This window comes from Amycolatopsis echigonensis (assembly GCF_014174495.1).
In the GTDB taxonomy this organism is placed as follows: domain Bacteria; phylum Actinomycetota; class Actinomycetes; order Mycobacteriales; family Pseudonocardiaceae; genus Amycolatopsis; species Amycolatopsis echigonensis.
This window is the reverse complement of sequence record NZ_JACJHR010000064.1, coordinates 1-53,230: the sequence shown is the minus strand read 5'-3', so window position 1 is coordinate 53,230 and position 53,230 is coordinate 1. Positions and strand designations below refer to the sequence as shown.

61 protein-coding genes and 3 pseudogenes are annotated in these 53,230 nt (G+C 70.2%); 37 read left to right on the top strand and 27 right to left on the bottom strand.

Going from position 1 to position 53,230, the window contains the following annotated elements:
- The coding region (locus tag H5411_RS33530) for a hypothetical protein (RefSeq protein ID WP_220817837.1) at positions 1 to 1,069 on the top strand (1,069 nt) is incomplete at its 5' end.
- A gap of 203 nt (positions 1,070 to 1,272) precedes the next feature.
- Positions 1,273 to 1,713: a hypothetical protein gene (locus tag H5411_RS33525; protein ID WP_183126125.1), complete on the top strand. Its 441-nt coding sequence runs from the start codon at positions 1,273 to 1,275 to the stop codon at positions 1,711 to 1,713.
- Between the two features lie 81 nt (positions 1,714 to 1,794).
- Here H5411_RS33525 and H5411_RS33520 read toward each other — a convergent pair whose 3' ends face one another.
- The 5 genes and pseudogenes from H5411_RS33520 to H5411_RS33500 form a co-directional block, all read right to left on the bottom strand.
- Positions 1,795 to 2,985: an MFS transporter gene (locus H5411_RS33520; RefSeq protein ID WP_183126124.1), complete on the bottom strand. Its 1,191-nt coding sequence runs from the start codon at positions 2,983 to 2,985 to the stop codon at positions 1,795 to 1,797.
- Between the two features lie 9 nt (positions 2,986 to 2,994).
- Positions 2,995 to 3,618: a phosphatase PAP2 family protein gene (locus H5411_RS33515; RefSeq protein WP_183126123.1), complete on the bottom strand. Its 624-nt coding sequence runs from the start codon at positions 3,616 to 3,618 to the stop codon at positions 2,995 to 2,997.
- A gap of 30 nt (positions 3,619 to 3,648) precedes the next feature.
- Complete coding sequence (locus H5411_RS33510) at positions 3,649 to 4,197, bottom strand: Chromate resistance protein ChrB (RefSeq protein ID WP_183126122.1); 549 nt, start codon at positions 4,195 to 4,197, stop codon at positions 3,649 to 3,651.
- A 377-nt stretch (positions 4,198 to 4,574) separates the two neighbouring features.
- Positions 4,575 to 4,833 (bottom strand): annotated as a pseudogene (locus H5411_RS33505) (P-type ATPase actuator domain-containing protein); the annotation flags it as partial.
- A gap of 93 nt (positions 4,834 to 4,926) precedes the next feature.
- The gene (locus H5411_RS33500; protein WP_312878671.1) at positions 4,927 to 5,631 is read right to left on the bottom strand and encodes a TetR/AcrR family transcriptional regulator; all 705 of its coding nucleotides are present in this window, start codon (positions 5,629 to 5,631) and stop codon (positions 4,927 to 4,929) included.
- Positions 5,632 to 5,709: 78 nt separating this feature from the next.
- Here H5411_RS33500 and H5411_RS33495 point away from each other — a divergent pair, with 78 nt between their 5' ends.
- The 9 genes from H5411_RS33495 to H5411_RS33455 all read left to right on the top strand — a co-directional run bounded on the left by H5411_RS33495 (position 5,710) and on the right by H5411_RS33455 (position 12,801).
- On the top strand, positions 5,710 to 6,999 hold the full coding sequence (locus H5411_RS33495) for a cytochrome P450 (protein WP_183126121.1): 1,290 nt from the start codon (positions 5,710 to 5,712) through the stop codon (positions 6,997 to 6,999).
- A gap of 101 nt (positions 7,000 to 7,100) precedes the next feature.
- Entirely contained in the window at positions 7,101 to 7,544 is a 444-nt protein-coding gene (locus H5411_RS33490; protein WP_246369532.1) for a MerR family transcriptional regulator, read from the top strand.
- A gap of 47 nt (positions 7,545 to 7,591) precedes the next feature.
- Complete coding sequence (locus H5411_RS33485) at positions 7,592 to 8,047, top strand: hypothetical protein (RefSeq protein ID WP_183126120.1); 456 nt, start codon at positions 7,592 to 7,594, stop codon at positions 8,045 to 8,047.
- A gap of 50 nt (positions 8,048 to 8,097) precedes the next feature.
- Positions 8,098 to 8,844, top strand: a complete 747-nt coding sequence (locus H5411_RS33480; protein ID WP_183126119.1) for a class I SAM-dependent methyltransferase — start codon at positions 8,098 to 8,100, stop codon at positions 8,842 to 8,844.
- A gap of 89 nt (positions 8,845 to 8,933) precedes the next feature.
- Positions 8,934 to 9,299, top strand: a complete 366-nt coding sequence (locus H5411_RS33475) for a metal-sensitive transcriptional regulator (RefSeq protein ID WP_220817835.1) — start codon at positions 8,934 to 8,936, stop codon at positions 9,297 to 9,299.
- Positions 9,300 to 9,360: 61 nt separating this feature from the next.
- The gene (locus H5411_RS33470) at positions 9,361 to 10,662 is read left to right on the top strand and encodes a permease (RefSeq protein WP_183126117.1); all 1,302 of its coding nucleotides are present in this window, start codon (positions 9,361 to 9,363) and stop codon (positions 10,660 to 10,662) included.
- A gap of 205 nt (positions 10,663 to 10,867) precedes the next feature.
- Positions 10,868 to 11,446 carry an RNA polymerase sigma factor gene (locus H5411_RS33465; RefSeq protein ID WP_183126116.1) on the top strand — a complete coding sequence of 193 codons (579 nt, stop codon included), beginning with the start codon at positions 10,868 to 10,870 and terminating at the stop codon, positions 11,444 to 11,446.
- On the top strand, positions 11,433 to 12,125 hold the full coding sequence (locus H5411_RS33460; protein WP_183126115.1) for an anti-sigma factor family protein: 693 nt from the start codon (positions 11,433 to 11,435) through the stop codon (positions 12,123 to 12,125). Before H5411_RS33465 ends, H5411_RS33460 begins: the two co-directional genes overlap by 14 nt.
- 94 nt (positions 12,126 to 12,219) lie before the next feature.
- A complete protein-coding gene (locus H5411_RS33455; protein ID WP_183126114.1) occupies positions 12,220 to 12,801 on the top strand; it encodes a hypothetical protein in 582 nt (193 codons plus the stop codon).
- 4 nt (positions 12,802 to 12,805) lie between these two features.
- Here H5411_RS33455 and H5411_RS33450 read toward each other — a convergent pair whose 3' ends face one another.
- Positions 12,806 to 13,546 carry a Crp/Fnr family transcriptional regulator gene (locus H5411_RS33450; protein WP_183126113.1) on the bottom strand — a complete coding sequence of 247 codons (741 nt, stop codon included), beginning with the start codon at positions 13,544 to 13,546 and terminating at the stop codon, positions 12,806 to 12,808.
- Positions 13,547 to 13,645: 99 nt separating this feature from the next.
- Here H5411_RS33450 and H5411_RS33445 point away from each other — a divergent pair, with 99 nt between their 5' ends.
- From H5411_RS33445 to H5411_RS33430, 4 genes are read left to right on the top strand one after another with little or no spacing between them, the layout of a single operon-like run.
- Positions 13,646 to 14,140 (top strand): hypothetical protein, encoded by a 495-nt coding sequence (locus H5411_RS33445; RefSeq protein WP_183126112.1) that lies wholly within the window; start codon positions 13,646 to 13,648, stop codon positions 14,138 to 14,140.
- A gap of 37 nt (positions 14,141 to 14,177) precedes the next feature.
- The gene (locus H5411_RS33440; RefSeq protein WP_183126111.1) at positions 14,178 to 14,528 is read left to right on the top strand and encodes a DUF427 domain-containing protein; all 351 of its coding nucleotides are present in this window, start codon (positions 14,178 to 14,180) and stop codon (positions 14,526 to 14,528) included.
- On the top strand, positions 14,525 to 14,917 hold the full coding sequence (locus H5411_RS33435; RefSeq protein ID WP_183126110.1) for a hypothetical protein: 393 nt from the start codon (positions 14,525 to 14,527) through the stop codon (positions 14,915 to 14,917). The genes H5411_RS33440 and H5411_RS33435 overlap by 4 nt, the downstream gene beginning before the upstream one ends.
- On the top strand, positions 14,914 to 15,570 hold the full coding sequence (locus tag H5411_RS33430; protein ID WP_183126109.1) for a glutaredoxin family protein: 657 nt from the start codon (positions 14,914 to 14,916) through the stop codon (positions 15,568 to 15,570). The genes H5411_RS33435 and H5411_RS33430 overlap by 4 nt, the downstream gene beginning before the upstream one ends.
- A gap of 122 nt (positions 15,571 to 15,692) precedes the next feature.
- Here H5411_RS33430 and H5411_RS33425 read toward each other — a convergent pair whose 3' ends face one another.
- On the bottom strand, positions 15,693 to 15,839 hold the full coding sequence (locus H5411_RS33425) for a hypothetical protein (RefSeq protein WP_183126108.1): 147 nt from the start codon (positions 15,837 to 15,839) through the stop codon (positions 15,693 to 15,695).
- 19 nt (positions 15,840 to 15,858) lie between these two features.
- Positions 15,859 to 16,230 carry an ArsR/SmtB family transcription factor gene (locus tag H5411_RS33420; RefSeq protein ID WP_416333222.1) on the bottom strand — a complete coding sequence of 124 codons (372 nt, stop codon included), beginning with the start codon at positions 16,228 to 16,230 and terminating at the stop codon, positions 15,859 to 15,861.
- A 110-nt stretch (positions 16,231 to 16,340) separates the two neighbouring features.
- Between H5411_RS33420 and merA the strand changes: the two genes are divergently transcribed.
- From merA to merB (H5411_RS33400), 4 genes are all read left to right on the top strand, one after another.
- Positions 16,341 to 17,762 carry a mercury(II) reductase gene (merA, locus tag H5411_RS33415; protein ID WP_183126107.1) on the top strand — a complete coding sequence of 474 codons (1,422 nt, stop codon included), beginning with the start codon at positions 16,341 to 16,343 and terminating at the stop codon, positions 17,760 to 17,762.
- A gap of 26 nt (positions 17,763 to 17,788) precedes the next feature.
- Positions 17,789 to 18,214 (top strand): MerR family transcriptional regulator, encoded by a 426-nt coding sequence (locus tag H5411_RS33410; protein ID WP_312878670.1) that lies wholly within the window; start codon positions 17,789 to 17,791, stop codon positions 18,212 to 18,214.
- Between the two features lie 90 nt (positions 18,215 to 18,304).
- Positions 18,305 to 18,967 (top strand): organomercurial lyase MerB, encoded by a 663-nt coding sequence (gene merB, locus H5411_RS33405; protein WP_183126106.1) that lies wholly within the window; start codon positions 18,305 to 18,307, stop codon positions 18,965 to 18,967.
- A gap of 17 nt (positions 18,968 to 18,984) precedes the next feature.
- A complete protein-coding gene (gene merB, locus H5411_RS33400) occupies positions 18,985 to 19,710 on the top strand; it encodes an organomercurial lyase MerB (protein ID WP_183126105.1) in 726 nt (241 codons plus the stop codon).
- An 89-nt stretch (positions 19,711 to 19,799) separates the two neighbouring features.
- Here merB (H5411_RS33400) and H5411_RS33395 read toward each other — a convergent pair whose 3' ends face one another.
- Complete coding sequence (locus H5411_RS33395; RefSeq protein ID WP_183126104.1) at positions 19,800 to 20,240, bottom strand: heavy metal-responsive transcriptional regulator; 441 nt, start codon at positions 20,238 to 20,240, stop codon at positions 19,800 to 19,802.
- A 126-nt stretch (positions 20,241 to 20,366) separates the two neighbouring features.
- On the opposite strand from H5411_RS33395, the gene H5411_RS33390 reads away from it, so the two are divergent.
- A complete protein-coding gene (locus H5411_RS33390; protein ID WP_183126103.1) occupies positions 20,367 to 20,621 on the top strand; it encodes a heavy-metal-associated domain-containing protein in 255 nt (84 codons plus the stop codon).
- Positions 20,618 to 23,050, top strand: coding sequence for a heavy metal translocating P-type ATPase (locus H5411_RS33385; RefSeq protein WP_183126102.1), 2,433 nt, complete (start codon positions 20,618 to 20,620; stop codon positions 23,048 to 23,050). Before H5411_RS33390 ends, H5411_RS33385 begins: the two co-directional genes overlap by 4 nt.
- 97 nt (positions 23,051 to 23,147) lie before the next feature.
- Here H5411_RS33385 and H5411_RS33380 read toward each other — a convergent pair whose 3' ends face one another.
- Together H5411_RS33380 and nrtS are read right to left on the bottom strand one after the other, a co-directional pair.
- Positions 23,148 to 24,506, bottom strand: coding sequence for a dihydrolipoyl dehydrogenase family protein (locus tag H5411_RS33380; RefSeq protein ID WP_183126101.1), 1,359 nt, complete (start codon positions 24,504 to 24,506; stop codon positions 23,148 to 23,150).
- 12 nt (positions 24,507 to 24,518) lie between these two features.
- The gene (nrtS, locus tag H5411_RS47145) at positions 24,519 to 25,397 is read right to left on the bottom strand and encodes a nitrate/nitrite transporter NrtS (protein ID WP_220817834.1); all 879 of its coding nucleotides are present in this window, start codon (positions 25,395 to 25,397) and stop codon (positions 24,519 to 24,521) included.
- Between the two features lie 122 nt (positions 25,398 to 25,519).
- On the opposite strand from nrtS, the gene H5411_RS33370 reads away from it, so the two are divergent.
- From H5411_RS33370 to H5411_RS33355, 4 genes are all read left to right on the top strand, one after another.
- Positions 25,520 to 26,977: a dihydrolipoyl dehydrogenase family protein gene (locus tag H5411_RS33370; RefSeq protein ID WP_312878669.1), complete on the top strand. Its 1,458-nt coding sequence runs from the start codon at positions 25,520 to 25,522 to the stop codon at positions 26,975 to 26,977.
- 59 nt (positions 26,978 to 27,036) lie between these two features.
- On the top strand, positions 27,037 to 27,714 hold the full coding sequence (locus tag H5411_RS33365; RefSeq protein ID WP_183126100.1) for a haloacid dehalogenase type II: 678 nt from the start codon (positions 27,037 to 27,039) through the stop codon (positions 27,712 to 27,714).
- A 163-nt stretch (positions 27,715 to 27,877) separates the two neighbouring features.
- The gene (locus H5411_RS33360) at positions 27,878 to 29,530 is read left to right on the top strand and encodes a multicopper oxidase family protein (RefSeq protein ID WP_183126099.1); all 1,653 of its coding nucleotides are present in this window, start codon (positions 27,878 to 27,880) and stop codon (positions 29,528 to 29,530) included.
- A complete protein-coding gene (locus H5411_RS33355; protein WP_183126098.1) occupies positions 29,527 to 29,961 on the top strand; it encodes a hypothetical protein in 435 nt (144 codons plus the stop codon). Before H5411_RS33360 ends, H5411_RS33355 begins: the two co-directional genes overlap by 4 nt.
- A 29-nt stretch (positions 29,962 to 29,990) precedes the next feature.
- Here H5411_RS33355 and H5411_RS33350 read toward each other — a convergent pair whose 3' ends face one another.
- Positions 29,991 to 30,341: a hypothetical protein gene (locus tag H5411_RS33350; protein WP_183126097.1), complete on the bottom strand. Its 351-nt coding sequence runs from the start codon at positions 30,339 to 30,341 to the stop codon at positions 29,991 to 29,993.
- 234 nt (positions 30,342 to 30,575) lie between these two features.
- Entirely contained in the window at positions 30,576 to 30,770 is a 195-nt protein-coding gene (locus tag H5411_RS49410; RefSeq protein ID WP_183126096.1) for an anti-sigma factor family protein, read from the bottom strand.
- Positions 30,771 to 30,914: 144 nt separating this feature from the next.
- On the opposite strand from H5411_RS49410, the gene H5411_RS33340 reads away from it, so the two are divergent.
- Together H5411_RS33340 and H5411_RS49085 are read left to right on the top strand one after the other, a co-directional pair.
- A complete protein-coding gene (locus H5411_RS33340; RefSeq protein ID WP_183126095.1) occupies positions 30,915 to 31,463 on the top strand; it encodes an RNA polymerase sigma factor in 549 nt (182 codons plus the stop codon).
- Entirely contained in the window at positions 31,460 to 31,738 is a 279-nt protein-coding gene (locus H5411_RS49085) for an anti-sigma factor family protein (RefSeq protein WP_220817833.1), read from the top strand. Before H5411_RS33340 ends, H5411_RS49085 begins: the two co-directional genes overlap by 4 nt.
- On the opposite strand, the gene H5411_RS33330 is transcribed toward H5411_RS49085, so the two are convergent.
- The 3 genes from H5411_RS33330 to H5411_RS33320 form a co-directional block, all read right to left on the bottom strand.
- Entirely contained in the window at positions 31,621 to 32,235 is a 615-nt protein-coding gene (locus tag H5411_RS33330; RefSeq protein ID WP_220817832.1) for a CDP-alcohol phosphatidyltransferase family protein, read from the bottom strand. The two genes, H5411_RS49085 and H5411_RS33330, sit on opposite strands and share 118 nt — an antisense overlap.
- Before the next feature lie 158 nt (positions 32,236 to 32,393).
- Positions 32,394 to 33,188, bottom strand: coding sequence for a class I SAM-dependent methyltransferase (locus H5411_RS33325; protein ID WP_183126094.1), 795 nt, complete (start codon positions 33,186 to 33,188; stop codon positions 32,394 to 32,396).
- Positions 33,185 to 34,864 carry a radical SAM protein gene (locus H5411_RS33320; RefSeq protein WP_312878668.1) on the bottom strand — a complete coding sequence of 560 codons (1,680 nt, stop codon included), beginning with the start codon at positions 34,862 to 34,864 and terminating at the stop codon, positions 33,185 to 33,187. Before H5411_RS33320 ends, H5411_RS33325 begins: the two co-directional genes overlap by 4 nt.
- Before the next feature lie 232 nt (positions 34,865 to 35,096).
- Between H5411_RS33320 and H5411_RS33315 the strand changes: the two genes are divergently transcribed.
- The 6 genes and pseudogenes from H5411_RS33315 to H5411_RS49405 all read left to right on the top strand — a co-directional run.
- Positions 35,097 to 35,537 (top strand): helix-turn-helix domain-containing protein, encoded by a 441-nt coding sequence (locus tag H5411_RS33315; protein WP_183126093.1) that lies wholly within the window; start codon positions 35,097 to 35,099, stop codon positions 35,535 to 35,537.
- Between the two features lie 80 nt (positions 35,538 to 35,617).
- Positions 35,618 to 35,986, top strand: coding sequence for a hypothetical protein (locus tag H5411_RS33310; protein WP_220817831.1), 369 nt, complete (start codon positions 35,618 to 35,620; stop codon positions 35,984 to 35,986).
- Positions 35,983 to 36,654, top strand: a complete 672-nt coding sequence (locus H5411_RS47940) for a hypothetical protein (RefSeq protein ID WP_312878667.1) — start codon at positions 35,983 to 35,985, stop codon at positions 36,652 to 36,654. The genes H5411_RS33310 and H5411_RS47940 overlap by 4 nt, the downstream gene beginning before the upstream one ends.
- The gene (locus tag H5411_RS47935) at positions 36,655 to 37,149 is read left to right on the top strand and encodes a hypothetical protein (protein WP_246369531.1); all 495 of its coding nucleotides are present in this window, start codon (positions 36,655 to 36,657) and stop codon (positions 37,147 to 37,149) included. It begins immediately after the preceding gene.
- A 23-nt stretch (positions 37,150 to 37,172) separates the two neighbouring features.
- Positions 37,173 to 37,847: a TOTE conflict system archaeo-eukaryotic primase domain-containing protein gene (locus tag H5411_RS33300; protein WP_183126092.1), complete on the top strand. Its 675-nt coding sequence runs from the start codon at positions 37,173 to 37,175 to the stop codon at positions 37,845 to 37,847.
- A gap of 177 nt (positions 37,848 to 38,024) precedes the next feature.
- A pseudogene (locus H5411_RS49405) lies at positions 38,025 to 38,126 on the top strand (hypothetical protein); the annotation flags it as partial.
- A gap of 148 nt (positions 38,127 to 38,274) precedes the next feature.
- Here H5411_RS49405 and H5411_RS33290 read toward each other — a convergent pair.
- The 11 genes from H5411_RS33290 to H5411_RS33240 are packed head-to-tail and all read right to left on the bottom strand — an operon-like array spanning position 38,275 to position 49,482.
- On the bottom strand, positions 38,275 to 39,018 hold the full coding sequence (locus tag H5411_RS33290) for a maleate cis-trans isomerase family protein (protein ID WP_460431768.1): 744 nt from the start codon (positions 39,016 to 39,018) through the stop codon (positions 38,275 to 38,277).
- A complete protein-coding gene (locus H5411_RS33285) occupies positions 39,015 to 41,405 on the bottom strand; it encodes a xanthine dehydrogenase family protein molybdopterin-binding subunit (RefSeq protein ID WP_183126091.1) in 2,391 nt (796 codons plus the stop codon). Before H5411_RS33285 ends, H5411_RS33290 begins: the two co-directional genes overlap by 4 nt.
- Positions 41,402 to 41,914 (bottom strand): (2Fe-2S)-binding protein, encoded by a 513-nt coding sequence (locus H5411_RS33280; protein ID WP_183126090.1) that lies wholly within the window; start codon positions 41,912 to 41,914, stop codon positions 41,402 to 41,404. Before H5411_RS33280 ends, H5411_RS33285 begins: the two co-directional genes overlap by 4 nt.
- A complete protein-coding gene (locus H5411_RS33275; RefSeq protein ID WP_183126089.1) occupies positions 41,911 to 42,957 on the bottom strand; it encodes a M29 family metallopeptidase in 1,047 nt (348 codons plus the stop codon). The genes H5411_RS33280 and H5411_RS33275 overlap by 4 nt, the downstream gene beginning before the upstream one ends.
- A 13-nt stretch (positions 42,958 to 42,970) precedes the next feature.
- Positions 42,971 to 43,795, bottom strand: a complete 825-nt coding sequence (locus H5411_RS33270) for an alpha/beta fold hydrolase (RefSeq protein WP_183126088.1) — start codon at positions 43,793 to 43,795, stop codon at positions 42,971 to 42,973.
- Entirely contained in the window at positions 43,792 to 44,385 is a 594-nt protein-coding gene (locus H5411_RS33265; protein WP_183126087.1) for a hypothetical protein, read from the bottom strand. The genes H5411_RS33270 and H5411_RS33265 overlap by 4 nt, the downstream gene beginning before the upstream one ends.
- A complete protein-coding gene (locus H5411_RS33260; RefSeq protein ID WP_183126086.1) occupies positions 44,382 to 44,993 on the bottom strand; it encodes a CoxG family protein in 612 nt (203 codons plus the stop codon). Before H5411_RS33260 ends, H5411_RS33265 begins: the two co-directional genes overlap by 4 nt.
- A complete protein-coding gene (locus tag H5411_RS33255; RefSeq protein ID WP_183126085.1) occupies positions 44,980 to 45,852 on the bottom strand; it encodes an FAD binding domain-containing protein in 873 nt (290 codons plus the stop codon). Before H5411_RS33255 ends, H5411_RS33260 begins: the two co-directional genes overlap by 14 nt.
- Positions 45,849 to 46,949 (bottom strand): PEP/pyruvate-binding domain-containing protein, encoded by a 1,101-nt coding sequence (locus H5411_RS33250; RefSeq protein ID WP_220817830.1) that lies wholly within the window; start codon positions 46,947 to 46,949, stop codon positions 45,849 to 45,851. Before H5411_RS33250 ends, H5411_RS33255 begins: the two co-directional genes overlap by 4 nt.
- On the bottom strand, positions 46,946 to 48,820 hold the full coding sequence (locus H5411_RS33245; RefSeq protein ID WP_183126084.1) for a PEP-utilizing enzyme: 1,875 nt from the start codon (positions 48,818 to 48,820) through the stop codon (positions 46,946 to 46,948). Before H5411_RS33245 ends, H5411_RS33250 begins: the two co-directional genes overlap by 4 nt.
- Positions 48,817 to 49,482, bottom strand: a complete 666-nt coding sequence (locus H5411_RS33240) for an isochorismatase family protein (protein ID WP_312878665.1) — start codon at positions 49,480 to 49,482, stop codon at positions 48,817 to 48,819. Before H5411_RS33240 ends, H5411_RS33245 begins: the two co-directional genes overlap by 4 nt.
- Positions 49,483 to 49,837: 355 nt before the next feature.
- Between H5411_RS33240 and H5411_RS33235 the strand changes: the two genes are divergently transcribed.
- From H5411_RS33235 to H5411_RS33215, 4 genes and pseudogenes are all read left to right on the top strand, one after another.
- On the top strand, positions 49,838 to 50,053 hold the full coding sequence (locus H5411_RS33235) for a hypothetical protein (protein WP_183126083.1): 216 nt from the start codon (positions 49,838 to 49,840) through the stop codon (positions 50,051 to 50,053).
- A 2-nt stretch (positions 50,054 to 50,055) separates the two neighbouring features.
- A pseudogene (locus H5411_RS33230) lies at positions 50,056 to 51,213 on the top strand (hypothetical protein).
- A 98-nt stretch (positions 51,214 to 51,311) separates the two neighbouring features.
- The gene (locus tag H5411_RS33220; protein ID WP_183126080.1) at positions 51,312 to 52,013 is read left to right on the top strand and encodes a GntR family transcriptional regulator; all 702 of its coding nucleotides are present in this window, start codon (positions 51,312 to 51,314) and stop codon (positions 52,011 to 52,013) included.
- Positions 52,014 to 52,311: 298 nt separating this feature from the next.
- The coding region (locus H5411_RS33215) for a LamG-like jellyroll fold domain-containing protein (RefSeq protein ID WP_183126079.1) at positions 52,312 to 53,230 on the top strand (919 nt) is incomplete at its 3' end.

The window sequence follows — 53,230 nt, the reverse complement described above, 5'->3', positions numbered from 1 at the left end:
AGTGTGCCGGGCCATTGCGGACTGCGCTGAGGAAGCCACGGACGCACTGATCGGCCTGCTCGAGCACTATGCTCGCGCGGCCGATCCTTCCGTGGAACGCACGGGCCGACGACTCGAAGACGAGTTCGAGCTGGCATCGGAAGGGATGAACTCGACTCGAGGAGTTGCCGCTGCGGCGATCGGTCAGATTCTCCTCGCGCAAGAGACCTACGCGCCTCGGCTACTTCCGACCGTGGAGAAGCTCGCGCAGGATCCGATCCTGTCTGTACGCGCGGAAGCCACTCGTGCTGTTTCGGCGCTGTTCAAAAGCCACTTGGAGCAGGCGCTCGATGTCGCTGACGCCCTGTTCGCCACGAGCGACATTGAGATTCACCTCTCAAATCATGCTAACGAGCTGCTGCTATACGCCGTCTTCCGCGCGGGCCCGCGGTTCTCGCGGCACCTCAACCGAGCGCTCGAAGCAGACAGCCCCATCGCGGTGAGGGCTGGCCACATCTGGGCCAACGCCTACTTGAACGACCGGCTACCGCAGGCATGCACCCCCGACGTCACCGACTTGCCGATCCTGGCACGCCAGGGAGCCGCGGAAACTATGGCCACGGCACCACACCTCGCCCCTGACGAACTGGTGAGGCTATTCGACGACGGCGACCCAGATGTCCGCAAAGCCGCCGCCGCAGCGATCCGAGTCCTCCACGAGCCCGACTCTGCCTCGATCAGCGAACACGTCGTGGCGGCTTTCGCGGCCAGCTGCGCGTTCCCGGACCACTTCGGTGACCTCTTCCACTCCCTCGAGCAAAGCTTGAGACTGCTGCCCTCGACCACGATCATCGCGTGCGAACGCGCCGTCGATCATGCTGGCGTCGAACTCGGAGATCTGAGCAGGGCCGCCGCTGCCATCAGCCGCGACATCGTCACCGTCGTGCTTCGGCTCTACCGGCAAGGCGACGCGGTAATGCGCGACAGATGTCTCGACGTCGTGGACAAGCTGGCCGATGTCGGGGCGTACGGACTACCAGAGGCGCTCCAGCACGAAAGCCGGACGGACGGGGGGCCTGGGCCCGGCTGAAGTGCCTCTTGAGATCTACCTGTTCGGGGGACGCTACTGGGGCACTTTTCGTGACCCCATTTCGCCGCCCTCGGGCGGGTGCCCCAGTTTTGCCCCAGCTACCGACCGGTAGCTGAACTTCTTCTTGGCGAAACTCAAGATCCGACACAACGAAAAAACCGCCCTACCTGGATCTTTGGATCCGGCGGGCGGTGTTTCGTCACGTGGACCTTGGGGGAACTTACTACAACACAAAACCCCAGGTAGAAGCCCTGGAGACACTGCTCCGGAAGCTACCCGACCCCACCGAACCGGCCGCACCGGCCGTCGAACGGCCCAAACCACGGCGGGCACGCCAGCTCGACGCCGACCAGGTCCAGGAACTCATCGCCGGCTACGAGGCCGGAGCGACGGTGTACGAACTGGGCGGCCGGTTCGGCATCGAACGGCGGACGGTCAGCAACATCCTCCACCGGTACGGCGTCCCCATGCGGCGGCGTGGCCTGTCCCCCGAGCAGGTCGACGACGCCGTCCACCTCTACAACCTTGGCTGGTCACTGGCACGGGTCGGTGGACATCTGGGCGTCGACCACACCACCGTGCTGACCAAACTGAGGGAACGCGGCATCCCCACGCGCGACACCCACGGCCGACCACGATCGTGAACGGATCAGTCTCGGCCGGTCGCGCCGGGCTGATTCAATTCGCCGCAGTTCCTGTAAAGCAGTGGCTCGTCGGTGAGGCGGCTAACCTGCGGGTAGTGGTGTGCGGGTGCTGACCACGGCCAGTCCGGCGACGACCAGCAGGGCGGCCAGGCCGAGGAACCCGGCACCGAGGGTGGCTGCCGAAGCGATCGCGCCGACCAGGAGCGGACCGCCCGCGTCGCCGAGTTCGCGGCCGACTTCGGCGGCGCCCATGGTTTGCCCGAGCCGCTCCGGCCGCGTGCCCGCGGCAAGGTGCGCGAACCCGAGCGGCGTGGCCAGCCCTACCCCGACTCCGACGGCCACTGCCGCCGTCAGTACTCCGACGACGCCTGGCGCCAGCGCCGCCAGAGTCATTCCGGCGGTGGCCAGCGCAAGTCCGGTGGCCATGCCCGCACCATCGCGTAGGCGCCCGGCGTCGCGGGCTCGGCCGGCCCACGGCTGAACCAGGGCGGAGCACAGCGCAAGCAGCGACACGGCGGCGCCGGTGATCAGCGGCGTAAGCCCGACTGCGGCGCCGGTCACGGGCAGGAACCCAACACCGACGGCCAGCGCCGCGGTCGTCGCAGCCAGGGTGGCGGTGGGGCGCAGGAAGCTGGGGCGGGCAAGGCGGCGGGCCAGGTCGAGCACGGTCTGGCGGGCGCGTGGCAACGGTGGGACCGCAGGGACGACGATCGTCGCCCAGCCGGTGACGGCCAACGCGAGAACCGCGAGCGTGGCGAACAGCAGCGGGAATCCGCCGAGTGTGATCAGGACGCCGCCCAGCAGCGGGCCAAGGGTGTAGCCGATGCTCTTCCACGCGCCGTAGCCGCCGAAGGCCCGGCCCTGCCGCTTCGTCGGCGACAGCCGCGCCACGAGGGCTCCGGCCGCCGGGGAAAACGCCGCAGCAGCAGCGCCCTGGCCGACACGGGCCAACCCTACTGCGGCCGGATTCCCGGCAATCACGAACGCGGCGGACGCGAGGGTGAAGGCAAGGAGCCCGCCGAACAGGACGGGGCGGGGTCCGATCCGGTCGGCCAGCGACCCGAACACAGGTTTCAGGATCACTTCGGCGCCGTCGTACACGGCCAACAGCAGACCCAGCGCGAGCAGGGAAGCGTGTTCGCCGTGGGTGTAGGCGCCGAGGCTGGCCGCAATGCTGTGCGCGCCGAACGCGGTGACGAATCCCGCCGCATACAACGGCCGCAACTGCGCAGTAGATCCGGTGGAGGTGTGCTCGGGTGGCTCTGCGCTCATGGGTCTGCCTCAGCTCGCCATCGGCTCGGCTGGGGTCGGCGCGGTCGGAGGTGGTGCGGTGGTCAGCACCAGTCGTAGCGGGGTGCGCTCGGCGAACTGGACCAGCCACACCAACATTTGGCGCACCAGCCAGAACCCGAGCAAGCTCACCACCGCGCCCACTGCCAGCCCGGCGGCCACATCTTGGGGGTAGTGCGCCGCGATGTAGACGCGGGAGAACGCCATCACGACCGCCGCCAGCGCGGCGAGCCAGCCGAGCCGCCGGCTGACCAGGAACAGCGCGGCGGCGACCGCCCCGGCCATCACCGCGTGATCGCTCGGGAACGACGGATCGTGACTGCGATGCGCCAGCACCAGAACGTTCCCCAGAGTCGTGTACGGGCGGGGCTCACCCACCATCGCCGAGATTGGTTGATTCACGCCCAACGCGAGCAACATGCCCAGCGGCGCCCAGAGCGCCGCCGCCATCATCGTCGGGTTCGCCCGGCCTCGCGCGATCCACCAGCCGACGAGCATCAGCGCGGCGAACAGGACGATCCCGTAGTTGGCGTAGACCCACACGATCCCGTGCAGCCACGGCGTGGCGCGGGCGAAGGCATTGATGTCCAAGAAGAGGTGCGTATCGGTATTCATGATCACGGTCCTTGATGGAGGGTCGCCAGGTCACATCTGGTGCAGGGCCTGGAAGACCTGCTCGGTGTAATCGGCCAGCCGGCCGGCGCAGTGTTTAAGCCGCTGTTCGGCCTCGGCCGCAGCAGGAGCACCGAACACATCGCGAGCCTTGATGCCCCGGAACCAACGGCGCAGCCGGTCCAGGCTCTGCTCCTCTTCCTCCAGTTCGGCCATGGTGAACTTGCGGTTGCGGGTCTCCTTGTCGATCTCGGCCTCGAACTTGCCGCAATCGGCCAGAAACTCGGTCCACTCCTCGGCTCGCTCCGCCGTGAACAGCGCCTCCAGCCGCGCCCTATCCGTCTCGGCCCGCCCAGCGGCGTCCAGCACCAGGACTTCACCCTCACCGCGCTCGGCGAGTTCGATCACCCGCGCCACCCCGTCGGCAAACACCGGCACGCCTGGCACCACCCACGCCCCCTGCCCGAGCGAGAGCGCCCCGATCCGGCGTAGTTCCCGCCACACGGCCACCCGATGCCGCGACGGCTCGGCCGGCACACGCACCACCAACACCAGCCACCGGGCCGGATCGTGTTCGGTCACAAGATTGAATGTAGCAGCAGTTACTTCCAAGAAGGTAACCGTAGAGTAATCGGGCCAGCGGCCTCGGCGGGATGTGCCGGGCAGCGATCATGCCGGGATGGTGGTCGCAGCCGCGGTGATCATGGTTGCGGGGGAAGGCGTTATCGCCCGGCGGGTGAACTCACCTCGTGGGTCGGATGCGGGTAGCGCGGGTCCATGCAGCTCGGCGGAGCAGGCGTAGTCCGTTGAGGTCGACGATGACGGTGGAGCCTTCGTGGCCGGCGACGCCGAGCGGCAACGGCAGGGTCCGACCAGGTTCCAGAGGACCAGGCCAGTGATGAATAGGGCGGCGGTGATCAGGTTGGCGGTGACGACGGGCGTGCCGGGACAGGGCGATCAAAGGTCATCGCGCGCAGCAGCGCCGTTTGCGCGGCCTCGCCAAACAGCAGCGGCACCGCGAAACAACGCGATCGTGGCGGCCACCATGCCGATCGAGTAACGCCGCTCGACCTTCTCGATGAACAACTGCGGGCGGGACTTGGTCCGGCCCGCTTCCTCGACCGGCGTGGCAATCCGGGCGACGACGGAGTCCTCGGCGCGGCGGTCCACCCGCACCCGCAGCGACCCGGTGCCGTTCAGCGTTCCGGCGAACACCTCGCCGTCAACGGCGCCCACATCGTCGACATCCGCAGCTACCCCGACCGCCGCAGCGCCCACGCCCGAACATGACGGAGCGCCCTTTCTCCCGGACTAATTCCGAGTCGCTGCGGCATCCACGCTGATCGTGTCCAGGTAGGCGTCAAGTCCGCGGATCATCAAGTCGAGTCCGATGTCGAACTGGGCGGTCATGTCGCAACCATCGCAGACCAGCAGCGCGGTGCGCACCAGATCGTCGGACGCCTGCGGGGTGAGCAGATTGGTCACCCGACGGACGCGGGCGACCTCGTCCTCCGCGACGTGGTTCGGCTGCGGCGGGATGGACAACTCGGCCAGGGCGTAGCCGATGCCGTACACGAAGATCGTGCGCAGCAGCGCGACGGCGCACTGCTCGGGCACGCCGCCGTCGCGCATGATCCGCAGCAGGGCGTCGCAGACCCGCAGCGGTCGCTCCAGGATTTTTGGGCGGCTGTTCAGCAGCGGCGCGGCGTGCGGATGCCGGTGCACCAGATCGCGGAGCGCGCCAGCGAGGTGGCGGACGCCCTGCCGCCAGTCGCCGGCCGGTGGATCGACCGGGATCTCGGTCCAGAGTTGTTCGACGATGCCGTCGAGCAGGTCGTCCTTGCTCGCCACATGCTTGTACAGCGACATGGCCTTCACGCCGAGGGCGGCGCCGAGCTTGTGCATGCTCAGCGCGTCCAGCCCGTGCTCGTCAACGTAGCGCACCGCGCCGGCCAGCACCTGCTGCCGCGACAGCGGCGCCCGCACTCGTTCCCTGCTCTCGACCGTCACCGTCACAGCTTACACCGTACCCACTTGACAACTTATGTCGTAAGTCTACTCTGGCTTACGCCATAAACCCGTTGGGAGGTTGCCATGACGATCACCGAACTCCGCATCCCGCCCACACTGCCGCCGGACCTGGCCGCCGACCTGCTGGCCACCGGCAGCGCGATCGACCCGTACCCGACCTACCACCGGCTGCGCAGCGACTTCCCGGTCGCCGAGTTCCTGGACGCGGTGAGCCTGTTCCGCTACGACGACGTGGCCGAACTGCTGCGCCACACGCAGGTCAGCACCGACGACCGCAACTCCACCCTGCACCGGTCCCAGGTGGCCGACGACAAGCTCGCGCCCGCCTATCTGTCCCAGCTGGACGACCAGTCCTTCCTGCACCGTGACCCGCCGGAACACACCCGGCTGCGCAAGCTGGTCGCCAAGGGATTCACCGCGCGCCGGATCGCGGCCCTGCGACCGTTCGTCCAGCACACGGTCGACGCGGCAATCGATACGGCCGAGGGTGAGGGCCGTCTCGAACTCGTCAGCGCGCTGGCGTATCCGCTGCCGGTCGAGGTGATCTGCGAGCTACTGGGCATTCCCGCCGAGGATCGCCCGTTCGTGGCCAGTTGGCCCCGTACCCAGTTGTGCTGCTCGTTCGAGTCCGGCAGCCTGGCCGCCGCGAACAAGACGAACACCCGGCAGGTCGAGGCCGACCGGATCCAGCAGCAACTCACCGACTACTTCGGCATGCTCATCGAACGCCGTCGGACCGCCCCGGGCGACGACCTGATCTCCGCGCTACTCACCGCCCAGGAACACGGCGACCGGCTGTCGGTCGAGGAGATCAACGCGACACTGCGGCTGTTGTTCGTTGCCGGCTACGAGAACGCGGTCAATCTCATCGGCCACGGCGTGCTCGCGCTGCTGTGCCACCCCGACCAGTGGACGGCGCTGCGCGACAACCCCACGCTCACCGCCAGCGCGGTGGACGAGGTGCTCCGCTACGACGGCCCCTTCCAGTTCGTCCGTCGCGTGGCACTGGCCGACCTGGACATCGGCGGCTACCACATCCCGCGAGGGCAGCACGTGATCGCCTGGCTGGCCGCCGCCAACCGCGACCCAGCCCGCTTCCCGAACCCGGACCGGTTCGACATCCGCCGCGGTGACAACCACCCTGACCACCGTCACCTGGCGTTCGGGTCGGGCATCCACGCCTGCCTCGGCGGCCCGCTGGCCCGGATGGAAGCCGAGATCGTCTTCGCCACCCTGGCCCGCCGCCTGGCCGAGCCACGACTGGCGGCCGACCAGCCGCACTACCGCACCGACGTGTTCCGCTCCCTGGCCGAGTTGCCCATCATCGTGCGCGACACACGTGACGCAGCCTGATCACGAACCATTCGCGGAGAGGGCCGTGCACGACCGTCTCCGCAGGATCGCGCCCAATACTGGAGGCGCACGAGGGCGGCCCGCGCGAAGGGAGGCGGCTCATGTCGGCGCGGAACGGCCGATCCGCCGTGATGACGATCGGGACACTGGCCCAGCGGACCGGCGTGCCGGTCAAGACGCTACGCGAATACGAGGACGCCGGGCTGATCTACACGGTCGGGCGCAGCGCCGGCAACTATCGGTTGTTCGATGACACGGCCCTGTGGTGCGTCGGCGTGATCGGCACGCTGCGCTCGCTCGGGCTCACCCTGAACGAGATCCGCCAGCTCACCACCATCTACCTCGAGCGGCCGGACGAACCCATCGGTCCGCACCTGGCCACGCTGCTCCAGGCGGCCCGGACACGGACCGACGCCCAGATCGCCGAACTCCAGCGGCGACGGCAACGGATCGAGCAGTTCGAGACCGAACACGCCAGACAACTGGCCGGCTCGGCGACCGACCTCCGCGCCGATGACCCGCATTTCCAGCGTGCGCGCGGTTGACTCTCCCCCTGGGGGCAGACCTTACGGTCGCCCCGGAGGTGAGGCGGATGACAGCGACGACGACCAGTCGCCGCCGGATCGGGTCCGTGGGCACCACGGCCCGCGTGGTCGTCGGGCTGGCGTTGCTGGCCTACGTGGCGGTCTACGAGCAGGCCGGGTGGCGGTTCGTGCTCGCCTCCTGGTTGCTCGGTGTGGTCGGCCTGCCAGCAGCGGCGGTGGCCGCGCAGTGGTGGCGGGCTCGCCGCACACCGGCTCGGCTGGATCTGACCGGGCCGTGGGGCTACGCCATCACCGTCGCGCTGTTCCTGGTGCTGTTCCTGCCGCAGTGGTTCATTCCCGGCATGTTCGTGCTGTGGGCGGCCGGGGTGATCTTCTTCGGTGCGTCGATGGTGCTGGCCGTGTCCAACTGGCTGCTGCGACGCGACGACCAGGTCGGGTGGATGGTGTTCACGCCGGTTGACCAATGGGAGCGCCAACACCGCAAGGCTCGCCGACCGATCTGAGCGCGCTTACCAGCGGCGGCCGACTGCTCGCGGGGTGGATCCTGGTCGGCATGGTGTGGCAGGACTATCTCGCCGGGTTTCACCGCGACCGGGCCGGGATCACCGACGAGGTCCTGCGCCGCAGCCACGATGGCGGGAACACGCCATACGAGTGGCTCGTGGCTGCGGTGCCCGAGCACGGCTTCGTCCTGGACGTGGCGTGCGGGAGTGCCCCGCTGTGGCGCGCGGTGGGCCAGCGGCGCTATCTGGGGCTGGACGTGTCGGCGGCCGAACTGGCGGTGGCGCGGAGGTCCGGTGCCGGGCCGCTGGTGCGGGCATCGGCCGCCGCGATCCCGGCGCGGACCGGCAGCGTCGATGTGGTGGTGTGCTCGATGGCGTTGATGGTCATGACGCCGCTGCCGGTGGTGCTCGCCGACGTGCACCGGGTGCTGGTTCGCGGTGGTCGGCTGGTGGCGACCGTGCCCGGACGTGGCCCGCTTCGGCGGGGCGACTGGGCGGTGATGATCGGCTTGATGGTCATGCTGGGACGACGGTTGCGCTACCCCAACGATGATCTGCTGGACGACCTCGACGCTCTGCTGCCAGCGTCGGGGCTGCGCGTGGAGTCCGATGAGCACCGGCGATTCGGCTACCGGCTGAACGACCGGTCGGACGTGGACCGGTTCCTGGATTCGCTGTACCTGCCCGATCTACCGTCGACGCGGTACCGGGTCGCTCGCGCCTACCTCCGCGCGTGCAGCCGGTGGGGCATCGAGCTGGCGCTCCCGATTCGGCGCATCGTCGCCACGGCCCGCTGAGCAGCGGGTTCTCCAGGAGGTTCTCATTGGCGAGACCCCGCCCCAGGTGGGGTAGGGTTGGTGTCGGTAGTCGAGGGACGGGATGTGTGATGGCTGAGTTGACTGACCGGAAGCGGGACGCGCTCAACCGGTTGAAGACGGTGCGAGGGCATCTGGACGGGATCATCCGGATGGTGGAGTCGGACGCCTACTGCGTGGACGTGATGAAGCAGGTGTCGGCGACGCAGTCCTCGCTGGAGCGGGTGAACCGGATCATGCTGCACAACCACCTGGAGACCTGTTTCACCGACGCCGTGATGACCGGGCAGGGCCAGGCGGCCATCGAGGAGTTGATCGGCGCGTTGAAGTTCAGTCCCGCCTTGACCGGCCCGACGGCACGGATCACCGCTGCCGCGGCCGGGGAACCGAGTGAGGGCGGCGCGGTCGCCGAGGTGCCGGAGCGCGAGCCCGCATAGCGCTCCGGCACCGCCGCCCGACCGGACAGCGATGGACGAGCACGGAAGGAGGGCATCTGGGGTGCACGTGGTGTTGCTCGTGGTCGACGGGGTTTGGAGTGGTCTGCGGACGACCTGGATGTTGTTGTGGGAGAGCCTGTACGGCCTGACGCTGGGGTTTCTGCTCTCGGCGGTGGTGCAGGTGGTGATCCCGCAGCAGTGGCTGCGCCGGTACGCCACCGGCGGGGTCGGGGGCATCGCGGTGTCGGCCGGGTTCGGTGCGATCAGCTCCTCGTGCTCCTATGGTTCGGCCGCCGCGACGCGGTCGTTGTATCGGCGCGGCGCCGACGCGCGGGCCGCGTTCGCGTTCCTGATCAGCTCCACCAACATGAACGTCGCGATTCTGGTGATGTTCTGGGTGCTGGTGGGGTGGCAGTTCGCGTTCGCCGAGTTCTTCGGCGGGATCATCATCATCGCCGTGGTCGCGATCGGGTTGAGCCTGTTGTTTCCCGGCCAGGCCCTCGACCGGCTGCGCACCAACACCGGCGACACGACGCCGAGCGGTCCGCGCGTGACCGAGGACGTCGTGTGCGGCATGAAGGGCAGCCCCGCACACGCGGTGGCTGTCGCGGACCGCGAGTTCTTGTTCTGCACCGCCGAGCACGCCCGCCAGTTCGCCGCCGACCCCGCCGCCTACGCGGACGTCCCGCCCGGCACAGCGACGCCGACCGACCGCGACCACACAGCCGTCGGAACACCGAGTCTTGTCGAGCCGCAGGATGTGGTCTGCGGCATGGCCGGATCAGCCGCGCACACCGCCGAGCACGCTGGTCGCACGTACCAGTTCTGCTCGGCAGGCTGCCGGGACACCTTCACCGCCGACCCCGGCCGCTACACGGGTGAACGAATGCCCGAGCGGCCGTCGCTGCGGTCGGCGCGCACCTGGTACGAGATCACCCGGCGCGCGTGGAGCGATGTGACGATGCTGCGCACCGAGCTCATCGTTGGCTACCTGCTCGCCGGATTCGCCGAGGCGCTGGTGCCCAGGCAGGCGCTCAGCCAGGCCCTGCACGCCATCGGCGGCATCCCGGTGCTCGGTTACGTTCTGCTGTTGCTGTTGGGTCTGGCCATCGCGGTCGCCACCTTCGTGTGCTCGATGGGCAACGTGCCGGTCGCCGCGTTCCTCAAGGCCGCCGGCATCCCGCTGGGGGCGAACACCGCCTACATCTACGGCGACCTGCTGATCCTGCCGCTGGTGCGGATCTACCAGCGGTCCTTCCCGGCCAAGCTCACCACGGCCTTCCTGGCTCTGTTCGTGCTCGGCGCCTGCCTCGCGGGAGGCGTCATGGAAGCCGTGTTCAGTCTTCTCCCAGGAGGTGCCTGACGTGACCTTCGAGACCGTCGCCAACATCGTCGCCCTTGCCGTCATCGCGGCGCTGACCGTGGTGTACCACTACGGCAAGCGCCGCTTCGCGAGCAAGGATGACGGCGCGAAATAGCGCCGACCAGCCCCCTTCACCCGCCGACTGCAATCACCGGGGTGTGCGGGGCGTCTACGGTAGTCATGAGACGCCCTGGGCGGAGTCGGGATGAGCGGTAGACGAGTCGACGGCGACCATCGTGCGTTCCTGGACGCCACGATGCCGTACCTGGACGCGGTGTACCGGATCGCCCGACACGCCGCAGCCGATCCCTGCGCGGTGGACGACCTGGTGCAGGAGACCTACCTCCGGGCGTTCACCCATTTCGGCCAGCACCGGGGCGAGAACACCCGGGCGTGGCTAGCCGCGATCTGCCTGAACGTCGCCCGCTCGGACGCCCGGGGACGACGACGCTGGCCGGTCGAGGTACCCGAGGACGAGACCGGAGAGCTGGCGGGCGACGCGGACGAGGTGCCCGAGCAGGCGCTCGCGGCGTTGGACCGGGCCGCGATCGAGGCCGCCCTGTCACGGCTGCCGGAGGTGCAGCGGTGGTGCATCCTGCTGATGGACGTGGCCGGCTACACCGCCGCCGAGACCGCGCACATCCTCGACTGCCCGCGCGGCACCGTGTTGGCGCGGGTGCATCGCGGCCGGCGCCGGCTGGCCCGGATGCTGGCAGGGTGCCGCGTCGACGACACGCTCGACGGGTCGGCCGGCGGGGAGGAGGTGGATCGTGGACCGGCATGAGCGGATGTTGATCGCGTTCCTGGCCGGTGATCTCGACGAACCGGCCCGCCGCGAATGGGACGAGCACCTGCTGGGCTGCGACCAGTGCTGGCAGGCCGTTCGGGAAGACCGGGCCGGACACGCGATCGCGGCCGGGCTGCGCGAAGCCGCCCCGGCGCAGTTGGCCGACCGCGTTCGGTTCGCCGTCGAGCTGGCCGCCCGGCCGCCGAGCAGGCGCCGGCCACGACGGTGGATCCTCGCCGGTGGTGCCGCGCTGGTCGCAGTCGTGATCACGGCGATCGCCCTGGTCTGGCTCAGGCCGCCGCAGCCTGCCGACCCACCGGTGATCGCCGCCGTGGTGCAGCTCGCGCAGACCATGCCCGCGCCGACGACCTCGGGCACCGTGTCGCAGAAGCCGGTTGAGGTCGGCGCGCCGGTGACGCTGGTCGCTGATGGCGTGCACCTGCGGGTGCGGTACTACCAGGTGGGTGGCGCAGAGGCCGCGGTCATCACCTCCGACCGGCCGTTCCCGATGCCCGCCGGGGCGCATCCGCTCACCACCACGAGCCCGGAGGACATGGCGTGGACCGTTACCCGAGACGGGGTGGCGCTGTACTGCCCGACCAGCGACGTGCTGCTCGCCGCACCGGTCGCCGCCGGCGATCTGCCCGACCTGGCCGGCCAGCTCCCCCTGCACTGACCGCGACGCAATCAACCGGCCCGCCGCGGCGTCTCCATTCACCGTTGCGCTATCCGCGCGCCGGTCCGGGCGCGCCCGGTGGAAGGAGTCTGTGGTGAGTGAGTTGACCGCACAGTTCGGCCCCATGGCCCGCCTGGGTCACCTCGATACGCGGCTGGTCCGGAACGGCGCGGCGGGTGGCCTGCTCGGTGGGCTGGTGCTGTTCGTGGTGATGGCGATCTACAACGCCGCGACCGGGATAGGCTTCTGGTCGATCCTCAACGCCTGCTTCGCCGCGTTCGTGTTCTCCAGCGCCAAGATGATGCCCGAGCCGGCGATGGGGCACGGGATGGCCGAGCCGATGATGGCCGAGCCGATCGTGGCCAGCCACCTGGCCGTGGGCGCCGTGCTGCACCTGCTCATGTCCGCGGTGTCCGGCATCGCGTTCGCCCTGGTGCTCGCGCTGCTGCTGCGGGCAGGGCTGCGGATCTTGGCCAACCCGGTCGCGTACGTGGTGGCGGGGATGCTCGGTGGCGCGCTGCTGTACGTGATCATGATGTACGGGGTGGCGCCCGCGCTGAACTCCGAGATCGTCGACTTCACCCCGCGGGTGCCGTTCTTCGTCAGCCACCTGCTGTTCGGGGCGACCGTCGGCGCGTTCGTGTGGTGGCGCTCCGCCCGTAGCCAACGGGCGTGATGGGTTATGGCGCGCGGCGGGCGAGCCGCTCCGGGTCGACGATCTCGATGGCCGCGTACTGCACGGTGATCAGCCCGTCGCGTTCGAGTTCCTTGAGGATCTTGTTCAGCGAGGGGCGTTGCACGCCGAGCATCGCGGCCAGGGTGCGTTGCGGCAGCGGTACCCGCCCGTCCACGGCCTCGTCGCACAGCAGGCGGGCCACCTGTTCGGTCAGCGTGCGGCCGAGCAGGCCCAGGATGCGGGCCTGGCTGGCGGCCAGCCGCTGGGCCACGCTGGACAGCCAGCGGCGGCCGATGCTCAGCCGGGTGGCCAGCAGGTTCTCGAAGTCGTTGCGGGGCAGGAACAGGCACACTGCGTCGGACAGGGCGCGGGCGGTGTAGGGCAGCGGCATGTCCAGCAGCAGCGGGATGTCGCCGTCCACGTCGCCGGGGCGCAGCACGTGCACCACCAGTCGGCGGCGGCCTGAGCCGACCGCGAGTTCTAGCTGGCCTTCCCGCACGATCCACACCCCGGCCGGGGTGTCGCCGCCGGCGAACACCACGGTGTCCTTGGGCACCGCTTGGGTGTGCAGGGTGCTGGCCAGCGCGGTGACGTCCGCCGGTGCCAGTGGGGCCGCCTCGCCCCGGCCGACGCAGCGGGCGACCCAGGCCGCCTGGCGGATCCTGGTGTCGGCCTCGCGTGCGTCGCCGCCGAGCAGTCGCAGCGCGTGTCCCAGCGGCCCGGCCAGCTTGTGGGGTCCACTCATGGCGCCCATCGTGTCATCTCGCTGACAATTGCGCCGCCGCCGGGATGCCAGCCGGGTTGCGTAGATGACAGCGAAACCTGCCCACCTTCGGAGGCGGAGATGAACAGCGAGGCACTCAAGCGGGGAGCCGTGGCCGGCATGATCGGTGGCGTGGTCATGGCGATGTGGTCCATGATCGTGCTGGCGGTGACCGGCAGCGGGTTCTGGACGCCGCTCAACCTGATCGCCCACACCGTGTGGCGCTCCGCCCCGCTGGGCGCGTCGTTCAGCGTCGGCGCGCTGGTGATCGGCTTGGTCATCCACATGATGATGTCGATGATCCTCGGCATGGTGCTCGCCGCGGCCATTGCCGGGGTGGCCCCGTTGCGGCGTAATCAGGCGGTGCTGGCCATGGCTGGGATGGTGGTCGGCCTGGTGGTGTGGCTGATCATGCAGTACGGCGTCTGGAAGGTCGTGGATGCCGAGGCGGCGCGGGCGTTCACTCCGTGGGTGTTCGCGGTCGGGCACCTGATGTACGGCGCGGTCACCGCGCTGGTGGTCGGTACCCGGGCCGCGACCCGGCGCGCGAGCACGGCGCAGGGACTGTCGGCCTGACCGAGGCTATCCATTGTGGACGAATGAGGTGGTGAACATGTTGCGTGCCGTGTGGAACGGTGTCGTGCTGGCCGAGACCGAACGCACTGTGCGGGTGGAGGGAAACCACTACTTCCCGCCCGAGTCGCTGCGCCGGGAGTACTTCACCGAGAGCCGGACGAAGTCGCTGTGCCCGTGGAAGGGCCTGGCCAGCTACTACACGGTGACCGTGGACGACGCGGTGAACCCGGACGCGGCCTGGTACTACCCGAACCCCAGTCCGCTGGCCCGGCGGATCCGCAACCACGTCGCCTTCTGGAACGGAGTCCATGTCGAAGGACGTCCCGAACCACACGCTGCTGGCAGCCGCGGCGCGTGGTGGCGCAAGCTGGTCGGGCGCATGGGATGACCGACCACGGACAGCGAGGAGCCACCGCCGCCGAGAAGCACCCGGAGCGGGTGACGGGGCTGCCGGTGTGGCGGATCGGGATGCTCGGCGGCCTGGTCGGCATCCTGTGCTGTGTGGGGCCGACCGTGCTCGCGCTGATCGGCGTGGTCAGCGCGGGCACCGCCTTCGTCTGGGCGACCGACCTCTACGACCGCTACACGTGGTGGTTCCGCCTGGCTGGGCTGGCGGTCACCGGGCTGCTGGTGTGGTGGGCGCTGCGGCGCCGTCACCAGTGCAGCGTGGCCGGGATCCGGCGGCTGCGGTGGCGACTGCTGCTGATCCTGGGCATCGCGGTGGGCACCTACGCGGTGCTCTACGGCGTGACGACCTGGTTGGGAACGTTGGCATGAGCACGCACGTGGAGTTCTACTGGCGGCCGGGATGCCCGTTCTGTTCCCGGCTGCGCGGCGACCTGCGTCGCGTCGGACTGCCCCTCCGGGAGATCAACATCTGGGAGCGGCCCGCGGCGGCGGCCACCGTACGGGCGGTCGCGGGCGGCAACGAGACCGTGCCGACGGTCGTGGTCGGCGAGAAGGCGATGGTCAACCCCACCGCCGGGCAGGTGCTCGACGCGGTCCGCGCCCAGGCGCCGGAGTTGCTTGACGAGGTTGACGGCGACGCGGTGACCCGGCTCGCGCAGGGTGCCTGGTGGGGCGGTGCCGTGCTATCCGTGGTGGTGGCGGTCGCGTGGTTTCTGCTCGCGACCGCCCATCCGGCCACCACCTATCACTTCGCGCCGATGCTGGTGGCCGCCGCGTGGCCGGTCACCCGCCGCTGGCGCACCCGTACGGTGCTGCCCGGCCGTGTCGCGGTGCGCACCGCGCTCGGCGGGGCCACCGTCGCGATGGTGATTACCGCGCTGCTTGCGGTTCGGCACGCGCTGGCCGGGCCGACACTGCTCGGTACCGGCGGCGCACTCACCGAAACCCTCATCGCGGTCGCCATGGGCGCGGTATTCGGTGGGGTGCTGGCGGTCACCGGACGCCGGAAGGCCGGTCAGTGATCCTCCGGGGGACCGGGCTCCGGCGTCCGGGGTGGACAGCACTGGTCGCTCCGGGCTGTGCCGGACCGGCGTAGGCGCCAGAGGACAACCCCGAGCACCAGCACGATCGCGACCGCGATCATCTAGGGATTGCCCAGCACCGATCCGATCGCACCGAGCGCGCCCGCCGCGATCAGCAGCGGCAGGCCACAACACAACAGAGGCAGCAGCACAATCCCGACTGCTGCCACCACGGCGCGGGTGCGATTGAGTCCGGGATTCGTTGGCACGGCGGTGTTTCCCTTCCGCTCAACGGGGGTCGATGCGCAGGCAGGCGGCCAATGCGGAGGCGTTGTCCGCCACGAGAGCGCGGGCCAGCATGACCAGTTCCGCGACCCGGGGATCGGTGACCCGGTAGTAGGCGAAACGCCCCTCGCGCCGCAGCTGCACATAGCCGCAGTCGGACAGGCAGCCGAGGTGAGTGGACACCCGCCCTTGCGACAGCCCGATATGGGCGACGCACTCGGTGACCGTGTGCTCCTCGTGCAGCAGGAACTCCAGCAGCCGCAGCCGCGCGGGGTCGCCCAGGGCACGGAAGAACTTCGCCACCATCTCCACTCCGGCGGGCTCGGTGGGCAGCAGCGCGGCGGGCTCGGGCAGTGCGGCCATCCCAGTCAACATCCCCACATCGTGTGCACGTCATATCCGGATAGACAAATCTTACGGTAGCCTCGTCGTATCCGCTAGAGCGAATACGACGGCCCGGTGGCGGGTCGAGACGAGGTGACGGGATGCGCTACGACCTGGCTGTGATCGGGTCCGGCGGTGCGGGGTTCGCGGCGGCGATCGCCGCGCGCACCAAGGGCGCCACGGTGGTGATGATCGAACGCGGCACCGTGGGCGGTACCTGCGTGAACACCGGGTGCGTGCCGTCCAAGGCGCTGCTGGCCGCGGCCGAGGCCCGCCAGGTCAGCCTCGAGGGCCGGTTTCCCGGCCTCGCGGTCGCGCCGTTCGGCGTGGACCTGCCCGGCCTGATCGGCGGCAAGCGGGACCTGGTCGAGGGGATGCGCGCGGAGAAGTACGTCGACCTCGCCGCCGAGTACGGCTGGGACATCCTGCCCGGCCTCGCGCGATTCACCACCGCTGACTCCGGCCCGGTACTGCGTGTCGAACTGGCCGACGGCAGCCAGCCGGCGGTGACCGCCGAGCACTACCTGATCGCCACCGGATCGTCCCCGTGGGCGCCACCGGTCGACGGGCTGGCCGACGCCGGGTACCTGACCTCGACCACCGCGATGGAGCTGGACTCACTACCGGAGTCGTTGATCGTGCTCGGCGGCAACGCCGTCGGCCTGGAACAGGCCCAACTCTGGTCCCGGCTCGGGGTGCGGGTCGCCCTGGTGGAGGCGCTGCCCCGTCTGGCGCCGGTCGAGGAACCCGAGATCAGCACCGTCATTCAGGAGGCATTCGCCCGCGAGGGCATCGAGGCGATCACCGGCGCCACGGTCAGCCAGGTCCGCCGGGACACCGACCGTTACCACGTGCCCCTCACCGACGCCGAGGGGCGACCGGCCACGCTGAGCGCGCAGCACCTGCTGGTGGCCACCGGTCGCCGCCCGGTCACCGACAGGCTCAACCTCCAGGCGGTCGGCGTCACGATCGGCGCCCGCGGCGAGGTGGTCGTGGACGAGCACCTGCGCACCACCAACCCCCGCATCTGGGCCGCGGGAGATGTCACCGGCCACCCCCAGTTCGTCTACGTGGCGGGCGCGCACGGCACACTGGCCGCCGACAACGCCCTGGCCGGCGCGAACCGCGCCCTGGACTACCGCCACCTGCCTCGGGTGATCTTCACCAGCCCGGCGATCGCCGCCGCCGGCCTGACCGACGCCCAGGCCGTCGCCGCCGGACACACCTGCGAGTGCCGGGTGCTGCCGCTGGAGTACGTGCCCCGCGCACTGGTCAACCGGGACACCCACGGGCTGATCAAACTGGTCGCCGACCGCGAGGACGGGCGGCTGCTCGGCGCGCACGTCGCCGCCGAGGGCGCCGGGGAGGTCATCGCGACCGCCGTCTACGCCCTGGCCAACGGGATGACCGTGCGGCAGATGGCCGATCTGTGGTGTCCGTACCTGACCATGGCCGAAGGGCTCAAGCTCGCCGCACAGACCTTCACCCGCGACGTGTCCAAGCTGTCCTGCTGTGCCTCCTGACCTCACCCGCAGAACGGAGGAAGCCCGTGAACACCACCCCGCGGCCACGTCCGATGACGGTGGGCGAGTTGTCCCGCCGCACCGGCGTGTCGGTCAAGGCGCTACGCGAATACACCGATCTCGGCCTGATCCGCACCCTCGGCCGCAGCCCGGCGAACTACCGGCTCTACGACTCCGTCGCCGAGTGGTGCGTAAGGCTGATCGGTGAGCTGCGCAGTCTGGGCCTGACGGTGGCTGAGATCCGCGAGTTGACCAGTCGGTGCGCCACGTCGTTCGGCACCCGGTTGCCGGACTATCTGGACCGTTCGCGCGAGCGGTTGGAACAGCGCATCGCCGCGGCACGCCAGACACTGCGCCGGATCGAGGACTTCCAGGCCGAGCACCGCGCCGGGCCGCTCGGCTACGACGACGTGTGCCCGACCGGCGACCCGCGCTGCGCCGCGAGCGCTTGACCCTCACCCCGGGGGTAAACCCTAGCGTCGGACAGGACAGACCAAAGCTTCTGTCGATGAAGAGCTCTCGCTCGGCAAGGAGTTGTTGTCATGACTGCGGATCGGCTCGCTGCCGCCACTGTGAACAAGATCGTGACCGTGAACGAGGCTGCCGTGGATTCCAGCGCGGGCCGCAAGTTGATCGTCACCGCGTTGCGGCTGCTCGCCGCCGGTCATCCGATCACGGTGGACGAGTTGGCGGCCACGGCGGGTGTCGCGGCCCCAGATCTGGCGGCGGCTCCGGTGGGCGGGGACATCGAGTACGACGATCAAGGGCGCATCGTGGGGTGGGGGTTGACATTGAAGCCGACACCACACCGATTCACGGTCAACGGTCATCAGCTGTATACGTACTGCGCGCCAGACACGCTGATCTTCCCCGTGCTGATCGACGAGGTCGCGGACGTCGAGTCGGAGGACCCCGTAACCGGCACCACGGTCCGATTGACCGTGGACCCGCGGCAGGGCGTCTCTGGTGTCGAACCGGCCGGTGCCGTGGTCACGTTCGTGGATCCGGAGCGGTTCGACGCTACCCGGGTCCGTGCGACGTTGTGCGATCCACAGCGGTTCTTCGCCGATGCTGGTGCCGCACGTCAGTGGCAGGCGCGGTACCCGGGGATGCGGATCGTGCCTGTGCCCGAGGGCTTTTCGATCGCCAAGGACTTCGCTGCTCTGTTGGAAACCGGCGCGACGCCGGTGAGCGGCTGCTGCTGAGATTAGGACGGACAGCGATGACCGGGAACGAATCCGCGGTTTCGCCCGGGAGTGCGGGGGTGTCGGGTGCCGTCGGCGGGGCAGGTGTTTCCGCCGCCGACCAGCGGGTGCACGACCGATTCTGGCGAACCCATCGGCATCGATTCGAGCTGATTCCCTATGTGCTGCCACTGCTGGCCGACGGTGAACCGGTGACGGTGGATCAGATCGCCTCGGCTGCGGGCCGCTCCGTGCCCGACACGGCGGCGGCGTTGCGGCAACATCCGGGAGTGGATTGGGATGAGCGGGGGCGGGTGGCCGGGCTCGGGCTGTCGCTGCGTCCGACGCCGCACCGGTTCTCCTTCGGCGGCCAGATCGTGTACGGGTGGTGCGCGACCGATGTGCTGATCTTCCCGGTGATACTGGGGAGGGCCGGGGTAATCGAGTCCGCCTGCTTCGCGACCGGGCAGCCGATCCGCATCCAGGTGACCCCCGACGAGGTGTGCTCGGTCGACCCGGCCGGTGCGGTGGTGTCGTTGCTGCGACCCGACTCCGCCGCCGACATGCGCGCCGAGGCGTGCGACGCGGGCGGGTTCTTCGTGTCCCGCGACGCCGCCGCACCATGGGTCGAGCGGCATCCGGACGGGATGGTTCACACCGTGGCCGCCGACTTCGCGCTGAACCGCGAGACCTTCCGGCGGTTCGGGTGGGCCGGGCTGCTGGATCAGCCCGGCCCACCGGTCCGCCCGGACGAGGTTCCGTAATCGGTTGTCCGAGTGGATTGTTCGTCGAGGAATCGACGTGCCAGGCCAGCCGGCCGGTTCGCGCCGTTACCGGGTCGGCCCGTCTTCGGTCAAGTCCGTGCGGGCCAGCGGTCGTCGGCGTGTTCGATGATTCCGCACACTCCGTCGGCATGTTCGGCGTGGTGCTGGTGGGCGTCGGCGCGAGCGTCGGCCAGGGTGCGGCGCAGCTGGCGCAGTTCGGTGATGGTGCGGTCGATCTCGCGGATGCGGTCATCCAGCAGGGCCACGACGTGCTGGCACGGGGTGGTACCGCTGCGGCGGAGGTCGAGGATGTCGCGGATCTCGTTCAGGGACAGGCCGAGGGTCTTGGCCTGGCGGATGAACCGCAACACGGCGATGTCGTCGTCGCGGTAGCGCCGGTAGCCGGCCGCGGTGCGCTCGGCCGGAGGCAGCAGCCCCTTGGCCTCGTACAGCCGCACGGCCTTGGCCGACAGCCCGGCCGCCTCGGCGGCCTTGCCCACGGTCCAGGTGGTGGATGCGACGGTCGTCATGGCCCAACCTCCTCGGTGTCGAGCGTACGCGGCTTGACCTTGCCCCAGGGACAAGCTCCTACCGTGGGTTGACATCGGAAAAGGCCAGGTCAGCACCGGCCTCTTCACGTGGGAGACGAGGAAACGATGAGCGAGATCGTGACCGTGCGGGTCGAGGGAATGCACTGCGGCGCCTGCGAGCAGCGGCTGCGGACCGTGCTGGGGCGGCTGGACGGGGTCGGGCACGTCGAGGCCGACCACACCACGGGCGTGGTGCGGCTGCGGTTCGACCCGGCCCACACCACCCCCGACGCACTGGCCACGGCCGCCCGTGACCGGATCGAGCAGGCCGGGTTCACCGTCACCGGCGACGCCCAGCGTGAGGAGGCGGGGCAATCATGACAAGTACCGATGCCGCCCAGTTGTGGGCGACCGAACCGTCCACAGTGGAAGGCCATGCCCGGATTCGGGCGAGGATCGCGGGCCTGCACTGCTCGCTGTGCACCGGCACGATCGAAAAGGCCCTGGGCCGGATGGACGGGGTCGGGCAGGTCGCGGTGTCGCTGACGCACGAGCAGGCGCTGGTGGACTACGACCCGGGCGTGATCGCCCCGGAGCGGATCCTGTCGACGTTGCGTGACATCGGCTACCAGCTCTACGACCCGCGCAAGCTGCGCCCCTTCGAGGAGGAAGAGGCCCAGTTGGTGCGTGAGGGCGTGCGGCTGTTGGGGGCGATCGCCGCGAGCCTCACCGCGATCGGCCTGATCGCCACCGTCACCGGGATCGCCTCGATCCTGGTGCCGCTGTCCGTGGTCGTCGTGATGGTGCCGCTGTCCTATGCGCTTCTCCGTAAAGCCGGGCGGTGGATCGCCGCGGCCGGGGCTGCGGGGATCGTCGCGCCGGGGGTGGCCGCGCTGGTGCTGCGCGCGGTGGGGCTGGTGCCGGTGTGGTTGACCGGCTGGCTGGCCGCGGCCGTGGCGCTGATCGTCGTGGCCGGTGTCGCCCGGCACATCCTGCGCATGGCGCTTCAGTCGGCCCGGCGAGGGATTCTCAACCAGCATGTGCTGTTGGAGATCGGTGCGTTCGCGGGCCTGGCCGGCGGCGCGATCGGCCTGTCCAGGGTGTTCCCCGACTATCCGACCGCCGCGTTTTTCGCCGTGTCGGTGCTGGTCGCGAACTACCACATCTTCTCCGAGTGGCTGTCCCTGCTGGTCAAGACCCGCTCCAGCCAGGCGGTGAAGAAGCTCCTTGACCTGCAACCGGATCTGGCGCGCGTGGTCCGTGACGGCACTGAGGTCGAGGTGCCGGTCGAGCAGGTCCGCATTGGGGACCGGGTGCGTGTCCGTCCCGGCGAGCGCGTCCCGGTGGACGGTCGCGTCGTCGATGGATACTCCACAGTGGACGTTTCGCTGGTCACCGGTGAACCGCTGCCCCAGGAGAAGACCACCGGCGACACGGTGGTCAGCGGGGCGGTCAACGGTGCGGGCGCCCTCGTCGTGGCGGCCACGGCCCCGGCGGCGGAGAGCTTCCTCGCCCGCGTGGTGCGCAATGTGGAAGACGCCCGCGCCCTCAAACCCGGCGTGCTGCACCTGGTGGACCGGGTCCTGCGCGTCTACACCCCCACCGTGCTGACCCTCTCCGCCCTGGCGCTGGCCGGCTGGCTGCTCGGCAGCGGGGTGCTCACCGGCGCGGTGGATGTGCGGCGTGCGGTGTTCGCCGCGCTGGCCGTGCTGGTGATGGGCTACCCGTGCGCGGTGGGTATCGCTGCGCCGCTGGCCATCGTGCGCGGCTCCGGGGACGCCGCCGATTCCGGGATCATCATGCGGACCGGCGAAGCCTTCCAGACCTTCCGGCAGGTCACGCACGTGTTGCTGGACAAGACCGGCACGCTGACCTACGGCCGACCAGTCGTCGTCGCGGTGCATCCGGCCACCGGCGTGCACCGCGACGAGGTGCTGGCGGTCGCGGCGGGAGCCGAGGCCCCGTCCGACCACCCGCTGGGCCGGGCGATCACCGCCGCCGCCACCGCACGGGGGCTGACGCTGCCCGCCCTGGACCCGGAGGGTTTCCAGGCCACCGCCGGGTTTGGGGTCACCGCGTGGCTCGGCGAGCACCGCGTGCTGGTCGGCCGCCCCGGTTTCCTGGTCGACCACGGCATGGACCTCGCCGGTCTGGATGCGGTGATCGCGCAGTGGGAGGGCGAGGGACACACGGTAGTCGCGGTTGCCCGCGACAGCCGTGCGCTCGGGGTGATCGCGCTGGCCGACACGCTGCGCCCGGAGGCTGCCGAAGCCGTCGCCGCCCTGCGCGCGGCGGGCCTGACGCCGGTGCTGGTCACCGGGGACAACCCGCGTGCCGCCGCCCACGTCGCCCGCCAGGCCGGGATCGACGAGGTGCACGCCGAAGTCCTGCCGGACGGCAAGGCCGAGGTGGTCGGCCGGTTGCAGGCCGAAGGGCGTCGAGTGGCGATGGTCGGGGACGGGATCAACGACGCCCCCGCCCTGATGCGCGCCGATGTCGGCGTCGCCCTGGGCAGCGGCACGGACATCGCCACCGAGTCCGCCGACATCATCATCGTGCGCGACGACCTGCGGCTCGTACTCACCGCCCGCGACATCTCTCGCCGCGCCTACCGGCGGGTGAAGCAGAACGTGGCTCTGGCGTTCACGTTCAACGGCATCGGCATTCCCCTGTCGGCGACTGGGCTGGTGTATCCGGTGTGGGCGATGGTCGCGATGGCCGCCTCGGTCACCAGCCTGTTCCTCAACTCCATCGGCGGGCGACCCCGGCTGCTGTTCGAAGCCATCGGCAGCGTCGGCCGCCGCCGCTGACTCGTCCTCCCCGTCGACGGTCATGGTCGGCCCCACGGCGGTAGCCGTCCACGGCGCCCCACCGCGCCTGCGCTCGCGCGAACGTCGCCGGCCACGATCAGCGCAGGTGGTTCAGGGCGTCCTCGATGGCGCGGTGGAACGTCGGATAGGCGTAGATCATCTGCCGCAGCGTGTCGACCGGCACGCGAGCGTGCACGGCGAGCACGAGGGCGGACAGGACTTCGCCGCCGGTCGGGCCGGCGGACGTGGCGCCGACCAGGATGCCGCGGTCGGCGTCGGCGATGAGCTTGATGAAGCCGTGGTTGCCGGTCTGGTGGATCCATCCGCGGGCCGAGCTGGGCAGCTCGGCGAAGCCCACCCGGACTGGGATGCCCTGCTCGCGGGCTTGGGCCTCGGTAAGGCCGACGGCACCGATCTCCGGGTCGGTGAACGTCACTCGCGGCACCGCCCGGTAGTCCGCCGCCGCCGCGCCCGGCTGGCCCAGGATGTCCCGGGTCGCGATGGCCGCCTGGTACATCGAGATGTGGGTGAACGCGCCCTTGCCGGTGACATCGCCGATCGCGTACACGCCCTCGGCGATGCGCATCCGCTCGTCGGGGTTCAGAAATCGCGCGCTCGCGTCGAGGCCCAGTGCGTCGACGCCAAGCGCTGTCAGGTCGGTGCGGCGTCCGGTGGCGACCAGCAGCCGCTGGGCGCGGAGTTGGCGGTCGTCGAGATCCACGGTGAAGGTGTCGTCAGCGTGGGCGACGGCACCTACGTGGGCGGCGACGTGCACGTCGAGCCCCTCGTCCCGCAGCACGCGGGCCAGGAGCTCGCCGGCTTCGGGCTCTTCCATCGGCGCCAGCCGCGGTGCCGCTTCGACCACGGTGACGTGGGTGCCGAACCGGGCGAAGGCTTGGGCGAGTTCCAGGCCGACCGCGCCACCGCCGAGGACGATCAGCGATTCGGGCGCCTCGGTGACGGCGATGGCTTCCCGGTTGGTCCAGTACGGGGTGTCAGCCAGGCCGCGAATGGGTGGGATCGCCGGTTCGGTGCCGGGGTTGAGCACGATCGCGCGGCGGGCGGTGAACACGGTGCCGTTGACCGTGACGGTGCGCAGGCCGGTCAGTCGGGCACGCCCGCGCACGAACCGACCGCCCTTGCCGGTGAAGCGGTCGACGGCGACCTGGTCGTTCCAGTCGTCGGTGGCCTCGGCGCGGATGCGCGCCGCGACCGGCGTGAAGTCCGGCGCGACCTGGGCCTGGCCCGCCAACCCGGATACGCGACGTGCTTCCGCGACGGCGTTGGCCGCCCGGATCATCATCTTGGTGGGTACACACCCGTAGTAGGGGCACTCCCCGCCCACCAGGTGGGCGTCGATCCCAACCACGTCCAGGCCGACCTCGGCGACCTCGCCGGCCACGGCTTCCCCGCCCGGACCCAGTCCGATCACGACAACATCGACGTCTTCGGCCACGGCAGATGCCCCTCAGCTCAGGTCGGGCGCGGGTGGGAGGTCCAGCTCGGTGCCGACGTAGTGGTTGAAGTAGTTGGTGTAGAGGTTGACCGCGACATGGGCGAACAGCTCGGTCAGCTCGGTGTCGGTCCAGCCCGCCTCCAGTGCGTGCTTCCAGGTGGCGTCGTCGACCTCGCCGACCTGTCCAGCGACCTGACGGGCCACCGCGAGCAGCGCGCCCAGCTTCGGGTCGAACTCGGCCCGATCAGCGCGGATCGCGATCGTCTGCTCCAGGTCCAGGCCGGCTTTCCGGGCGGACGCGGTGTGCGCGGCCTGGCAGTAGCCGCAGCCGTCGACCGCACCGACCGCCAACGCGATCGCCTCGCGCGTGCGGGCGTCGAAGCTGCCGTGCTCGGCGATCGCGGCCTGCATGCCCGCGTAGACGGCCAGGACCACCGGCGCGTGCGCCATCTCGCCGTGGATGTTGAACACCCGCCCCAGCCGGGCGGCCAGCCCGCTCAGGGTGTCGCGGGCGGCCTGCGGGGCATCGCCGATCGTGTGCACCGGGACTCGCGGCATCAGCGCTTTCTCCTTCGCTCTCGTCGACGTTCGATGAGGAAACCCGGTGACCTCCGTGGCGGCTTCCACCCCGATCGGCCCCGGCCGGACCCGGCGGGCCGACAACCACCCGATGCTGGCCACCAGATAGGGCACGGCGTCGTTGACGGCCACCCGCAGCCAGGTCACCCAGGTCGCCTGGCCGTCCAGGATGAGGCTGCCCTGGTTGACCGCGGACAACACGGTGCCGACCACGGCCGCGGTCGGGCCGGCGGTGCGGCCCCGCAGCACCAGGCCGACCGCCTCGCCTGGCCACGTCCACGACTCCCGGCGCACCTGATCCGGCGTTTCCACGCTAGCGAAACCCACCGACGCGGCGTCGCGATTCCCGGCAGGGGTGCACCGCCCGATGGAATGGCGTGCCACTGCCAGCGGGTTTCCCCAGCACACCCCGCCAGGCGAATAGGAGCGTGCCCGTGCCCGAGTTGATCTCCGAACCGGTCGATCTGGTGATCGTCGGCGGCGGGACCGCGGGCATCATCGCGGCCAAGACCGCTGGCACGCTCGGCGCGCGGGTGGTGCTCGTCGAACGCGACCGCACCGGCGGGGACTGCCTGTGGACCGGGTGCGTGCCGAGCAAGACACTGATCGCGGCGGCGGCACGCATCCACGCCGCCCGGCGGGCCGCCGTGTTCGCCACCCACCCGGTGGCGGTCGAGGTCGACTTCGCGGCCGTGATGGCGGCGGTGCGCCGGGCGATTGAGCGGATCGAACCAGTCGACTCGCCCGACGCGCTCACGAAGGCCGGGGCCGAGGTCATCGCGGGCGAGGCGGTGTTCACCGGGCCGCGGGAGATCCGGGCCGGCAAGCGAGTACTGCGGTTCCGGCACGCGCTGGTGGCCACCGGCTGCACCCCAACGCTCCCGCCGATTCCCGGACTGGCCGAGGTCAAACCGCTGACCAGCGACACCGTCTGGGACCTCACCGAACTGCCGCGGCGGCTGGTGGTGCTCGGGGGCGGCCCGATCGGCTGCGAACTCGGGCAGGCATTCGCCCGGCTGGGCAGCGAGGTGACCGTCGTGGAAGCCATCGACCGGCTCATTCCCCGCGAAGAACCCCAGGCCGCCGCCGTGCTCGCCGCCCGGCTGGCAGGCGAGGGCGTCCGCATGCTCACCGGAACAACGGTGGCCAAGGCGACCGGCGTCCCAGGAGCGGTCGAACTGGAGGTGACCGGCCCGGACAGCCGCGGTGTGCTGTGCGCCGACCACGTGCTGGTCGCCACCGGCCGCCGCCCCCGGACCAGCGGCCTCGCGCTGGACGCCGCCGGGGTCGCTGTCGATGAGCGCGGCTATGTGACGGTGGACGGCCGGTTGCGCACCAGCAACCGGCGCATCTATGCCGCCGGGGACGTGACCGGCGCCCCGGCGTTCACGCACGTCGCCGGGATCCACGGCAGCATCGCCGCCACCAACGCGCTACTCGGCCCGCTCCGCCGGGTCGACCACGACCGGATGCCCTGGGTGACATTCACCGACCCCGAAATTGCCCACGTCGGCCTGACCGAGGACCAGGCCCGGCGGCGCAACGGCGACCGAGTGCGGGTCCGGATGCTACGGAACACCGAGGTCGACCGGGCGGTCACCGAGGACGACACCGACGGCTTCACCCAGGTGGTGCTCGGCCGCGGCAACCGGGTGCTCGGCGCCACGATCGTCGCCCCGAGGGCCGGGGAAATGCTCGCCGAGCTGGCCGCCGTGGTGGCCCGGGGAGGCCGGCTGCGCGAGGTGTCCTCGGTCGTGCACGCCTACCCCACCTGGGCGGACGGCGTGTGGAACACCGCCCTGGCCCAGGCGCAGACGACGCTGACCAGCCCGGCCCGACGACGAGTGATCCGCCTGCTGGGGGCAGTGCGCCGGGCGACCATCTGGTCCTGACCACCTGCGCCGGGTATCCGTGAGAGACCGCTCACCATGCCCGGAAGGAGACGCTCACCATGGCCCGACGCCCCTTGGTCATCGCGTTCGACGTGATCGAAACCCTGTTCCCGCTGGAGCCACTGCGCACCCGGATCATCGACGCGGGCCTGCCCGGTCACGTGCTGGAACTGTGGTTCACCCGGCTACTGCGCGACGCCTTCGCACTGACAGCTACCAGCGGCTACCGGCCGTTCGCTGAGATCGCGGCCGGTGCCCTGGCCTCGGCGACAGGCCACACGCTGTCCGATGACACGGTGCGCGGGATCCTGGCTGGCTTCGTCGAGCTGGACCCGCATCCGGACGTCGCCGTGGCGCTGGGCCGTGCCAGGCAGGCCGGGGTGCCGGTGATCACGCTGACCAACGGCTCCGCGCGCACAACCCGCGCCCTGCTGGAGCGGGCGGGCGTACTGGACGACGTACAGCAGGTGCTGTCCGTGGACGACATCCAGCGGTGGAAACCGGCGCCGGAAATCTACCGCCACGCGGCCCGCGTCTGCCAACTCGAACCCGAGCAGCTTGCCCTGGTGGCCGCACACGCCTGGGACATCCACGGCGCGCACCACGCGGGGCTGGTCACCGGATGGGTCAGCCGCCTGGAGAACCAGTACCCGCCCGTGTTCGCACGGCCCGACGTGACCGGAGCCGACTTGGTTGGGGTGGTCGACGCGCTGCTCGCTCTACCCTCGACCGGATAACAACCGGCGCTGCCTGACTGTGCGGCGGCTGTCTTCGTACTCACTCGTTGCGGTGGCTTTTCTCACCCACGGTGGTGATCTCGGCCGTGCCCTGACAGGCCGAGTCGCGGTGCCTGGGTTGTCTACCGATGAGGCATCCAGCACGACCGCGAAAGAGCCGACCGTGGACCGCCGAACGTTCCTGAAGACCACCGCACTGGCCGCGACCGGCACAGTGCGCCTACCCGGCACTGCCGCGGCGCTCTCGCCGTCACCACCCGCCCTCGATAGCGCCGACCGTGCAGACGGCGCGGAGCTGCGGGACCTGCCCGAGGTGCGCAGCCACGACGGACTGCTGGACTACGACCTGACCATCGCGGCCGTGTCCTGGCCGGTCGGGGACCGGGTGATCCACGTCGACGCGTACAACGGCCACGTGCCGGGGCCGATCCTGCGCATCCGCCCCGGTGACCGGATGCGCCTGCTGCTGCGCAACCGGATGCGCCCCATGGGGATCCCACTGAACGCGCTGCCACCACTGTGCACGAACCGGCCCACCGGCGGGCCGGGCGGCACGCTGGACTGCCTGCCCTGGATGGTCGGCCGGCTCGCCGCCGGGGAAACCCTGCCGCAAATGATGATCGCGACCAATCTGCACACCCACGGCCTGCAGGTCTCACCCGAGGGGTCGGCGGACAACGTGTTCATCCGCGTCGACCCGGGCGGCGACCACCAGTACGACTACCGGATCCCCGCCGATCAGCCAGCCGGACTGCACTGGTACCACCCACACCAGCACGGCTCGACCGCGCACCAGGCGTGGTCCGGATTGGCCGGGCCGATCGTCGTCGAGGGCGGCATCGACGCTGTGCCCGAGATCGCCGAGATGCGCGAACGCACGATCGTGATCAACGAGCTGTGGCTGGACGAGGGCGGCGAGGTGCCCACCGCGGTGGTCGTTCCGTGTGGGGGTGAGGTGCCGTTCACCAGCGTGCCCGCCGTGCCGACCAGCATGACCTTCACCCTCAACGGCCAACTCCGCCCGCACGTCACGATCGCGCCCGGTGAGACCCAACGCTGGCGGGTGTTGTGCGCCAACCCCCACCGGGCGATCTGGCTGCACGTCGAGGGCCACGACCTCCACCAGATCGGCCAGGACGGCATCCCCTTCTCCGCGCCCAAGACCGTGCCGTCGATCATGCTGACCGCCGGAAACCGCGCGGAGCTGATCGTCCGAGGCGGCGCGCCAGGCCGGTACCGGATCTACGCCCCCGCCTACGACCAAGGCCACCCCGGCGGGCCACGCCCCCTGATCGAACTGGCCACGCTGGTGGTCACCGGGACACCCACGACCGGATGGATCCCGACTCGGCTGGTCGACCCGCCCCGCATCCCGAACCTGCCGATAGCCCGCCGCCGCACGCTGACCTTCCGCACCGACCTGTCCGGCCGTGCCGGGCTCGGCGTGATCGGCTACATCGACGACAAGATCTTCGACCCCGACCGGATCGACCAACAGGTCGAGGCCGGCACGGTGGAGGAATGGACCATCCGCAACGCCGACGTCATGCAGCACCCGATCCACCTTCACGTCAACCCATTCCAGGTCGTTGACGTACAAGGGATTCCGGCCGGCGACACCTCGTGGCAGACCGATCCGGCGATCTGGTGGGACACCTTCCGGCTACCGCCGAACGGGCAGTTCACGCTGCGCACCCATTTCCGGCCGGACACGCCCGGCAAGACCGTGTACTACTGCCACATCCTGCCCCACGAGGACAACGGCATGATGGGCACGCTGATGATCGACCCGGCGCGCGATGGATCAGTGCGATGAACCGCTACATCTTCACCCAGCAGCACCGGGACAACCTGCCGTGGTGGAACGGCACCTGGCTCCCGCAGACCGTCCCATCCGAGGCACACGTGCAGGTCCAACTGCCGAGCAAGCCGATCCACTGGGTTCCCGACCTCGGCGCCGGATGCCAGCCCAGCCCACTCGCCGGCCTGGTCCCCACCTGGCTCCTGCCGCTGCGGGCCACCGTCGACCTCCTGGGCACCGGCACGTTGCCCAACGCTGGGCGCATCAGCGGAACCACAGAGATCTCCGTGTTCGACTACCGCGTGGCCGGTGTCGGGATCGCCGCACTCTGCCTGCGTCCCGAGCCTGCGGTCAGCGATCCCACCTTGCTCGGCTTCCCACCCGGCACGCCGCCCTTCTTCGTGCTCACCTTGATCGTCGGTGTGCCCCAACTCGGGCTGCCGTAGTCCACATCGGACCGAGTTGAATCCTTTGCTCAGCGAATCGCCGCGAACACGCCAGCCGCGACCACCCCCGCGACCACCGGCGTCAGCGTCCAGGCGATCGCGAAGTCCCGCAACGTCCGTTCGTTCAACCGCAGTTGAGTGCCCGACGCTCCGGCGATAGCGCCGGTGGACACGTGCGTAGTCGAGGACCGCCGAGAGAGCAAACGCCAGCAGCGGCACCACCACCCGAGGACACCAGCGGCCCCCAACCGCACCGATGCGGCGTCCAACAGCACTCCAGCCCCCAGCAAGACCCCGACGATCGCGTGGGTCGTCGACACCGGCAGCCGCGACACCGTCGCGACCGCCACCCACCCGGCCACGCCGATCAGCACCGCCACCGCGAACGCACGCGCGTCGGGTGGCGGCCACGATCCCCGAGGAGAACACCCCCAACTTCCGGCGTCCCAGCCACGCCGACGCCACGGAACCGATCACGGTGGTGACCGCGCCCCAGGCCACCGCCACCCGGTACCGCGCGATACCCGCTCCCGCCAGCGTCGCGACGCCCTTGGACACATCGTTGCCGCCGTTGGCCGCGGCCAACGCGATCGCCAGAACCGCCACCGCGAGCGTCATCGGCCGCTCCGTCTCGGCCCACCCCGGCTTGACACGCCGCTTACCGTGGGCTGCCATCCGCAGCGGGCCAGCACGGCTTTGATCGCGCGCACCATTTCGGCATGGGTGCGGCACCCGGGGCAGACCCGCAGGTGCGCGGCAACCGCCGCGCGATGCCCTGCGGGTAGCTCGCCATCGACGTAGGCTTCCACTGCCCGCTGTAATCCGGCTCTGGGCAGACCGGCACGACGCCACCTCACGGGCACGAAACCCGGTGAGGGCGCCACCACATTCCCGGCGCAGGCCGGTGGAATAGCCACCCGCGATCGGCGGGTTTCGTCTGCGTGGAGGTGAGCGTGGCCAAGCTGGGCACCCGGCACCAAGCGTTCGCGGAGTACGTGCTGCCCGAGATCGACGTGCTCTACCGGGTCGCGCGATCACTGACCGGCCAGCCCGCCGACGCCGAGGACCTGGTCCAGGACACCCTGCTGCGGGCGTTCCGCGCGATCGACCGCTTCGACGGGCAACACCCCCGAGCATGGCTGCTGACCATCCTGCGCAACGCCGAGCACAACCGGCACCGCCGCGCCCGACCCGACCTGCTCGCCGACCCTGACGACGCGCTGGCCCGGCTCGACGCGGGACGCGATCCCGCCCCCAGCCCCGAACAGGCGATCGTCGATGAGCGGTTCGAGATCGAAGTCGAGCGCGCGTTCGCCGCGCTGCCGGACAAGCACCGGGAGGTCGTCGCGCTCGTCGACGTCCACGGCCTCGGCTACGCGGACGCCGCGGACGCGCTGGGTGTGCCCGTGGGCACCGTGATGAGCCGCCTGCACCGGGCACGCAAACGCATCCGGGACCACCTCCAGGCGACCAACGTGACCCTTCCCCGAGGTGAGGCATGACCAAGTTGTTCGAGCGGGTCGGCCCGTCACCAGTGCGCTGCCTGCGCGTGATGCGACTCCTGCAGTCCTATCTGGACGGCGAGGTCACCGACGCCACGGCGGCCCGGATCGCCGAACACCTCGAAGAATGCCGCCGCTGCGGCCTTCAGGCCGACACCTACCTCGCCATCAAGAACGCCCTCGCCCACCGCCAACCGCCCACCACCGACGCCGTGGACCGGCTGCGCGCCTTCGGCGAGGCACTGCTGCACACCGCAGACGAACCCGACAGCTGAGCAGGGCGCAGCACGGCCCGCACGGCGATCATGGCCTGCATCGCCGCGGCCGGCCGCCACAGGACCGGACGCGGCGCGTCCACCATCTGGCCACCCGCGACGCTGGCCACCGTCACGATGACGACCGGGACAACCCACACCGCCAGCGCCGCGACCCGCACACTCCGATCGCGCTCGTGGCGCGCGACGAACCACGTCCAGAACACCGCGTCCGCCAGCGAGTCCGCGTACCCGCCGAACGCCGTCTGGGTGCCGGTGCGCCGGGCGAGCCGGCCGTCGAGGAGGTCACTGGCCAGCGCGACAACGCCCAGCCAGCGCACCGGCCCGCCGAGCACGGGAAGATTCGCCCGCAGCAGCGTGATCACGTTAGGCACGCCCAGCGACCGCCGACCTTCCAGCATCCCGAGATGGCTTGCCGCCAGCGCCCAACTCACCGCCGTCCACCGGCGACCCCGCCGACCGGCCAGCAGCGCGAACACCACATGCAACGCGGTCACCTCGACCAACGCACGCGGACGCCGCCGCGCCTGATGGACCGACCGGCGAGTCGACAACGCCACGAACCGCGCCCACGCCGGGAGTCCCCAGCGCCCCGCACGCAGGCCAGCCAGCATTTGATCGGTTGCCGCGCGACTCGCGGCGTCTACCACCGCGGTCACGTCGGTTTTTCGGCGACCAGCAGCCGGTAGCCGAGCAGCCCGTCGGTCACCGCGTGCTTGGCCAGGGCGGTGTAGCGCAGCACGGCGTCCACGTCCACACCGGCTGCGGCCAGCCGGTCGGCGGCGGTCATCCGCAGCACCCGGACCCGGGCCTCGATCTGCTCGACCATCCGGGCCAGCGCCGCGTCGTGTTCCTCGACGTACCCGGTCACCAGTCCCGCCCCGGCCAGGATGTCGGTGTACTGGCCGACCGGGCGGGCGTCGGCGATGCAGGCCACCCACGCGGCCAGCGTCCGCAACTCCTCCGGCAGACCATCCTCGGCCACCGTGACGTCGGTGATACCCACCCGGCCGCCGGGCCGCAGGACCCTGGCGAACTCCTCGGCGGCGGTGGCCTTGTCCGGGAACGTGCAGAACGCGCACTCGCACACCACCGCGTCCGCGCTCCCGTCAGGCAGCGGAAGCCGTTCCGCGTCACCGAGATGAAACCGCACCCGATCCACCAAACCGGCCTCCTCGACAGCCGATCGGGCACGCTCCACAGTGGACTCACCGAGATCGACCCCGTCCACCGTCACGTCGTACTCGCCCGCCAGCAGCCGCGCGGTCGCTCCCGGCCCGGACGCGACATCCACCACCCGCAGCCCCGACCTCAGCCCGAGAACGTCGGCCAGCCGACGAGTCAGGTTCAGGCCGCCCGGGTGGTAGGACTCGCCGAGGACCAATGCCACCGCGTCCTGCCCGTAACTGGCCGCGCAACACGCCTTGATCTCGGCAGGATCGGCCGTCATCGACCGACCGCCCGCTGACCCACGTTCGTCCCGTCCACCCGACCGTGCCCCTCGCCATGGCCACTGCCATTGCTGCTCCCGTTGCCGGCGATCTTCGACCCGTACGGCGAATCCACCAGCAGCGGTTGGAGTTCGGCCGCGTTCGGCACCACATCCGCGACCGTCACACCGGACATCTGCTCGCGAACCTGTTCCCGGTAGCCGACGGAGTTGTAAGCGCAGAACGGGATCAACCGCCCGTCCGGAGTGATCTCCTCCACGCAGCACTTCATCAACTGCTTCACGTTGAGCGTGTACGGGTCCTGGAAGTCCTGCACCACGATCATGAACGCCCGGTCGGTGAGATTCGCGATCGCCTCGGGCAGGTTCACCCCGCAGGCGTCCGCACAGTTCAACGCCTCAGCGGCGGCCCGTAGTTTCTCCTCGGTCGTCTCGGTACCCATGAACGCCGACGCGCTCCACAGCTTCTCCAGCGCCTCCCGCACCGCGTAATCCGGCACCACCCGGTTGGACACGTAATCGAGATAGTCCTCCACCTGGATCAGCCGGGGAATCGGCACGATCCCGAAATCCGACTCGCCCGGGGTGCCCTCGGTGAGCAGGTAGGTGATCGACCGGCACGTCGGGAAACAGCACGGCACCGGGAAGAAGTCGTCCTTGGCGAACCAGTCCGGCCGCTGCGCGGCGACCAGTTCGATCACATCGGAGTTGGTCAACCGGGTCAGCGGATCGAACTCGACATGCCGCCCCGAGTGCGTCACCGGCTGGAACGACACCGACCGCACCGCCGGATGAGCCAAACCGAACTCGATGATGTCGCCGAGCTCGTGCTCATTCAGGCCCCGTTCGATCGCCGCCACCAGGGTCACAGTCAGGCCGGCCTCGGCGCAGTTGTCCAGCGCCCGTTTCTTGATCTCCCGCAGATCCCGTCCGCGGATCTCCCGGTGCGTGCGCTCGTCGAACCCGTCGAACTGGAGATAGATGTTGATCGACTTGCCGTGGCGGCCGTTGCGTTCGCCCAGCGCGGCCACGAATGCCCGGTCGGTGGCCAGCCGGATTCCGTTGGTGTTGAGGTTGACGTTGCGGATCGGCTTCGCTTGCGCGAGGTCGATGAAGTCCAGGATGTGTTTGTGGATGGTGGGTTCGCCGCCGGAGAACATCACCACCTCGGCCTCGCCCTCCGAGGCGACGAACACGTCGAGCATCCGCGCGCACTGCTCCAGCGTGATCGCGTACCCGTCGGGTTGGTGTCCGGAGTCGGCGAAGCAGATCGGGCAGTCCAGGTTGCAGTTCGTGTTCACCTCGATGATCCCGAGGCAGGCGTGCTGCTTGTGCTCTGGACACAGGCCACAGTCCGACGGGCAGCCCTCGTTCACCTCGGTCTGGAAGGTCAACGGGATCGTGCCTGGCTTGTTGAACCGCGCCGAGGACAGGTACGCCTGCGCGTCCCCGTACACCAACGCCTCGAACCAGCCGTGCTCCCGGCAGCGTTTGCGCAGGTAGACCTTGTCGTCGCGGATGTTGACCTGGGCGTCCACCACGACCTTGCACACCGGGCAGATGCTTTTGGTGTACTCGACGAACACCTCGTCCCGGTCCCGCTTGCCGCCCGCCGCTGGCTGCCCGTTGGTGACTCCCACCGCCGACTCGTCCGTCACCAGCACCTCCGCGTTCACGCGACCAGCCTCAACAAGCCCAGCACAGCAGGCTGCGGCGACGCCGCGCATCCACAGTGTCAGCGACCAGACAGACCTCAAAGACCTCAGCCCAAGCCTCGACAGCCGAAACGGCGAACACCTTGGGGGAACAGGCCGATTTTTGACGAAAACGCCCGCACCAGTGCCACCCCCTACAAGCCGCTGACCTGCGGTTTTGCGGTGTCTAGAGGGTGGCGCTGGGGGTTCATCTGTGGACCTTGGGGGAACTTGCTACAACACAAAACCCCAGGTAGAGGCCCTGGAGACCCTGCTCCAGAAGCTCCCCGACCCGTCCACGCCCGCTCCGCCGCCCGCAAACCGGCCGAAACCAGGTCGTGCACGGCAATTCGACGCCGACCAGGTCCAGGAACTCATCGCCGGCTACCAAGCCGGAGCGACGGTGTACGAGCTAGGCGACCGGTTCGGCATCGAGCGGCGGACGGTCAGCAACATCCTCAAACGACACGACGTGCCGATGCGCCGCCGCGGTCTCTTCCCTGAGCAGGTCGACGACGCCATCCACCTCTACAACCTCGGCTGGTCCCTGGCACGAGTCGGCGAACACCTCTGTGTCGACCACACCACGGTGCTGACCAAACTCCGCGAACGCGGCGTCCCCACCCGCGACACACATGGTCGACCTCGGTCTTGATGCACTGGGTATTCTCTTGGTGCACCGTCAGACGGTGGTACGTCGAATCGATCTCACCGAGTTCACTACGCTGATATCCCATGGTGAGGGCTCCGAAGTTCAGCGCCCGGACGTCTGGTCGATGGCGGATCGTGGCGATGAGCGGCTGGGACCGCGAGGCGATCGACCTGGTCGAGCCGGGTTACGTCGAGTTCGCCCGGAACGGGACCGGCCAGTTCGGTTTCATCGCCGTCAACGGCTGGCTGGACTGCCGCTCGGTCGAGCGGGATGGCCGGCCGGGCGTGGAGTTCACCTGGGAAGGTTCCGACGAGGGCGATCAGGTCAGTGGACGCGGCTGGGCAGTCCTGGTCGACGACAACACGATCGAGGGCCATCTGTTCTTCCACCTGGGCGACGACTCGAGTTTCCGGGCGAAGCCGTTCACCGGCGATGGACTGGATGAGCCGTGAGCGAATACCAGTACTACGAGTTCCTGGCGATCGACCGCCCACTGGACGACGGTGAACAAGCTGCGGTCCGGTCGCTGTCCATCCGGGCGCGGATCTCTTCGACCAGCTTCGTGAACGAGTACCACTGGGGCGACTTCAAGGGCGACCCTCGCCGTCTGATGGAGCGCTACTACGACGCGCACCTATACGTCGCCAACTGGGGTACCCGCCGAGTGATGTTCCGGCTGCCGTGCGATCTGCTCGATCCCGATGTCGTCGAGGACTACTGCGTCGGCGACGAGGCGAGTGCCTGGGTCACGGACGAGTTCATCGTGCTCGACTTCACCAGCGAGGCCCACGCTGGTGAGTTCGACTTCGACTACGACCCCGCGAACCTGCTGTCGACGATCGTCGGAGTTCGCGCCGAACTCGCCGCCGGTGATCTCCGGCCGCTCTATCTCGCCTGGCTGGCGGCCTACGGTGCCTGGGAGCGCGATGAAGACGTTTTCGATCGTGCTGCTGACGACGATCTCGAACCACCTGTTCCGCCCGGACTGGGCACGCTCACTGCCGCGCAGCGGGCGCTGGCCGACTTTCTCCGCCTCGACGACGAGCTGATCACGATCGCGGCTCAGGTGTCTCCACCGCTGGGCCAGACGGCCGATGACCCCGATGACCTCGCCGTGTGAGTGGCTCGCCTGCCGGTCACCGAGAAGGACCGGCTCCTGGCGCGGGTAGCGCAGGGTGAGGCGGCGCGGGTGCAGATGGAGTTGCTGCGCCGTTTCCGCGGCGACACCGCTCCGATCAGCCCGACCCCAGCCCGCCGGAACGTGGCCGACCTACTCGACAACGCGGCGCAGCGACGAGCCGACCGCGACCGTCGGCTCGCCGCCGAGCGCGCCGAAGACGAGGCACGCCGGGAACAGGCGCGCCTGCTGGCCCGCGAACGACGACTCGACACACTGGCCGCTGAGGGAGACACCGCGTGGTCGCGCGTCGAGGCGATGATCGCCACCCGGAAACCGGCCGAGTACGACGCCGCCGTCACGCTGGTCACCGATCTGCACGCGCTGGCCGAACGCGAGGACCGCTACGACACGTTCACCATCCGCACCATCGCGTTGCGGCAAACGCATGCACGCAAACCCAGCCTCATTGAGCGCCTTAACCGGGCACGCATCTGACCATCCCATCTACGGTGGGCTCTGTGAAAGACGATCTCCAGTCGGCGAAGGCTGCGGGGCTCGCCGAGGAACTTGCGGAACTCCGCGCGCTGACAACTCAGTTGCGAGCGGAGAACACGCGGTTGCTGCGGCTGTTGGAGCTGACACCGAAACAGGCGGCTCCGCCCGGCCCGATTCAGACCGGCTTCTTCGAAGCGCACCCCGGACCGGTCGACCGGCGATCGGCCCCGGAGGTGAAGGTCGATTTCGTCGCTGCCCTGTTCGCCGCCCGCATCGACATCTACGCCACGCGATGGGAGAACTCGCGTACTGGCAAAGCTGGTTGGCTGCCGGCGGTGCGCGGCGGGTGGCGCAAGGGCGTCCGGCATGAGGACCGCGACTACCTGCCGCTGAGCAAGGACGTGCTGCGGACGCACCTGACCGGTGACGTGCATGTCGGGCTGTATCCGCTGTTGGATGGTGACTTGTGCTGGTGGCTGGCGGCCGACTTCGACGGCCCGATGGCGATGCTGGATGTCCTGGCCTATCTGAAGGCCGCCAGAGCGTGCTCGGTGCCGGCCGCGTGGGAAGTGTCGCGCTCGGGCGTTGGCGCCCATGCTTGTTCGTCGCGGCGCTCGCCTGGACCGTCACCGGCCGGGCATTGCGCCCGGTCAACGCGATCAGCGCGGAAATGGCGGAGATCAGCGAACACTCGCTGAGCCGGCGCGTTCCCGTGCCCAGGCTCCACCGCTCCATCTCCACGGCCGCCGCACAACGGACTGCTGATGAGCATGTTCGACGTCATGAACACGGCCCGGTCGCTGCCCGTGTGGGGCAGCCTCAAGCGGCGCACCTCCACCCCGGAACTACGCCGCTGCTAGCACCGGGAGCACACCGCGATCGTCGAGGCGCTGTGCGACCGCGACCCGGACGGCGCGGGCGAGGAGATGCGCAAGCACCTCCAGCACGTGGCCAATTCCCTCCTCGGCCGGCAGTGAACGACCGGTCGGCCCGCCTGCTGAACCGCGGAGCCCCGAGAACGTCTGCCCGTTCACACCGGATCGTCGTGTCGAGGTGGGTGGCGGTCAGGCAGGTCCGCGGGCGGCCGGCGCCCGCGGACCTGCCTGATGCCGGACACCGCGGCGGTCATCCCCGCAGCAGGCGTCCCGCGCCGGAGATCGCCGGCTCGTGGCCCAGTGACCGCAGCACCTCGTAGGCGGTCGCGGTCGCGGCGGTGACCACGGGCAGCCCCAGCTCCTCCTCGACGACCTCCACGGCGTCCAGCGACGGCATCTGGACGCAGGCCGACAGCACCACGGCCTCCGCGCCCTCCCGCCGCAGGCCCCGGGCGATGGCGGGCAGCTCACCGGGATCCAGCCGGCCCACGGCGAGGTTGTCGGCCACCTCCAGTGACACCGCGTCGAGCACCTGCACACCCTCGCCCTCGATGTACTCGCGCACCATCTGCGTCAGCGGCGCCACGTACGGGGTGACGATGGCGACGCGGCGCGCCCCGATCGCCTGCAGGGTCCGGACGAGCGCGCCCGCGCTGCTGACCACCGCGGCGGGATGGCCGTTGCGCTCCGCGGCCTTCCCGATGACCTGCTCCGAGTCCTTGTGCGCACCCGGCCCTTGCGCCATCACCGCCACCAGGCACGCGTACGCGATCACGTCCACGTCCGCGTCGGAGACCGCCGTCGCGCACTCCGCGGCCTTGCCGACCATGGCCAGCAGTTCCTCGCGGTTGACGTGCTTCATCGCGGCACGTGCCGAGTGGAACGTGTACCGGTGGCCGGTGGCCTCGGTCTGGCGCCGGAACAGCTCCGGCAGTTCCGTCTCCATCGTCGTGTTCGAGCTCGGCACGATCAGACCGACCCGGGACGAGTTCACCACTGTTCGACTCCCTTGTCCGAAGCGAGGGCGCGCCAGACCTTCTCCGGCGTCACCGGCAGGCTGTCCAGTTCCACGTCGTGGTCGGCCAGCGCCTCGCAGATCGCGTTCGCGACCGCAGCGCCCGGCGGGATCGTGCCGACCTCTCCCACGCCGCGGATGCCGAACGGCGTGACCGGGGACGGCACCTCGGTGTGCAGCAGCTCGATCGGCGGCAGGTCCGCGGCCGTCGGCGGGAAGTAGTCCATCATCGACCCGTTGATCAGCTGCCCTGTCTCCGGGTCGTAGCGCAGCTCCTCCGTCAGCGCGGCACCGAAACCCTGCGCCAGCGCGCCCAGCACCTGCCCGTCGACGATCTTCGGGTTCACCACCGTGCCCGCGTCGTGGACGAGCACGAACCGCTCCACGTCGAACTCGCCGGTCTCCGGGTCGACCGACACCAGCGCGGCCGCCGTGCCGAACGAGTACGCCGCGTCGGACGGCTCGAAGTGCGAGGTCGCCTCCAGGCCGGGGTCCTCGCCGGGCGGGACGCCCTGGCCGGTGATCGCGGCGCGGTAGACCTCCGTGAGCGGGACCGACACGCCCGGCTCGGTGCGGTGCCGCACCACCGGACCGGCGATCTCCAGCTCCTCGGGTTGCACCTCCAGCCGGAACGCCGCCAGCCGCAGCGTCTTGGCCGCCAGCTGTTCCGCGGCCTCGCGGATGGCGCCCGCGGCCGCGATCATCGTCCGCGACGCGAACGAACCGGTGTTCAACGGTGCCGCGGCCGTGTCGCCGGCGTGCACCTTCACCGCGTCGTAGTCGGTGCCGAACACCTCGGCCACCACCTGCGCGAACGCCGTCTCGCTGCTCTGGCCGATGGCCGACACCCCCGTGTAGGCGTCGATCCCGCCGGATCTGTTGGCGCGCAACGTGATGCTCTCGTGGGCGCCGAACTGCGAGCCGCGCTTGGCCAGAAAGCGCGAGCTGGCGTACCCGGTGCGCTCGACGAACGAGGAGAAGCCGATGCCCACCAGCCGCCCGTCCGCGCGTGGCCGCCGCGGGGCCGCCCGGTGCTCGGCCCAGCCGATCCGCTCCGCCGCCATCCGCAGGCAGCGCTCGTAGTCGCCGCTGTCGTAGACCGCGCCGGTCGGGTTCACCCACGGCAGATCGTCCGGCTTGAGCATGTTCTTCGCCCGCAGTTCCACGGGGTCCATCCGCAGCCGCCGTGCCAGCTGGTCCATCAGCCGCTCGTACGCGAAGTTGACCTCCGGCTGACCGTAGCCGCGGTACGCGCCGACCGGGGTCTTGTTGGTGAGCGTGACCCGGCGCTCGGTGTAGCCGTCCTCGACCCGGTAGGGACCGTTGAAGACCACACTCGACAGTTGCGCGGACCCGAACGGCGAGTTCCAGCCGCCGATGTCGGTGGCGTAGACGTTCGTCATCGCGAGGATGCGCCCGTCCGCGTCCGCCGCGATCCGGTAGTCGTGCACCGATTCGCGGGCGTGCGTGCTGGTCCGGAAGTGCTCACCCCGGTCCTCGCTCCACTTGACCGGGCGGTGCAAGGCCATCGCGTGCAGACACGCCAGCACGTCCTCGGGGAACACGCCGAGCTTGAGCCCGAACCCGCCACCGACGTCCGACGCGATCGCCCGTACGTCGCTTTCGCGCAACCGCAACGACTCGGCGAGCTGCTTGCGGATCAGGTGTGGCACCTGGGTCGAGCAGTGCACGGTCAGCTCCCGCGCACCGGGCCGCCACTGCGCGACGACGCCACGGGTCTCCATCGGCAACGCCGTGACCCTGCCGATCCGGAACCGGCCCTCCACGACCACGTCCGCTTCGGCGAACCGGGCCGCCGGGTCCCCTCGACCGTCCGAATTGGACGCCAGCAGGTTCGACTCCAGCACCGACGGGTGCAGCACGGGCGCGTCCGGTTCCAGCGCCGCGAGCACGTCGACGACGTGGGGCAGGGGTTCGTACTCGACCTCGACCAGTTCGAGCGCGTCCTCCGCGAGGTGCCTGCTGGTGGCGACGACGCTGACCACCGGCTGTCCCTCGTGCGTGGCGACGTCCTGAGCGAGCGCGTAGTACGGCAGCTTCGGCGCGCCGGGCACCGGGCGCAGCACGCCGAGCGGCTCACTCAGGCGCCGGACCCGGGGCCCGGACAGCACGTGCTCGACACCTTCGAGCCGTTCGGCGGCGGAGGTGTCGACCCGCACGATCCGGGCGTGCGGGAACGGGCAGCGCGCCACGGCCATGTACAGCACCCGGGCCGGGTCGACGTCGTCGGTGAACTGCCCGTCGCCGCGCAGCAGCCGTTCGTCCTCCTTGCGGGCCACCGAGACCCCGAGCAAGGCGGGCCTGGTGCCGGCGGTGCGTTCCGGCGAGTTCTCGAGCGTCGTCATGTCGTCCTCGCGTCTTCGATGCGTTCGTCCTCCCGTGCCCCCTGCGGGTGCTCGGCGAACCACCGCTCGATGGCCGTCACGACGTTCTCGTAACCGGTGCAGCGGCACAGCACCCCCGCGATCTCCTCGCGGATCTCGGCCCGGCACGGCTGCTTCCCCTGGTGCGCCAGTGCGGTGGCGGTCATCAGGAAGCCGGGGGAGCAGAACCCGCACTGCAGGGCGTGCTCCTGTTCGAACGCCTGCTGCAGCGGGTTGAGCCGGTCGTCCTCGGCCAGTGACTCGACGGTCCGCACGTGGCGGCCGTCGAGCTGGCAGGCGAGCATGAGGCACGACTTGACCGCCTCGCCGTCGACCATCACCGTGCACATCCCGCACGCGCCCTGTTCGCAGCCGATGTGGGTGCCGGTGAGGCCGAGGTGCTGCCGCAGGAAGTCCGCCACGTGCAGCCGGGCCGGGACGCTCGCGTGCACGAGCTTCCCGTTGACCGTGGTCTCGATCTCGACGTTCATCGTTTGTCGGCCGGGCGCATGTCCGCGACGGTCAGTTCGCCGGCGTCGACGATCAGCTCGTCGTCGAGGTACAGCGAGCAGCCGCGCATCGGGATGTCGAAGTGGCAGGCGGTGTCGTTCGGGCCGCCGAGCTCGTTGTTCGGGCCGATGGAGAACATCACGTTGCCGTAGAAGCTGCGCAGCTCCATCCCCATGCCGCCGGGGAACTGGGTGAGCCCGTGCCAGTGCGCGCGCTCGTCGAGACCCCAGCCGACGTGCGACATGCCGTAGCCGCGCGGATCCTCGAAGGACGTGATGTAGGAGTTGAGCAGGTCGGCGTCGAGGCTCGACTGGCCGCCGGCCCCGCGGATGTCGCGGATGAAGCCCTGCTCGATGGTCAGCTCCACCGGGGTCTGCACGTACTGGTTGAACGGCAGCAGCACGTCGCCGGGAGCCAGGACGATCTTGCCGTCCACACCGTCGTCGGCGCCGCCGGTGAACACGAACGCCGCGGGCCAGTGGTCCCACCGGCCGGGCTGGTCGGTGTAGCCGTACTCCGACAGCGTCGGGTAGACGCCGAGGCGGTAGGTGACGTCGGTGCCGAGCGGGCTGGTGATCCGCATGGTCTGGGCCTTGGCGAGGATCTCGGCGGCGATCTCGACGCGCTCGCGCAGCTCCTTCGTCGGCATCAGGCGGGCCAGCAGCGGCACCGGCTCGACCGTGGTGAGGATGCGCGTGTCGGCGCCCTGGATCTCGAACTGCTCCTCGCTGAACAGCAGGAACGTGCAGTCGACCACCATGTCGACGCTCTTGAGCGCCTCCACCGCGAGCCGGTTGCCCTTCAGCCCGGACTCGCCGACCGCCCACGCGCCGGAGGCACCCGACGGCGAGGGCAGGCGCAGGTGGAACGTCTTGGCGCCCAGCTGCTGCGCGGCCCACAGGAAGGCGTCGGCGTACTCCGCGCGGTCGCCGCCCTGGGTGAGCACGGCGACGGTCTCGTCCTCGCGTACGCCGGACAGGGTCAGCTGGCGCAGGCAGATCTCGTTGAACAGGTTCTGGTCCATGGGGGTTGTCCTCCTATCGCTGGGGTGCCGCGAGCAGGTGCGGCCGGACGGTGTCGAGGAAGCCGGTCAGGTTGTCCCACGGGACCATGTGGCCGGCCGCGGGAACGCTCAGGATTTCGATGTCGGGACGGGCCGAGCGCAGGTCCTCGGCGGCCGCGGCCGGGACGACGGGGCTGTCCCCGCCGCGGACGAGCAGTACCGGTGCGGTCAGCCGGGCCCAGTACTCGAAGAAGTCCTCGCGCTCGAAACCCTCGTGGGTCTCCAGCACGGCGGTCTCGTCGCACGAGGCCAGCACTTCGGCGCGCAGCCGCAGTTCGCGCTCCGGCCACCGGGGGTAGAAGCGGCGGACCTCCTCGGCGGTGGTGCCGCGCTGGGCTTCGTGCAGCTGTTCCAGGAAAGACTCCCGGGACGTCGGGTACGGCCCCCGGCCGGGGCCCGACGTCGGCGGGTCGACGAGCACGAGCGGGCCGTGGTCCTGCGGGGCGTGCCGCACGGCGTAGGCGGCCGCGATCCTGGCGCCCATCGAGTGGCCGACGACGGCCGGCCGGTGCAGGCCGAGTGCGTCGACGAGCCCGGCGACGTCGGCCGCGTAGTCGGTGAGCCGGTAGCGGCCGGCCGGCGCCCGGTCGGTCTCGCCGCGCCCCCGGATGTCCGGGACCGTGACGCGGTAGCCCCAGCCGGCGAAGAGCACCGCGAGGAAGTCCGCGGTGACCGCCGGGCTGGTGATCCCGGGCAGGACGAGCAGGTCGGGGGAGCCCGGCTCGCCGTAGCGCAGCACCCGGTGGCGCAGGCCGTTGGCCTCGGCGAAAACGCTCTCTCCCGCGATGGCGGTGGTCAACGGTCCTCCCCCGGCAGCTGCCCGATCGCCCACTCCAGCAGCGCCGCGACGGGTTCGCGGGCGGCCGGGACCCGGACGCGGCCCGCCATGTAGGTCAGCTTGGCGATCCCCTTGTCCCGCGAGCAGCTGCCCGAGGACACCCAGCTCGCGGTGAGACCGGCGAGGGTTTCCAGGTAGGACAGCGAGTCCGCGGCCTGCACCTCGTCGGCACCGTTGAGCCCGCCGACCTCGTGCAGGCCGACGAGCCTGCGGACCTCGGCGACGTCGACGGAAGCGGTGTCGAGCCCGGCGAGCCAGAAGCCGGTGATCTCGGCCGAGCGGAGCATGTGCGGGTACAGGTAGAACGGGCTGTCCCAGTCGGTCGCCGCGTGGTCGAGCACCGGGCCACCGGGGAACATGCGCTCGATGTCGTGGGTGAGCGCGGCGATCCGCAGCTCGGCAGGTGCGTCCGGCACCAGCCAGACGAGCCAGTCGCGGGCCCGCGCCAGGTGGTGGGCCTGGCTGTAGGGCCGGACCCACTCGGCGGCCAGGGCCTCGGTCTCGCTCGCGGCGGCCACCTCGGGCGCGGTCCAGGGCAGTACGGACGTCATCGGCGCGCCCTCTGGAAGCTCCTCGCGAGCGTCGCGAGGCTGACCGCCACCGAGACCGCGCTCAGCGCGGCCGCGACCTTCGCCCACGGATCGGCCGCGGCCACGGGGGCCGGTGCGTCCACAATGGACTTCGCTGGGGTGGTGACCGGAGCCGCCGCGGTTTCGCCGCCCAGTGCGGTCTCCAGGTTGCGCGAGAACGCGCCGGTGACCTTGCGCGCCTGCTTGGCGACCACCTTCTGCCCGACGCTGCCGAGCGCGCCGGCGAGTGCGACGTCGCCTTCGACGATGACCGTCGTGCGCTCGCCCGCCGGTTCCAGCTGCACGTTCACCGTCGCCCGGACGTTGCCCATCGCGCCGCGGACCGTCTTGCCGGTGGCGGTGAAGGCGATCAGCTTCTCCGGCACCCGCTCGACGATCGTGATCGAGGCGGCGAACGTCGCGGTCATCGGGCCGACGCTCTGGGTGACCCGTACGTCGATGTCGTCCGGACCGCGCATCGTCAGGTCCTCGACCCCCGGTACGCAACCCGCCACCCGAGCGGGCTCGTCGAAGAAGGTCCAGACCTCGGCCACCGGTCTGCCGACCTGGAACTCCTCACGCAACTTCATGGGTTCCTCCTCCTTGGGCTTCGCGCAGCTCGGTCAGCACCCGGTGCAGGTACACGGGCACGAGGTGACGGCGGTACTCCGCGGAAGCGCGGACGTCCGCCGGCGGGTCGACGACGGTCAGCGCGGCCTCGGCGGCGGCCGCCACGTCGTCGTCGGTCAGCCGGGTGCCGTCCGGCGGCGAGGGGGCGAGCACGGGGCCGTCGGCGACGCCACCGAGGGCGAGGCGGACGCCGTGCCAGGTCCCGTCCTCGTCCCTGTCGCCGGTGGCGACCGCGCTGATGACCGCGAAGTCGTTGTGCTTGCGGCAGAACTCGCGGAACGCGAAGTGCCGCGGGTGGGCCGGGAACTCGACCGAGACGACCAGTTCGCCGGGGTCGAGCACCGTGGCGTAGGAGCCTTCGTAGAACTCCGTCAGCGGGACGCGCCGGGTGCCGGCGGGCCCGGCGGCGACGACCACCGCGCCGAGCACAAGGCACGCCAGCGGCATCTCGCCGGTCGGGTCGCCCTGCACGAGGGCGCCGCCGACGGTGCCGCGGTTGCGCACCTGCCGGTCGCCGATGTGCCGGACGATACGGGCGAGCAGTGGCAGTCGCTCGGCCACGAGCGGCGAACGCTCCACCGTGGAGTACCGGACCAGCGCGCCGACGACGGTCCGGTCGCCCTGCACGAGGATGTCGTCGAGATCGTCGATGTCGTTGATGTCGACGAGCGCGTCCGGCCGCCACAGGCGCATGTTCAGCATCGGGACCAGGCTCTGGCCCCCGGCGAGCACCCGGGCGCCACCGCCGTACTCGCCGAGCCTGGCGACGGCCTCCGCCACGGACGTCGGCCGGTGGTACGCGAACGGGGCGGGCTTCATGCGCCCGCGCCCCGGCTGCCGCGAGCCACGCCCACACCCGCGAACCGGGCCAGCACGTGGTTGACGGCGGCCTTGCGCTCACCGACCAGCTGCTCGGCCTTCCGGCGGCTCCACACCGTCTCCGGCCGCACCTGCAACACCCGCACGTCACCCCGTTCTCCGACGGCCCACTCGACGTCCTGGGGCGCGCCGCGGTGCCGTTCGATGCGCTTGGCCAGCTCCGCGAGCGCGCGGATCTGGTCGTCGTCGAGGCACGGCGACTCCTGCAGGTCCGGCTCCACCGGCACCAGTCCGACGGCCGCGGCGACCTGGTCGAACCCGAACTTCGACTCCTGCCGGGCCACCTCGCGGCGGATCACCTCGAAGGTCACCTTGTCCACGACGTACCGGCTGGGCGTGATCCCGCCGCTCACGACGCCTTCACCGAGGCCCCAGCAGCCCTCGATGACCACTTTGGACCGGTCGCCCGTCACCGGGTCGAGGGTGAACATCACCCCGGCCGCACGCGCCTGCACCATCTGCTGCACGCCGACACAGATGCCCAGATCGGCGGTGAGCACGTCGGAGCCGGCGTCCGGCCGGTAGGTGAGCACCGCGGCGCCGAACATCCCGGCCCAGCAGCGGCGGACGTGCCGCAGCAGGTCCTCGGCGCCACGGATCCAGAGGAAGGTGTCGTACTGCCCGGCGAAGCTGGCGCCCGCGAGGTCCTCGGACTCGCCGCTCGAGCGCACGGCCACCGGCAGGTCCTCCTGCCCGGCGCGGCGTTCCAGCTCCGCGTAGGCGTCCCGGATCTCGCGTTCCAGGTCGGCGGGCAGCCCAGCCTCGTCGATGGCGGCGGCGAACTCGGCGCTGATCCGCTGCACGTCCGCCAGTTCGGCACCGGACGCCTCCGCGCGGACCTCACGCGCCCGCTCCGCCAGACCCGCCGACTCCAGGAAGTGGCGGTAGGCGGTGGTGGTGATGCCGAACCCCGGCGGCACCTCGAAGTGCGCCGCGGTCATCTCGGCCAGGCTGCCGAACTTGCCGCCGAGCAGACGGTTGCCGACGGCGGTGGGGTCGTCGAGCCACAGGACGAACGGGGAAACGGTGGTGGTCACGGCTGTGCCTCCTCTACGACGCGGACGACGCCGGTGTTGCCGTCGACCTCGATGAGCTGTCCGGTTCGGATGGTCGTCGTCGCGAAACCGGTGCCGACGACCGCGGGCAGGCCGTACTCGCGACACACGATCGCGGTGTGGGCCATGATCCCGCCGACATCGGACACCGCGGCCGAAAGCCGCGAGAAGACCGGCGCCCAGCTGGGGGCGGTGATGCGGCAGACGAGGATTTCCCCGTCCCGCACCAGGTGCAGGTCCTCCGGGTCCACGATCACCCGCGCGCGGCCCGTCGCCTTGCCGGCGGACGCCGCGACCCCGCGCAGCTCGCCGCTCTCCTCGCCCTTGGCGCCGAGCCACTCCTGCACCGACTCCTGCGTGATGCCCCAGAGCATCACGGTCAGCGGTTCGGTGATGAACTCCGGCGGTACGCCGAGCGCGGGCTGGGGCGGGTGCGCCTTGAGGACGTCCCGGATCCGCTTGCGGCGCGCGATCTCCGGACGCCAGTAGGTGACGCCGCGGGCCTCCGTGCCGGTGGCCCAGCCGACGTTCAGGTCGTACAGCGCCGAGTAGATCTCGTTGCGGTGCAGGTAGAAGATGTCCTCGCGGTCGTCGAGGAAGTCGTGTGCGACGAACACGTCACCGAGCTCACGCACCTTCGACCAGAACAGCGAGTGGTGCCAGTGCTCGACGTAGAAGTTGTGGTTCTCGACGAACGGGAACACCTTGCGGGCGAGCTCGACCAGCCCGTCGAACACCTCCTGGTCGGCCTCGGTGGGCAGGTAGCTGCGGTACTCCGCGGTGATCCGGGTGCGCTCGGCGAGGATCTCGTCGAGCGGACGGCGGATGTCCGCACCGTCGAGCAGGCTCTTGACGTACCCGCGCAGCGCGGTGAACGGCAGGCGCAGGTCGTCGATCCAGGCCCGGTCGCTGTGGGTGTAGCCGGCGCCGGTGGAGAACCAGAACCACGGGTCCTTCGCCGCCTCGAACGCTTCGATCCACTGTGGACCGTTGGGGTGTGCGGCGATGGCGGCGAGCACGTCGTCCGGGTCCTCGCCACCGAGCACGATGTCGGTCAGCTCCAGCTCGACGACGAGCTTCGCCAGCCCGCGTACCTCGTCGTCCGGGCGGAACAGCATGATGTCGATGCCCGACACCATGGCCGCGAGCGTCTGGTCGGTGATCCCGGGGAAGGCGGACTGGCAGAACTCCTGAAACGTCAGGTACGCGCCGTACCCGAGGTTGAGCATCTCGAAGTGGTAGGAGCCCATCTCGAACAGGTTCGAGATCAGCTCGCCGTACTTCGTGAGCAGGTCGTACGTGGAGTACGTGCCCTTGTGCCGCAGGACGCTCTCCAGCGGCTCCCGCTCGGGCAGCGGGGCGAAGCGGATCGCCTTGAGCCGCTCGATGCAGCCGGTCGCCTTGGCCACCCACTGCTCGTAGATCTCGTCCCAGTTCTCGTAGTAGTGCCCCGCGCGGACCGCGAACTCCTCGGCGCGGCGGGCGATCTCGTCAGGATCGGTCACCGCGTTCGGGCTGATGTAGAGGTAGCCGTTGATGATCCGGTGGTCGATCCCGCCGGCGGGCGGCACCGGCCACACCCGCGTCGACATCTGGCTCGCCGCGACCCACCAGTTCTCGGTCATGATCGTGTCGAACGGGTAGAGCGGCTCCGGGTTGTGCATCCCGTCGAAGAACCAGAACTTGCCGTCCTCGAACTCCGCGCGCTCCTGGCTCAGCAGCGCGTAGTACGGATACATGCTCTCCCAGCCCTCGGCGCCCGGTGGCGTCTCGACAGCGAAGGGGCTGGCGAAGCGTTCGCCGGGTACTGCCTGTGCCGGTTTCGTGGTGGGATTCGGGTCGGTCACGGTCATGCGTGCGCCTCCGCCTCGGCTCTGGTGGTGGGAAGGGTCCCGAGGTAGCTCAGGACGTCGTCGAGGTCGACGACGTCGCCGTACTTCTGGTCCATGTCGAAGAGGTTCGCCTCGTGCGGGCCCGGCGCCCGGTCCGCGACGCAGTCACGCGGCACGAGCACCGGGTAGCCGTACTGCACGGCGTCGACGACCGTGGCCCGGACGCAGCCGCTGGTCGTCGCGCCGGTGACGATCACCGTGTCCGCCCCGGCCGACGTGAGGTACGCGGCCAGTGCCGTGCCGAAGAACGCGGACGCCCCGGTCTTGACCACCAGGTGCTCCTCCGGCCGCGGCGCGAGCCTGCCGTCGATCTCCACCAGCCTGCTGCCGAGCGTCAGCGCGGCCATCCCGGTCGCCTTGCGCAGCCACGCGAGCGTGGCGACCTGGCCGGGGTCGTAGGCGATAGTGGTGAACACGACCGGCAGACCGAGTTCGCGGGCCCGGTCGAGCAGCCGCGCGGTGGCCAGCACGGGTCCGGTCATGTCCGCGCCCGTCGGGTACGCGGGGTCGGTGAACCCGTAGGAGAAGTCGACCACGACCACGGCAGGCCGCGAGCGCCGCTGTACCGGACGGCCGAAACCGGCCTGGTCGTAGACGCTCACGGTCGAGGACGAGGTGTCCACCGGCGGCTCCCTTCGTTGGAAAGCCAAGGCAGTCTGGCATACATGTATACCATTTTGGCAAGTACTTTCTGGCTGAATCTTCGGTCGGCGGTCGCCCCGGTCTGCGTCACGCACCCGGGTCCGAGGAAGGGTCCGGCGCCCGCCGCAACCCGTCCGTCCTGATCCGCAACCTGTCTGTCACATCGGAAAACCAGCAGGTCACAGACTTCGCACGAAGGCTTGCCGTGCTTTGCATACCGGTATACATCCTCGCTTCACGCACACCCGCGGCACCCGCGGGAGCGGTTCTCGGCACCTCCGCGGATCTCACCCACTCGTGCGCTCAGCGCCCCTTCTGTCCCCGCTGAGAGAAGTGATGCCACAGTTCCCCGAACAGGCCTCCACCGACTGGATCTTGTCGACCTTCATCTACACCGTCGGCGCGATCGCCGTCCTGCTCGTCGTGGCGGGACTGGTGTTCATCGACACCGGGCTCGTCCGCCGGCGCAACGTCCTCGACACCACCGTGCAGAAGATCGGCGCCGCGATGGTCGGCGGTCTCGGCACCCTGCTCATCGGCTACCCGATCTGACAGTGGCAGTTCAACCAGGCGTTCGGGGTGCCGGGGCCGTTCTGGCAGGCGGTGCGGGACTGGTGGCTCGGCTGCGCCTTCACCACCACGTCGTCGCGGTACATCACCCGGCCGCCCTGCCCGAGGCCGACGTGCAGCAGATCTTCCTGGTGTTCTTCGTGACCTTCACGATGGCGGCCGTCGCGTTGATCCACACCGGCGTGGTCGAGCGGATCAAACCGGTTCCCCTCTTCGTCATGTCCTTCGTCGTCGGCGCGGTGCTCTCACCGCTGGTCGGTTACCTGTGCTCGGGTTCGCTGTCGCCGCTGACGCTGCGCGGAACGCACGACTTCGACGGCGCCTTTCCCCTCTACATCACCGCGGGCACGTTCGTGCTCGTGCTGGCGTGGCGCGCCGGCCCGCGCCTCGGCGCCTTCCTGCCGCACCACAGCGGGGCGAAGCCCGTGTCCCACAACGCGGCGTTCGTGGGCATCGGGGTGCTGCTGATACTGGTGGCCCTGCCGTTCGTGACGCTCGGCAGCGGCTACATGGTGCCGGGCACGGGTTTCTTCGGGATCTCCTACACCGAAAGCGGGATCGGGCTGGTCGTCGTGAACCTGGTCGCCGCGCTGCTCGGCGGTGCGGTGACGGGGCTGCTGCTGGCGTACCGGCGCCGGGACGCGACCTCGGCGCTGCTCGGCCCGATCGCCGATGTCGTCATGGCGGGCACGCTGCTCGACATCGGGAACGCCTGGGAGTGCCTGCTCGTCGGCGCGCTCGGGCCGGTGGTCGCGCTCGGCACCGGGACCCTGTTGCGGAAGGCGCGCGTTGACGACCCGAAGGTGGTGCCGCTGGCACTCGGCCCCGGCGCGGTCGGCGCCGTGCTGACGGGTTTCCTGAAATAGGGCACGCGCACCGGTGGCTACCTCGGGCTCGACGGCCCGCACGCGGTGGGCGCCGGGGAGATCACCCCGTGGTGGCAGCTGGCGGGCGTCGTCGCGACGATGCTGGTGAGCGGGGTGCCCGCGCTGCTGCTGTGCCTGGTGTTCGAGCGGTTCGGCGGCCTGCGCGCGAGCGAGCAGGAGGAGCTCGTGGGGCTCGACCAGGCGCGGTGGGGCGTGTCGAACTTCGCGGACGACCTGGAGGCGGTGCCGGTGGTGGAACCGCAGGTGCGGGCCTGACCCCGGCGGCGAGACCGTTTCCCGCGGGCCCGCCGCTATGATCTGCACTTGGGCCCGCGCCGCATCCCGCGGTCGCGGCGAGCGTTGGGAGCACGGCCATGCAGTCACCGGGGCGAGGCGTGGTGCCCCTGTCCCAGCGCACGAGCGAAGGCGTGGCGCGCGTCCTGCGGAACGAGATCTTCTCCGGGCGGCTCAAGCCGGGGGAGCCGGTGCGGGAGCGGCTGCTGGCCGAGCAGCTCGGGGTGAGCCGGACACCGGTGCGAGAAGCCCTGTTCACGCTGCAGAGCGAGGGGCTGGTCGAGCTGACGCCCAACCGCGGCGCGACCGTCCGCACCATCACCGCGCGCGACATCATGCAGATCTACACGCTGCGCGAGGTGCTGGAGGCGTACGCGGCGAGCGAGGCGGCGCAGGCCAGGACGAACGAGGACCTGGAGGCGCTCGAGGACGCGCACGCGAAGCTGGAGCGCATCTCGCCGACCGGCAGCCCGGCGCAGGTCGCGATGGCCGATCTGGCCTTCCACACGCTCATCAGCGACGCGGCGAGCAGCCGGATGCTGCAGACGATCATGGGGCAGGTACTGGCGTTCACGGTCAGCTTCCGGTCGAACTACTCCTATCCCGCCGAACGGGCCGCCGTGGCGGTCGAACAGCACCGCGCGATCCTCGACGCGCTCCGGGAACAGGACGCAGGCCGGGCGGAGCGCCTCATGCGGGAGCACGTCGAGTCGGCGAGGCTCTTCGCGTTGCAGCACTTCACTCAGGCGCAGCCGGAGGCGGAGTCCGAGCGGGGCGCCTGAACCGAATCGAGTTCGGGCCGGCGGCATGACGTGCGCCACATCCGTGAATCCGGCAAGTAGTGTGGCTGCGTGAACAGGCAGTGGTCCGCACCTCCGGTCCGCACGCGCTGTGGGGTTTGGAGGATCCGGACGCGTCGCTGTGGGCCGCCAACGAAGCGCCGGCGGCGACTCATGCCAACGTGACCCTCGCCGCGCCGCCGGCTCTGCGCGGTGGCACGGCGGTGACGTTCAACGGCAGCTCGTCCTCTGTGAACTGCCCGAGCGGCAGGCCCGCGGCCGTACCCAGCTCGCGGTCGAGATGTGGTTCAAGACCAGCACGGCGGGCGTGCTCTACGCGACCGGCAACGACCTGCCCGGCACGGCCAACCCCGGTGGCGGGGCGATGCCGGTGCTCTACGTCGGTACGGATGGCAAGCTGTACGGGCATTTCTGGAACGGCAACGCCTGGCAGCACGTGGCGCTCGCCGGTGACGGGGACATCCAGTCGCTGTACCTGGATGGCAACCTCGCCGGCACCGCCACCGGCCCGATCGACAACATCGACCGCTACGACTTCCTCGGCGCGGGCAAGACCACCGATCAGGCGTGGCCGGCGCGTCCGGGCAACACGTGGGGTTGCTTCACCGGCTCCATCGGCGAAGTCGCCTTCTACCACCGGGTCCTGGACTCGGCCAGCGTCGCCAACCACTACTCGGCCAAGGTCGCCGCCTACGCCGTGCGCGTCACCGATCCCGCGACCAAGGTCACCACCTACACCTACGACCCGACCCCCGGCGGCCGTCTGGTCTCGACCACGACACCGACCGGGGGCACGCAGGTCCGGGGGTATGACACCGGGGGCTACGTCAACCGGATCATCGACGAAAACGGGCACACCACCACCTTCGCCAACGACGCGCGCGGAAACGTGTTGTCCCGCACCACGTGCCGCGATGGTGCACTGGGCTGCTACACGCAATACCGGTCCTACTACCTCAACACCAGCGATCCACTCGACCCGCGCAACGACAAGGTCACCGAGGACCGCGACCCGCGCTCGGAATCCGCGACCGACAACCGGTTCCTGCCCACCTACAGCTACACCCCGGCCGGGGACATCGCCACCCCGCGGAGGGCACAAACAAAAGGACCACCCGCAATGCGGGTGGTCCTTGCTCGCCTTCAGGCGTCGCGGTCCTACTTCGTGGCCTTCATTCAGGCACATGTTCTAGTAAGAC

Bases quoted from the DNA above. Each gene is read 5' to 3' on its own strand.
- H5411_RS33520 (WP_183126124.1), bottom strand. From the start codon at position 2,985: ATGAGCGCAGAGCCACCCGAGCACACCTCCACCGGATCTACTGCGCAG.
- H5411_RS33515 (WP_183126123.1), bottom strand. From the start codon at position 3,618: ATGAATACCGATACGCACCTCTTCTTGGACATCAATGCCTTCGCCCGC.
- H5411_RS33495 (WP_183126121.1), top strand. From the start codon at position 5,710: ATGACGATCACCGAACTCCGCATCCCGCCCACACTGCCGCCGGACCTG.
- H5411_RS33490 (WP_246369532.1), top strand. From the start codon at position 7,101: ATGTCGGCGCGGAACGGCCGATCCGCCGTGATGACGATCGGGACACTG.
- H5411_RS33485 (WP_183126120.1), top strand. From the start codon at position 7,592: ATGACAGCGACGACGACCAGTCGCCGCCGGATCGGGTCCGTGGGCACC.
- H5411_RS33480 (WP_183126119.1), top strand. From the start codon at position 8,098: ATGGTGTGGCAGGACTATCTCGCCGGGTTTCACCGCGACCGGGCCGGG.
- H5411_RS33475 (WP_220817835.1), top strand. From the start codon at position 8,934: ATGGCTGAGTTGACTGACCGGAAGCGGGACGCGCTCAACCGGTTGAAG.
- H5411_RS33465 (WP_183126116.1), top strand. From the start codon at position 10,868: ATGAGCGGTAGACGAGTCGACGGCGACCATCGTGCGTTCCTGGACGCC.
- H5411_RS33450 (WP_183126113.1), bottom strand. From the start codon at position 13,546: ATGAGTGGACCCCACAAGCTGGCCGGGCCGCTGGGACACGCGCTGCGA.
- H5411_RS33445 (WP_183126112.1), top strand. From the start codon at position 13,646: ATGAACAGCGAGGCACTCAAGCGGGGAGCCGTGGCCGGCATGATCGGT.
- H5411_RS33440 (WP_183126111.1), top strand. From the start codon at position 14,178: ATGTTGCGTGCCGTGTGGAACGGTGTCGTGCTGGCCGAGACCGAACGC.
- H5411_RS33435 (WP_183126110.1), top strand. From the start codon at position 14,525: ATGACCGACCACGGACAGCGAGGAGCCACCGCCGCCGAGAAGCACCCG.
- H5411_RS33430 (WP_183126109.1), top strand. From the start codon at position 14,914: ATGAGCACGCACGTGGAGTTCTACTGGCGGCCGGGATGCCCGTTCTGT.
- H5411_RS33420 (WP_416333222.1), bottom strand. From the start codon at position 16,230: ATGTTGACTGGGATGGCCGCACTGCCCGAGCCCGCCGCGCTGCTGCCC.
- merA (WP_183126107.1), top strand. From the start codon at position 16,341: ATGCGCTACGACCTGGCTGTGATCGGGTCCGGCGGTGCGGGGTTCGCG.
- merB (WP_183126106.1), top strand. From the start codon at position 18,305: ATGACTGCGGATCGGCTCGCTGCCGCCACTGTGAACAAGATCGTGACC.
- merB (WP_183126105.1), top strand. From the start codon at position 18,985: ATGACCGGGAACGAATCCGCGGTTTCGCCCGGGAGTGCGGGGGTGTCG.
- H5411_RS33395 (WP_183126104.1), bottom strand. From the start codon at position 20,240: ATGACGACCGTCGCATCCACCACCTGGACCGTGGGCAAGGCCGCCGAG.
- H5411_RS33390 (WP_183126103.1), top strand. From the start codon at position 20,367: ATGAGCGAGATCGTGACCGTGCGGGTCGAGGGAATGCACTGCGGCGCC.
- H5411_RS33385 (WP_183126102.1), top strand. From the start codon at position 20,618: ATGACAAGTACCGATGCCGCCCAGTTGTGGGCGACCGAACCGTCCACA.
- H5411_RS33365 (WP_183126100.1), top strand. From the start codon at position 27,037: ATGGCCCGACGCCCCTTGGTCATCGCGTTCGACGTGATCGAAACCCTG.
- H5411_RS33355 (WP_183126098.1), top strand. From the start codon at position 29,527: ATGAACCGCTACATCTTCACCCAGCAGCACCGGGACAACCTGCCGTGG.
- H5411_RS49085 (WP_220817833.1), top strand. From the start codon at position 31,460: ATGACCAAGTTGTTCGAGCGGGTCGGCCCGTCACCAGTGCGCTGCCTG.
- H5411_RS33325 (WP_183126094.1), bottom strand. From the start codon at position 33,188: ATGACGGCCGATCCTGCCGAGATCAAGGCGTGTTGCGCGGCCAGTTAC.
- H5411_RS33310 (WP_220817831.1), top strand. From the start codon at position 35,618: ATGGTGAGGGCTCCGAAGTTCAGCGCCCGGACGTCTGGTCGATGGCGG.
- H5411_RS33285 (WP_183126091.1), bottom strand. From the start codon at position 41,405: ATGACGACGCTCGAGAACTCGCCGGAACGCACCGCCGGCACCAGGCCC.
- H5411_RS33280 (WP_183126090.1), bottom strand. From the start codon at position 41,914: ATGAACGTCGAGATCGAGACCACGGTCAACGGGAAGCTCGTGCACGCG.
- H5411_RS33275 (WP_183126089.1), bottom strand. From the start codon at position 42,957: ATGGACCAGAACCTGTTCAACGAGATCTGCCTGCGCCAGCTGACCCTG.
- H5411_RS33265 (WP_183126087.1), bottom strand. From the start codon at position 44,385: ATGACGTCCGTACTGCCCTGGACCGCGCCCGAGGTGGCCGCCGCGAGC.
- H5411_RS33260 (WP_183126086.1), bottom strand. From the start codon at position 44,993: ATGAAGTTGCGTGAGGAGTTCCAGGTCGGCAGACCGGTGGCCGAGGTC.
- H5411_RS33255 (WP_183126085.1), bottom strand. From the start codon at position 45,852: ATGAAGCCCGCCCCGTTCGCGTACCACCGGCCGACGTCCGTGGCGGAG.
- H5411_RS33245 (WP_183126084.1), bottom strand. From the start codon at position 48,820: ATGACCGTGACCGACCCGAATCCCACCACGAAACCGGCACAGGCAGTA.
- H5411_RS33235 (WP_183126083.1), top strand. From the start codon at position 49,838: ATGCCACAGTTCCCCGAACAGGCCTCCACCGACTGGATCTTGTCGACC.
- H5411_RS33220 (WP_183126080.1), top strand. From the start codon at position 51,312: ATGCAGTCACCGGGGCGAGGCGTGGTGCCCCTGTCCCAGCGCACGAGC.